Genomic DNA, 44,209 nt, shown 5'->3' with positions numbered 1-44,209 from the left:
CGATGTTGTGCGTGTGCAGCAGAAAACTCCGAAACCGGACTTTCACGGCGCCAGTCATGTATGTCTCACTTGCGGACAAAGCAGACGTTGGCGACTGTGCAGTGTGCTCGGGCTGTTTGATCGGCTGTTCGCCGAACCGACTGCTCTCTTGCGTCAGTTTTGTCTTGAGCAAGATCAAAGCTAACGTCGCAGTTTCTGGCAGAATCTCCTTGCATTCTGATCGTGGAAAAGGAGGAGGTTCAGAAGATGCTTGAGGACAAAAAGTCACCGCAACTGTTCACCGGAACAAACCCGCTGACTGACAGTTTTCGGCGGGAGATGGAAACAATGATGTCGCGTTTCTTTGGAGGCGCTTCACCATTCGCGCCACTTGAGACGGCTGCACAACGGACTGGTTTCCCGTCGCTTGATATGACCGGCGCGGTTTCACCCGCCATAGACATCACCGAGACAGATACGGCTATCGAATTGACAGCCGAGTTGCCTGGACTGTCAGAAGATGACGTCGAACTCGAACTCAAAGATGGAAGACTGACGATCCGCGGTCAGAAAAACGTCACGCACGATGACAAGGGCGATCTGCGCATTAGCGAGCGGAGCTACGGCAGCTTTGCACGAACGATGACGTTGCCTGACACGGTAGACATCGAAAACATCACCGCTGAGTTTGACAAAGGCGTTTTGCACATCACGATGCCCAAAAGCGAGCCAAAAGAACCAAGCCGGAAAATCAAGGTATCTTCGAAATAGCCGCCCAGCCAGTCCCAAGCGGCTTCAAGCGCAAAGCCGGATTTCGTGAACACTCAGAACGAAGCGTGGCTGAGGGCAGCGCCCCTGGTCATGTCGTCTGGTCGTCCATTTTAGCATCTGGCGCGTTTGTCATAACAGACGATATCCCTTTGTCCCGAGCAGCTTCGCTGCTGTAGGTTTCGCTTGTACCGATCACTTGTCCGTTCGACGCTTTCAAATTGAACATTGGTTGCCCGGAAGATGCGGTCTTGCGTTCAAATCTGCCGTCCATCGCAGCATTTTTTCGAACTGACTCGATCCCGTTTTCCGCGCTGGCTTTTTGTTTGTAGCCCTCGCTGGCAAGGATAATCTCACCGTTTCCGGCCTTCAGCCGAAACCGGTACTCCCCGGCTTTGTCTTTGTAGAGTTCGAACTTGCCCGCCATAAGAAATTACCTCCCAACCAGTGTGTTCACATGCGTACAATGAGGTTAATTTTAGCGTTTTGGCAAGAAACTCCGGCAATTGCCGCCAAACAACGCTGCGCGGCACATCGCACCAAAGCGCTTGGGAGTCGGAGACCCTCAGCGTCACGCTGGGAGCGGCCATTAGGTGGCCAGACGTGAACGACTGCTGTGCGGGACAAAGCCGATATTCATCCTTGATTATGGCTTGACCTGTCTATGGCTTCACACCTTAGGACGACTCCAACGGTTGAGATTGGGTGTGAGCGAACAAGGCGGCGGATGTATCAGATTTCTGAATTGGCAGAGAGCGTGGGTCTTTCGCGCTCCACGCTGCTCTACTACGAGAAGCTCGGTCTGCTGAAGGGCAAACGGCAGGCAAACGGCTATCGCGTCTACACGGACGCCGACCGACAGCGGCTGCGCCTGATGCAGCAGCTTCAGGCCGGCGGCCTCAGCTTGCAGGAGTGTCAGGCCTGCCTCGATGGGAAACTCGACCGCGACATGCTGGGACAGCGGCTCGAGACGCTGGAGCGCGAGATCGCGGAAAAGACGCGGTCGCGTGACCTGCTGGCAGCGCTTCTGGGGCGCACCAGCCTGAAGGACTGGCACCAGGAGGTGGAACGGGTAGCGCCCGACCTGCACCGCTCCTGGCTGATGACACAAGGCTTTTCAAGTGAGGAGGCCGCGCGGGTCGCGTGGCTGTCGAAGGACATGAACGCACATGACGACTACATGGCGGGCTTCATGGAGGTCTTCTCCACGCTCGACCGGTGGGGACCGGCGACAGAAGCGGCGACGTTAAAAGCGCTTGCCGTGGTGCCCTTCGCACCGCAGAAAATCCTTGAGATCGGCTGCGGCCCCGGCATGGCGACGATGACTTTAGCTGAGGCCACTATGGCGCAAATCCTTGCCTGCGACACGGCTGAAGGCGCGCTGGACCGGCTGCGCGAACGGGTGGCGGCGAGAGGTATGGGTGACCGGGTCGAGGTCCGCAACGTCGACATGGCGCAGTTGCCTTTGCCTGATCAGCCTTGGGACGTAATCTGGGCCGAGGGCAGCGCCTACATCATCGGCGTCGAGCGCGCGTTGCGGGACTGGCGGCCGCTCCTGCGCCCCGGCGGCGTGCTAGTCTTCTCTGAAATGGTCTGGCGCACCGATACGCCCTCGGAAGACCTGCGCGCTTACTGGGCCTCGGAATACCCGGCCATGACCCGCGTTCCCGTGCGGCTCGAGCAGGCGAAACGCGCTGGCTATCGGCTGCTAGGGCATTTCGACATGGGGCGCGAGGCGATGGACGCTTATTACCGCCCGCTCGGGGCACGCGTCGCGGAGATGGAGGCGCGCCTTGATGGCAGCCGCGTGCTGGACGATTTGCGTGCGGAACTGGCCGCCTACCACGCCTGCGACGGGATCGTGAGTTTCGAGATGTTCGTGCTACAGAAGCCCTGACAGGTAGCGCGACCCCATCTTTCGATTACAGAACGGCAAGCTTATCCGCGCCGATGGAGACAGGAATATGGACTTTTCGACCGAATATGAGACCCACGCCGAGGCCGTCGCCGACCTGTTCACGGCGAGCTTCGCCGCCTCGGAAGGTGCGGAGGAAGGAGCGCTGATCGGCGCTCTCGCGCGCCGCCTGATTGCGGAGACGCCCGCCGAGGACCTGCGCGTTGTTGCCGCCTGGGAGGACCGTGCGCTCGTCGGCAGCATCTTCTTCACGCGGCTCACCTACGAAGGCGATCCCCGCACAGTCTTTATGATGGCGCCCGTGGCAGTTGCCACTGAACATCAAGGCAAGGGCATAGGGCAACGTCTGATCTCATACGGCCTCGATGAACTCCGGCAGGAGGGCGTAGACATCGTGGTCACCTACGGCGATCCGGCCTTCTACGGCCGTGTCGGGTTCAAGCCTGTCTCGGAAACCGACCTGCCTGCGCCGCAACCACTCGGGCAGCCACAGGGCTGGATTGCCCAATCCTTGACCGAGGAGCCCCTCACGCCTGTGCACGGACCGTCCCGCTGTGTCGCTGCCTTTGACGACCCGGCGCTCTGGTAGTTCCATGGTCCGCGACTACTCCGCCTTCTTGCCCGGTGGCGCACCACAACGGCGAGAGCCCACCGCGCTCGAGCGACTGGGCTGGGGCCCGACCTTCGCCCGGCAGATAGATGCCGACGCCTTGACCGAAACACCTCCCGTCCGTGTAATCGCGGTGCATCGCAGCGGCCTGCACGTGCTGGGTGACGGCATTGACGAGATGATCCCGCCGGGGCCCGCGGCCACGGTGGGTGATTGGCTGCTATTCGATCGCGCGCGACCGCGGTCGAGTAGCGTGCTGGAGCGTATGAGCTTGATCAAGCGCCGCGCGCCTGGCACGGGCCGGGAGGTGCAACTGATTGCCGCGAACATCGACACGGTCTTCGTCGTTACCTCCTGCAACGCAGATTTCAACTTGGCGCGGTTGGAGCGCTACGTGGCATTGGCCTTTGAGGCCGGGATCGACCCGGTGATCATTCTGACCAAGGCCGATCTCGCCGAAGACCCCACACCTTATGTGGAAGCCGCACAGAAAGTGTCAGACCGCGTGCCAGTCGTGGCCCTCGATGCTCGCGGTTCGGAACCGGCACGGGCGCTGGCCGACTGGTGCAAGCCCGGCCGGACTGTTGCATTCCTCGGTTCCTCCGGCGTGGGTAAATCCACCCTGACGAACGCGCTGCTTGGCGCGCAGGCCATCGCAACCCAAGGCATCCGCGAGGACGATGCGAAGGGCAGGCACACCACGACCCGGCGTGAACTGCACGCTACCCAGGGCGGCTGTCTTGTTCTCGACACGCCGGGCATGCGCGAATTGCAGCTGACTGACGCCGCGACCGGCATTGCCGATGTTTTCGACGATATCGAGGAACTGGCCGCAAGCTGCCGCTTCACCGACTGCCAGCACGAGACCGAGCCCGGGTGCGCTGTCCGATCCGCAATCGAGGACGGCAAACTCGACCCAGCCCGTCTCATCCGCTGGCGCAAGCTTCAGGCCGAGGACGCTTTCAACTCGGCCACCTTAGCAGAGCGCCGCGAAAAAGACCGCGCCTTTGGCAAGCTGGTGCGCAGCGCGGTGAAGGCGAAATCAGATCGAAAGCGATAAGCCCTTTCAACATCCTGCGCATGGTCCCGCATCACGAAGTAGTGGCTCAACATCTCCGCGATCGCCACCAACCCGTCCGCTTCGGGCTCGCCTCGGTCATCCGGGTCTTTTTATCAGATGACTGCTTTTCTGCGCTAAGCGGCCGTAATTCCACTGGACTTGTGCGCCAAACAGAGCGGTACTGTCTGTGTCGCGACGCACTTGGTGCTGTGTGCCGCCTTCTCCGCCCGGGCCTCCGGGTTTTGCTCAGTGGCAGGATCAATTCCGACCTGTTTGCACAATATGGAGAAGACCTATGACAAAATCGACGAAACCAAAAACCAAGAAAGCACAGCTCATCCAGATGCTGACCCGGAAAGCCGGGGCGGATGTTGCGACGATCAGCGACAAGCTCGGGTGGCAATCGCATACGACGCGGGCGGCACTGACGGGCCTGCGCAAGGCGGGGTTCGAGATCTCCGCGGAGAAATCAGGGGACGGGAAACCGCTGAGCTACCGCATCACCGCCCTACCGGCGGATGCCGCCTGATGGCTGGTCACCAGGATATCGCCGCGCGTTGGGAGGACCTCGGCCAGATGGACCGGGCGGCCCTGCGCGTGGCCTGGGCGGAGGCGTTTGGCGACGCCCCGCCGCACTTCCTGTCCATGATCTTCATGCGCAAGGCGCTGATCTGGGATGAACAGAATCGGGCCTTCGGTGGTCTGACCACCGAGGTGAAACGCGCGCTGAAGGCCGCCGCAGGCGGAAAGCAAGTCAGAGCGCCAGCGCCCGCGATCAAACCTGGCACACAGCTTGTTCGGGAGTGGAACGGCCGGCGATACCAGGTGGAGGTGCGGGACGACGGGTTCGTGATGAATGGTGATCATTATAAATCGCTGTCCGCCATTGCGCTGCAAATTACCGGCACCAGCTGGTCAGGGCCGCGGTTCTTCGGTCTCAACGGCAGGGCAGGGACGGACGCATGAAGAAGATCCGCTGTGCCATATACACCCGCAAGAGCTCTGAGGAGGGACTCGAACAGGAATTCAACTCTCTGGATGCACAATATGAGGCCTGCGCGGCGTACATCGCCAGCCAAAAAGCGGAAGGCTGGGTGCTGCTGCCAGAGCGCTATGACGATGGCGGTCTCTCTGGCGGCAGCATGGAGCGGCCCGCGTTGCAGCGCCTGCTCGCAGACATCGACCGGGGTGTCGTGGATCAGATCCTTGTTTACAAGATCGACCGCTTGACGCGTTCACTGGCGGACTTCGCGAAGATGGTCGAACGGCTGGATGCGGCAGGTACGTCGTTTGTGTCGGTCACCCAGTCCTTTAACACGGCCACCAGCATGGGGCGGCTGACACTGAACATGCTGCTCAGCTTCGCCCAGTTCGAGCGTGAAGTGACTGCCGAGCGCATCCGCGACAAAATTGCGGCCTCAAAGAAGAAGGGCCTTTGGATGGGCGCAACGGTCCCGCTGGGCTATGCCGCTGATGGGCGGTCCCTGAAGATCGCTGAGCCGGATGCCGGGGTGATCCGCACGATCTATAACCTCTACCTTAATCACCGGAACACGCGCATCGTTAAAGAAGCGGTTGATGCCCTCGGTCTCAAGACACCGGTGCGCACACTTATCTCGGGTAGGGTGAAAGGGGGCGCGCAATTTAGCTATGGCCATATACACTATATCCTGACGAACCCGGTCTATGCCGGTCGCATCCGGCACCACGCGAAAGTCTATCCCGGCCAGCACCCACCGCTGATCGACCCTGAGGTCTGGGACAGCATCCAGGATCAACTCAGATCCGATGCGTTGAAGGATCGGACATTCACGAAGCGGAACCGCAAGGGCGCCAAAGCATCGGCATCGCCGCTGGCCGGCAGGATCTACGATCAGACTGGGGATCGCCTGACGCCCAGCCATTCGAAAACGCCAAAGGTCGCAAGTTGCGATATTATGTGTCTCATCGGCTGGTGCGCGGAACAGCGCCACGTGATCCATCGGGGTGGCGGTTGCCAGCACCGGAATTGGAAGACAAAGTCGCTGATCTGATCCGGCGACACCTCGGTCAACCAGAGGTCCGCGCGAATATCTTGTGCGACGCGACCGCCGATAAAACTTTCGGGGTCGGAGCCCGCTTATCCGAACTGTTCGAAAGCGACGCTGCCGCAGTCAAGGATGCAATACGCCACTGCCTTAAACTGGTCGACCGCATCGATATCGCGCCGGGCGACATACGCATCACCTTGTCAGGCGAACATCTCGCACATCATCTTGATGTGGATGCGACGCGCATTCTGGAAGAACTGCTGACCATCACCTCAGCGTTCCAGCATCGGAAGCGGGGCGTGGAAACCAGGCTGATCATCGGTGACGCACAGTCGGAGATCGACACCACCCTTCTGCGCAACATCGCTTGCGCACATCGGTACTTCGATCTTATCCGGTCGGGCAAAACCTTTGCCGAAATCGCCGCAGCCGAAGGCGTCTCAAAACGCCGTGTTCAGCAGCTGATCGAGCTGGCCTTCCTGGCACCGGACGTGATCCGGTCCGTCCGCGAAGGCCGGCAGCCCGTTGGCATGACATCCGACTGGCTCAAGCGGCATGCATTCTCACCCATCTGGACTGAGCAGCGCGACGCATTCACCGCATTATAAGCCACTGCATCAAAATCAATTTTTACGTCCATGGCGCTGATCGTCGCTGGCTTCGTCCTCCGGCAATATGCCACTGGGTTATGACCGCACGAAAGGCGATGCTACCACCATCACATTCGCCCAAACTGCTACCGCGGAAATGGCGATTCCAGACTTTTCGAGGAAACGGGCTGAATATCGGATATCTGTCGGTCTGGGGTAAATTGACACCTCTGAAAGCGCCCGAAATGACGCGTTGAAATATAAAAATCTACATTATATCAATAACTTAGAGGGTGGTGGCTGGGGTGGTAGGATTCGAACCTACGATACACGGTACCAAAAACCGCTGCCTTACCACTTGGCTACACCCCAACAGTGAGGCGCTGTCTACGATTGTTGTTTGGAGGGTTCAAGAGCTTTTAGGCGAAAAAAACAGCTTTGGGCAAAATTATTTTTAGTCACGACCGACAGCCAGGAACAGCAAAACTGGCGCCAGTTGAGCGGCATGGCGCAAACGGTGCCGCCTCAGCATCATCCGGAGTTCGTAAGTCACAGAATGGTGAAGGGTGCTGAGTTAGCAAACCTGCGTTTTGAGGGTCTTTCGTTAGCATCATGGGCATACAAAACATGGGCGCGCACTGTCATTCTGTGAGGGCTTTTCAATTGCTGAACACACACTTTGACACATTGAAAAGAATAAAAATATTTGGAAAGCCAGCACACCTACCTAGCCGGGCATAGCCTGTTCTTTTCGCAGGCAACCAAGAAACCGGAGAGGACAAAGCTATACCCAGTTGTCGCGGCGGCCCGATCGCCGTGTTATTCGCGAATTTCAGAGGGGTCGACGCCCCAGAGATTTGATTTCTCCGCCCAGCCACGATACCCGCCAGCCGAGATGTGGCACCAATCCAGGCTGCATTTGCCAAGGCGTGCCACCACACCGGATTCGAATTTGGCGCTGACTTGGGAATTGGGGTCGGGGTTTGTGTAAACGGACAGCAATTCGGAATCGATCAGGACGGTACGTACACCTGAAAGCAGGGCGTAGTGTACCCATCCCCCAGCTCCGTCACGGTCCTGCACTTTGCGCCAATTGCCGTATTCGGCCGTGATTTGCAGCGGCATACCGCGCCGCTTGAAAACCCAATCGATTCGATGCGTCAGCGACGGGCCGCGGCGCACGTTGCCCTCAGCGGCCTTCATCGAAACATAGCGGGGTATCGGCAGGTTTGTGACTTGGCCCCGTTTGTCTTGTGCGCTGGCGCTGAATGCCCCCAGAAACACAAGAAATGCGCACGAAATCACCAAAAGGCGGTGTTTTACCGTTAGAAAACCACTCACTGACTGCCTGCTCTTGTGCCTGTTGATCTGGTTTCGAAAAAAGGTCGTCTCAATGCGATTGGGGTTCTTGTGCCCCGCCTGATCCTGCGCCACGATGCCATGGCGCGCAAAGATTTGCAAAGCGATGGGAGGGCAAAGGTGCCAAGAGAACGTCTGAGTGTTGTCGTAACGCGACGGTTGCCCGAGGCAGTGGAAACCAGGCTGTGCGAGTTGTTCGATGTTCAACTGCGCGACGATGATGCCCCCATGTCGCGCGAAGAACTGGTCGCCGCGGTTCAAAGTGCGGATGTACTGGTTCCCACAGTTACCGATACAATTGATGGTGGCTTGTTGGGGCAGGCGGGTGAAAATCTGCGCCTGATTGCCAACTATGGGGCGGGTGTCGACAACATCGACGTCGCGACAGCACGACAGCGCGGTATCCTGGTCTCTAACACACCCGGCGTTCTGACCGATGACACGGCCGACATGACGATGGCGCTGATCCTTGCCGTCACACGACGACTGCCCGAAGGCATCAGCTTGATGCAACAGGGGGATTGGTCCGGCTGGGCGCCCACGGCCTTACTTGGTGGTCGGATTGGTGGCCGGCGTCTTGGGATTCTGGGAATGGGCCGGATAGGGCAGGCCGTGGCGCGACGTGCCAGCGTGTTTGGGATGCAAGTGCATTACCACAATCGTCGCCGGTTGCGCCCCGAGATTGAGCAGGAGCTTGACGCGACCTATTGGGAAAGTCTTGATCAGATGGTGGCGCGGATGGATGTTATCTCGGTCCATTGTCCGTCGACTCCATCCACGTTTCACCTGATGAATGCGCGCCGTTTGAAGCTGTTGAAACCCTCCGCTGTGGTTATCAATACCTCTCGGGGTGAGGTGATTGACGAAAACGCACTAACCCGACTGATCCGGTCTGGTGATATCGCGGGTGCGGGTCTCGACGTCTATGAACACGGCACTCAGGTGAACCCGCGTTTGCGGCAATTGCCGAATGTCGTTCTTTTGCCCCACATGGGCTCGGCCACGCTGGAAGGGCGGATCGAGATGGGGGAGAAGGTCATTATCAACATCAAAACCTTTGAGGACGGACACCGCCCGCCGGATCAGGTTGTACCATCTATGCTGTGACGCGCCCGCGCCGCAGAAACAGTTTTCTGGAGGATACGATGAATAGAAATCTGATTTCGGGGTTGTTTTTTGCGGCGTTGACCTTTGGCGGTGCGTCCTTTGCGCAGGAAACGGCAGATACGGTCGCGCCCGAGGGTGCCTCTGAAGGTCAGGTTCAGGCTCTTACCGATGAGGTCATCGCTTCGCTTGAGGCGAAAATGGCGGGGATACCTGTGCACTCTGACAACTGGATGGTTGCTGCGGCGCATCCGTTGGCCGTAGAGGCCGGGGCCAAGGTGTTGCGTGCCGGTGGGTCGGCGGCTGATGCAATGGTCGCCGTTCAAGTCGTTTTGGGTTTGGTCGAGCCGCAATCCTCGGGCTTGGGTGGCGGTGCGTTTCTGGTCTGGTATGACGCCGCGACTGGCACATTGACCACGCTGGACGGGCGCGAGACAGCACCTCTGGAAGCGAACCACCGATTGTTTTTGGACAAGGACGGTGAGCCGTTGCAATTCTTCGATGCCGTTGTTGGCGGTCTTTCGGTCGGCACGCCCGGTACGCCTGCGCTGATGGAAGAAGCCCACCGCCGCTGGGGACGCAGCCCATGGCCGGGCCTGTTTCAGGATGGCATCAGGTTGGCGGAAGAAGGGTTTCTTGTGTCTCCGCGCCTGGCGTCCCTTGTCGAAGCGGATGCTGAACGGCTGTCACGCTTTCCGGCCACAGCCGAGTATTTCCTGCCGGGCGGCGAGCCGTTGCAGCAAGGTCAGCGTCTGATGAATCCGGATTACGGAGAAACTTTGCGCGCATTGGCCAGCGAGGGATCTGCCGGGTTCTATGGTGGCGAAATCGCTGCCGGGATCGTCAGCACCGTGCGCAACGCCCCCGGTAATCCCGGTGTTCTTTCCGGTGTCGATCTGGCGCTGTATCAGGTGATCGAGCGTGAGCCCGTCTGCGCCACCTATCGCAGCTTTGAGGTTTGCGGCATGGGTCCGCCGTCGTCGGGGGCGCTGACGGTTGGGCAGATTTTGGGCATGTTGAACGATTATGATCTGGCCGCGATGGGGCCAGAGGACGTAAATGCCTGGAGGCTGATAGGCGATGCCTCGCGTCTGGCCTTTGCGGATCGCGGTCGTTACATGGCGGATCATGATTTTGTGCCGATGCCTACGCAGGGGCTGGTTGACCCCGACTATCTTTCTGAACGTAGTCAGTTGCTGAACGCTGACGGCGCACTGACGGACGTAGCACCCGGCAACCCGGAATTCGATCATGCATCTAACTGGGCGGATGATGTGTCGCTAGAACTGCCTTCGACCTCGCACATCTCGATCGTCGATCAGTACGGAAACGTGTTGTCGATGACCACCACCATTGAGAACGGATTTGGCTCACGCCTGATGACCAATGGGTTCCTGCTGAATAACGAGTTGACGGATTTCTCGTTCAAGACCCACAGCAACGGTGTGCCAATCGCGAACCGGCTGGAACCCGGCAAACGGCCACGTTCATCCATGAGCCCAACCATCGTTATGCAGGACGATGCCCCGGTGCTGGCGATCGGCTCGCCGGGTGGTAGCCGGATCATCGGGTACGTGGCCAAGTCGATCATTGCCTGGGCAGATTGGGATATGGATGTGCAACAGGCGTTGTTGCTGCCGCATCTTGTCAATCGGTTCGGCACCTACGATGTCGAACAGGGTACGGCAGCCGAGGGGTTCTTGGATTCGCTGATCGAACTGGGCTATGAGGTCAATCCACGCGATCTGACATCTGGGTTGCACGCGATTGAAATTGACGAAGGTCTGATCGGTGGCGCAGACCCGCGCCGCGAGGGCATCGCTCTGGGCGAATAAAGGGAACTACACATGGTGCAGGCTGTAGCTTTGGCGCGAAATGAGGCCGGGATTGAAACGGCTGTGGGCATTCTCAAGCAGAAATTCGGGGATCGTCTGCAGACGGGCCAAGCTATTCGTGAACAGCACGGCCACACGACCACCTGGATCGAAAATCAGGTGCCGGACGCCGTGGTCTTCCCCCAGTCGACCGAGGAGGTTTCGCAGATCGTCAAAACCTGCGCCCAACACAGGGTCCCTGTGATTGCCTTCGGCACCGGCACCTCGCTTGAGGGGCACGTGAACGCTCCGGCGGGGGGAATCTCGGTAGACCTGTCACAGATGAACAAGGTGTTGGCGGTGCATGCAAATGATCTGGACTGCGTTGTGCAGCCCGGGGTGACGCGCGAAGATCTGAACACTCATTTGCGGGATCAGGGCTTGTTCTTTCCTATCGACCCGGGGGCCAATGCCTCGCTTGGTGGTATGGCGGCAACGCGGGCGTCAGGTACAAACGCCGTGCGTTACGGCACGATGAAAGACAATATCCTCAGCCTTGAGGCGGTGATGCCTGACGGTCAGATCATTCGCACCGGGCATAGGGCGCGGAAATCTTCTGCCGGGTATGATCTGACCCGCCTTTTGATCGGGGCCGAGGGCACTTTGGGCATCATCACCGAGCTTACCCTACGCCTGCAAGGCATCCCCGAGGCGATCACCTCGGCCCGGTGTTCCTTTCCATCCGTCGATGCGGCCTGTCAGGCCGTGATGACGACGATCCAGTATGGTGTGCCTGTGGCCCGGATCGAGCTGCTGGACGCGTTGTCGGTCAAGGCTGCCAACGCCTATTCCGGGCTGAGTTTGCCAGAAACGCCGTTACTGCTTTTGGAGTTCCACGGCTCGGATGCGGGCGCGGTCGAACAGGCGGACACCTTTGGACAGATCGCCAGAGAATTCGGCGGTGCCGATTTCGCCGCCACCTCGACCACAGAAGAGCGGAACAAGCTGTGGCAGGCCCGGCACGATATGTATTGGGCCAGCTTGCAACTGCGCCCTGGTGCACGGGGAATCTCAACCGACGTTTGTGTTCCGATATCGCGTCTTGCGGAATGTGTCACGACCACTCGGGACAAGGCCGAAGAGATGGGTCTTATGGCACCAATTGTCGGGCATGTGGGGGATGGAAATTTTCACACTCTGCTGCTGATTGACATGGACAATGCCGAGGAACTGGCCAGTGGAGATGCGTTCGTTGGCTGGCTGAACGATCTGGCGATCTCAATGGAAGGCACGTGCACTGGTGAGCATGGAATCGGACAGGGAAAACGCCCCTATTTACTTAAAGAGCTGGGTGCGGCGGTCACTTACATGGATGCCATAAAAAAGGCGCTGGACCCGGATAACATTATGAATCCAGGTAAAATCCTGTCTTTCCCCGGAAACTGACCTTCGACGAGAATCTGGCCTTGTAGCCATATGGCTGCCCTATTTGCAGACTATCTTTCGCGCTCAAGAGCAGTGATTGATTTTAGGTTCTCAAATGGGCGTTTTACGGATTTTGGGTTTTGCAATGATCGTGTGTTTGGTCATCGCTGGCCTTGACTATTTCCAGCAGAACAAAAAACACGACGGCAGTTTGTCCGTCAGTGGTTATGTTGACACGATCAAGCAGCGTTTCGCGCAGCAACAGGGCGAACGCGAGGCAAAAGCTGTAGAACGTGATCGTCAGAACCGGTGGAATGCTGGGGCCAAACCCTATCTTCCTGCGGCCGCATAGGGTTGGGATCGGCATGAGCTGACAGACCTCGACAGTGCACCGGTCGACACTGTGCTTTCGGAGTATGACCCAACGCCGCTGATAAGCTCGGTTTCTGGCACGTCAGAGTTGATACGCCTTTCCAAAGCGGGAAAAGAGAGCTTCGCCCGCAAGCTAAGCAAGTCGGGGCTGGTCTATGCCAAGGGGGATGAGGTTGCCTGGTTCGACATCAGTCTCAAGCCCAAATCCGCGCGCAACTCATTGGTTGGTATCGCTTTGTCGCGGCAGCAGAATTTTGTAGCCATGACCGAGATCACCAAAGGTTTCGCGGTCATTGATGGTGTCGCGTTCATGGAAACCACATATTCCATGTTGGAGTCTGACGAAGCCCCAGACTATCGCAGGATTACCGGACGTATCGGAATCGATGAGGAAGTCGTGATCCGAATGAACACCAATGCGTCCGACGAGGCCATTCTCGAACTGTTACGAGCTGTCGATTATGCCGCCCTGAATGCGTTGCTAACCTTCCCTTCGCCCGTCGTGGGGGCTGGTGTCCTGATTCCGCAAGACCGGCAAGCGGAAGTCGCAGAGAAAATGGATGACTTATACTCTTAGATGATATTGGTTCAGGAAAAGATGACCGACGAAAAACTCGAGAACCTTAACTATGCTGCGGTGATGGTCAACGCGATGACTGCATGTGGGTATAGTAGCGACGGTATCATGGACATTACCGGTGGCATGGTGTTCGAACACCAGGATGTTCTGCAAATCGGATATGGTCGGGCGCAAAAGCTGCTGTTGGAGTCCGACCAACGCCAAGCCGCGCTTGCTGACGACACGACGCAAGGGTCGGGCTTTTTCAAGAGGTTGAAAGACAAATTGCCGGCCTTTGGGATACCAGGGGTCACGGGTGCGTCTGCGGAATCTGCTGCGCCTAAGAAGTCGTCGCAGCCCGTGCGCGTGCACAAGGGCGGGTTGGGGGCATCCTGCGCACAAGTTGGCAGCGTAAAGCGATGTGCAGCCGCCGGCCAATAGGTCAAATCCATTGAATCGACGGCCCGTATTGAATAGCGGGTCGTTTTCTTTCTCTCACTGGTCGGATGAATGTCGCGCCGGGGTCTTCAATTGCGCCATATGGTGTCAACTGAATTCAAGGGGAGACGCCCGGTTATGAAAACCCAAGTCAAAGCATTGGTCGTTGGCGGCGGCGCCATCGGGACCTCGATTGCCTATCACCTGGCCAAGGCGGGCTGGGACGATGTGATGTTGATTGAACGGGATGAGCTGACGTCAGGCTCAACCTGGCACGCAGCCGGTTTGCTGCCGTTGTTCAACATGTCCTATGCAACAACCCACATCCACAAATACTCGGTCGATTTCTACAAGATGCTTGAGGAAGAGACCGGCTTGAACGCGGGCTTTGCCGTGGTCGGGAACCTGCGCATGGCGCAAACGCAGGATCGTATGGATGAGTACATGCTCTATGCGTCCACGGCCGAAACCTGCGACGTGAAATACGAATGGCTGACTCCGGATCAGATCAAGGAACGCTGGCCGCTGATCGAAACGGGCGATTTGAAAGGCGCGATCTATCACACCGAGGACGGCTACATTAACCCTGCGGACGTGACGCAGGCGATGGCCAAAGGTGCGCGTCAGCGCGGTGTTGAGATTGTACGCAAAATGCAGGCCGACGCCTTTCATTGGAACGGCACCCACTGGGAAGTCACATGCACCAAGATGGTCGAGCAGGGCGGTAACCTTGTCCCATCAGATGAGCAGGTTGTCATAACGGCCGAACATGTTGTGACTGCATCGGGCAACCATGCACAGCGCACGGCCAAGATGCTGGGCATCAAGATGCCCGCAATCCCGGTTGAGCACACCTTCATCGTCATGGACAAAGACCCCGAGTTGGTCAAATGGCGTGAGGCAGGCAACCCCGAGCATCCCGTTGTGCGCGACGCTGACAACGAATCCTATGCGCGTGAGGAACGCGGCGGCTGGATTCTGGGTATCTACGAACACGGTGCACCCGCACGGTTTGAATACGGTGTGCCGGACAGCTTCCGTGCGGATCTGTTCCCGCTGGATCTGGATCGGATTGCTGAGCAATACATGGCGATGGCCGAACGCGTGCCGTCCTGCGCCGACTCGGGCCTGAAGGACGATTTCAACGGCCCGATCTGTTATACGCCTGACGGCAACCCGCTGGTCGGCCCGGCTCCGGGTCTGCGCAACATGTGGTTGGCCGAAGGTTTCTCTTTCGGGATCACCGCTGCAGGTGGCACCGGCTACTACCTGGCGCAGATGATGGTCGATGGAGAAGCCGAGATTGACATGGCCTCGCTGGACCCCAAGCGGTATTCGTCCAACTGGATGACCACCGAGTTTGCAGCCCGCAAGAACGAAGAGTGCTATGAGCATGTCTATATCCTGCACCACCCGGATGAAGAGCGTGAAGCCTGCCGCCCGCTGCGCACCGTTCCGGCCTATGACCGTCAGAAGGCGCGCGGCGCGCAGTTCGGCTGGGTCAACGGTTGGGAACGTCCAAACTATTTCGGCCCGGTTGATGCACCGGACAACTTCGACAAGGAAAGCCGTTCGTTCCGCCGTGGTGGCTGGTGGCAATATGCCGTCGAAGAAGCCAAAGCGATCCGCAACGGCGTTGGCCTGATCGACGCGTCGGCCTTTACCAAGCATGTCGTCAAAGGCCCCGGCGCGACCCAGTTCCTGGATTGGTTCACCTGCAACAAGCTGCCCAAGGTCGGACGCATCAACCTGACCTACGCGCTGACCTCGCACGGCACCACCCGCACCGAATACACCATCGTCCGCAATGGCGAGAACAGCTATTATATCGTCTCTGCCGGTGCCTGGACCGAGTACGACGCGGACTATCTGCGCAAGGCGGCTGAGGACAAGATGGAGGAGTTCGGTTACATCGAAATCCAGGACGTGACCACTCAGTGGGGTGTCTTCGCCATCGCCGGACCAAAGTCGCGCGATGTTCTGAAAGAGGTCATCAAAGACGCCGATCCGGAAACCGCGCTGTCCAACAAGCGCTTCCCGTGGCTATCCGCGCGCCAGATCGAGCTGGGCATGTGCCCGGTCAACGCGATTCGTGTGGCTTATACCGGTGAGCTGGGTTGGGAACTGCACCACCCGATCGAAATGCAGAACTATCTGTTCGATCTGTTGGAAAAAGCTGGTGAGAAGCACGGTATGAAGCTGGTCGGCGCCCGCGCTCAGAACTGGCTGCGTCAGGAGAAATCCTACCGCGCCTTCGGCACCGAGCTGGGCCGCGACGCGACCCCGCTTGAGGCCGACCTGCCGCGCTTTGTCGATCTGTCGAAAGACTTCTACGGCAAGGCCAAGCTCGAAGAGACCGGTGTGCGCGTGAAATGCTGCACTCTGCTGATCGACGGGCCGGACGATGCCGACCCGTGGGGACGCGAGGTGTTGTATACTCCGGAAGGTGAGCGCGTGGGGCGTCTGACCTCGGGCGGGTATTCGGTGGCGTTCGAGAAATCCATCGGCATGGGCTATGTGAAGCCCGAATTGGCGGTCGAAGGCACCAAACTGAAGGTCAAGATGCAAGACAAACTGTGGGACGCAGTCGTGACCTGCGACAGCCCCTATGACCCGAAAAACGAAACCATCCGCAAGGATGGGTGATTAGTCAAAGACCCCGGAGAACTCCGGGGTCTTTTTAATCGGACAGTTCGTCGAAACATTCCAACGCTTTGGCGGCGTACATCATCGACGGGCCTCCGCCCATCTGGATGGCCATCGCCAACACGTCTGAAAACTCAGCGCGCGAAGCCCCGGCTTTGATCAGGGCTTCGGTGTGGAGCGTGATGCAGGGCTCACACCGGATCGCGATCGAGATGCCCAAAGCGATGAACTCTTTGGTTTTGTAGTCCAGCTCACCCCCTTGCTTGACCGCTGCCCCAAGCGCACCGAATGCGCGGGTGGTATCCGGTAGCGCACCGTTAAGGGCGCGCAGACCTTGTCGCGTGTCCTTGATCTTTTCGTGCCAGCTCATGTCACCATTCCATTTCAAATAATGTGATATGGATATGCTGCAGCGTGCTGAGCCCGACTTTGATCTTGATCAGCTATCACGTTTTTCTGCAACAAACGTCAGGTTGTTTGCCGGCATCTCGACCAAATCAATGACGTTCAGACCCTGGGTGGCCATCCAACTGGCGATGTCACCGTCATCCTTGTATCCGATTTCCGGATTTTGCTGGACAAGCGCATCATGGAACCTCTGGTCGCCATCGCTCGTCAGTTGGCCCGACCTTTTGAACGGACCATAGAGGATAAATCGGCCTTTTGGGGCAAGCGCCTGTGCGGCTTCGGCAATCAATACCTGTGTTTGTGGCCAACTGATCAGATGCACCAGATTGATCAAGACGATAAGGTTCTGATCCGAAAATTTTGCATGCCAACCGGCGGACGTTGCATCCAGTGCGACCGCTTCTGCAACATTGGGCAAGCCCGAGGTATAGGAATTGATGCTTGCGCGTCGTTCCGGCTCAACTTCGGTCGGTTGCCATTTCAGGGCGGGCAAGCACCGCGCAAAGGCGCTGACATGCTGGCCAGTGCCGCTGGCAATTTCCAAGGCCTGACCTTCGGTCGGTGCCCACTTCACCAGCAGATCGCATAGTGCATCCGCGTTGCGGGTCGCAGCGGGGGCAACAAGCCGCCCGTCCTGACCTTTGGTTGCAACGCTGGCGCTTGGGGGAAGGGTTCGTTTGATCATCGGTGCAGTCTTTCCGGGCTGAGGGCGGCTGTGGTTTGTGTATCAAGATTGGGGGTCATACCTGTCGCAAGATCAGCAACCAGTTGCGACGCGGCAGGAGAGGTCTGGAAGCCATATCCGCCCTGACCCGCAGACCAGATAAAGGACGGATCGGCCGGATCTGGGCCAAGTACCAAAGTCCCATCAGGTGCAAAGCTGCGCAGCCCGGCCCAGTTCGCCTCAACCCGTGTGACGGGTTCGGTGACCATCTCTTCGTAGCGGGCCAAGCCTTCGGCCAGCACCAAATCGTCGGCATAAGCGTCCTGAGGCGGCACAGGCTCGGCCTCGGACGGTGAGACCAGCAGTTTGCCCGCATCGGGTTTGGCGTACCATGCCTCACCCACACCGAACAGCATCGGCCAGTCCTTGATATCATGTCCGCCGGGGGCAGGCAGGCGCGCCATTGACCGGCGCTTTGGCGTAATACCAATGGGTTTGATCCCCGCCAGGGCGGCGACCTCATCAACCCAAGGACCTGCTGCATTCACCAATTTGCGCGCGTCGTAAACATCCCCAGCCTCCACGATCCAATGCGTGTCTTTCCGAATTGAGGTGACACGCGCCTTGGTCAGCACCGCGCCACCATTGGCGCGGATTGTTCGGACGAAATCCTGCATCAACCTGTCGGTGTCGATATCGAATGCAGATTGGCTGACAGCCGCATAGGCAAGTTTGTCTGTGTCCAGAATGGGCACGCGATCTATTGCATCAGCCGCAGAAATGGCACGCATGTTCAACGCGGCAGCGTCAGCTTCAAACGCGGCTTTCTGATCTTTGCGACCGACCAACAAAATACCGCGTGGAGTCAGGTATCCGCCATTCTCATCGTGCAGATACGCCGCGCTGGCCTTGTTCAACGCAACAACCGAGGGCGGACCATACCTTTGTTCGAACAATGCGGCCGAGCGACCGGATGCGTGATAGCCAATCGCGTCTTCAGCCTCAAGAACGGTTACCCGCCCGTGGGCCGACAGGCGCGCCCCGGCACTCAGGCCAGCGATGCCGCCGCCTATGACAAGGAAATCAATCATTTGTCCTCTGCGGTACGCTTCGATTGAACGGTGCAGGCCAGCCGGACGCCGCCACCTGAGCCTGCCTGGACGCTTAAAGCAGTCTTGCTGGAACGCATCAAGCCGCTTGACCAAAAGCGGCGTTGATCGCCCTGCATCAAAGGGAGCGAAGGTGTTCCAAAACTACTGTGTAATGCAGAAAAAAAGGGCTGACCAAGCGGCCAGCCCTTCGGTGTTTTTGCGGTGTCGCTTATTGCGGAATGTCACCTTCCAGACCTTCGACATAAAAGTTCATACCCGCCAGCGTGCCGTCATCGGCCACTTCGCCTTCTGCCAACCAGTCGCTGCCGTCCTGCTTTTTCAGCGGGCCGGTGAAGGGGTGGTATTCACCTGCGGCCATTGCGGCTTTAAGCGCCAGCGCCTCTTCCTTTACATTGGCTGGAACGGCGTCTGAGATCTCTCCGATTGCAACCATGCCTTCGCGGATGCCATCCCAAGTGTTTGCACTTTCCCATGTCCCATCCATAACGGCCTGGGTCCGGGCGATGTAATAGGGGGCCCAATCGTCGATGATCGACGACACACGCGGGAACGGAGCGTATTCGCTCATGTCCGAGGCCTGACCAAAGGTGACAACGTTGCCTGCCTCTTGTGCGGCCGCCTGTGGTGCGGTCGAATCGGTGTGTTGCAGGATTACATCCGCGCCCTGTTCGATCAGAACGGTGGCGGCATCAGCCTCTTTCGCAGGATCGAACCAAGTGTAGGCCCAGACGATCTTGAACTCGACATCCGGGTTCACCTTTTTGGCATGAATGTAGGCCGAGTTGATGCCACGGATCACTTCGGGGATCGGGTAGGACCCGATATAGCCAATGATGTTCGACTCGGTCATATTACCGGCGATATGGCCTTGAACGGCGCGTCCTTCGTAGAAACGAGCCGAATAAACCGAAACGTTTGGCGCGGTCTTGTAACCCGTTGCGTGCTCGAACTTCACATCCGGGAATTTCTTGGCAACGTTAATGGTCGGATCCATATAGCCAAATGACGTGGTGAAGATCAGATCTGCACCGTCCAGCGCCATCTGTGTCATCACGCGTTCAGCATCCGGACCTTCTGGAACGGATTCAACGAACACGGTTTCAACCTTGTCGCCAAAATGTTCTTCGACGGCCAGACGACCCTTGTTGTGCTCGTAGGTCCAGCCGCCGTCGCCGATGGGGCCGACATAGACAAAACCGACCTTGGTTTTGTCTTGGGCCACAGCGCCTGTGGCCAGGCCAAGCGCGATGGCGGCGCTTGTCAGAAGTGAAGTGAATTTCATGTGTTACTCCCCAAGTTGGTTCAGTTGGCCCCTAGTGTGAGGCATGGAAGATCCGGCCCAGTGAGGCAGGTGCGCTGCTCTTGTCGGCCGAAAGGATCACAAGCACAAGGATCGTGATGATGTAGGGCGACATTGCCAGATACTCGACAGGGATGGCAACGCCCGCTGCCTGCAAATTAAGCTGCAATACTGTGATGCCGCCGAACAAATAGGCACCCAGCAACGCGCGCCACGGCTTCCAGCTGGCGAACACGACCAAGGCCAGAGCGATCCAGCCCACGCCTGCGGTCATCCCTTCGGTCCACTGTGGGACGCGGATCAGGCTGATATAGGCTCCGCCCAGGCCTGCGCAGGCTCCGCCGAAAAGGATCGCCAGTATGCGGATCTTGATCACCTTGTAGCCAAGCGCATGCGCTGCATCGTGGTTTTCGCCCACGGCGCGCAGGATCAGGCCGACCCGCGTGTATTTCAGTGTCGCCCACACGGCGGCAGTCAGACCGATACCGACATAAAGGATCGGGTCATGCTGAAAAAGGATCGGGCCGAACACTGGGATATCGCTGATCACCGGAATATGGATTTCACCCATGCTGGGCGGTTTGACCCCAACGTAGCTCTGCCCCATCAAGGCGCTAAATCCCAATCCAAAAAGCGTTAGCGCCAACCCGCTGGCGACCTGATTGGCCAGTGCCACCTGCGTCAGCAGCACGAACAACAGCGACAGCACCGCGCCACCAACAGCGGCTGCAATAAAACCCAGATAGGGCGAGCCCGTCTCGACCGAGATCGAAAAGCCGCTGATTGCACCGACGATCATCATGCCTTCGACGCCAAGGTTAAGAACGCCTGCTTTTTCCACGACCAGCTCTCCGATTGCGGCAAGCAGAAGGGGGGTCGCGGCCACCATCAGCGAGGCGATCAGAAGGACGGGGTTAATTTCACCAAGGTCCATGTTACGCTACCTCGCTACGGGCCGCACGGATGCGGTAATTTGTCAGAAGATCGAAAGCCAGCAGGAAGAACAACAGCATCCCCTGGAAAACTTGGATGGCAGCGGCTGGCAGGCCCAGTTGAGACTGTGCGATTTCACCGCCGATATAGGTCAGCGCCATCAGGCCACCGGCCAGCAGAATGCCCACCGGATGCAACCGGCCCAGAAAGGCCACGATGATCGCGGTAAAGCCGTAGCCCACGTTAAAGTCGATGCTGACCACGCCCGAGGGGCCTGAGACCTCAAACATCCCAGCCAGACCTGCCAGAGCGCCGGACAAACCCAGACAGAACAGGATCAGCCGGGCAGGGTTCACGCCGGCGAATTTCGCTGCCCGAGGGGCCTCACCCGTCAGGCGAATGTGGAACCCGAGCATATGCCGGTTCAGCAGGATATAGGCAAAGATCACGGCGATTAGTGCCGTTACGACGCCCCAGTGCATCCCTGATCCGGCGATCAGTTCGGCATTATGCGCGCTGTCATAGGATTGCAGGTTGCGCGATCCCGGAAAGCCAAAGCCTTCGGGGTTCTTCAGCAGACCAAGTGAGACCGAGGCCAGCATCTGCTCGGCCACATAGACCAACATCAGCGACACAAGGATTTCGTTGGTGCCAAAGCGAACCTTCAGAAAGGCCGGGATCATGGCCCAAAGCCAGCCGCCGAACGCCCCGGCGATCACCATGATCGGAAAGATATACCACGCCTCCAGCGGATAAAAAGCCAGCCCCGCCCCGGCCCCAAAGATGGCGCCCATGATGTACTGGCCTTCGGCGCCGATATTCCAGATGCCTGCGCGAAAACCCAGCGACAGGCCAATCGCGATCAGCACCAGCGGCGCGCCTTTCACCAGTAATTGCGGACGGTAGTAGAAGGCAAACTCACCAAACAGCGGTTCCCAGAAAATGGTACCGATGGCTTCGATCGGGTTCTTTCCCAGGATGGCGAACAAAACGCCGCCAAAAATCATTGTTGCCACCACCGCGACCAAAGGGGTGGCATAAGACCACGCCTTGGACGGCTGAGGCCGTTTCTCCAACACAATCATCCGCTCATCCCCCTGTTATTGTTCTCTTTTGTTGTGTTTCAGACATGGGCCACCTCCATGCCATGCGCGCCACCCATCATCAGGCCGATCTCATCCACGGTCAGGCCGGAGGTCGGACGCGGTGCGCTTAGCCGGCCTTCGTTCAGGGCGGCGAAACTGTCGGAGATTTCCATCAGTTCATCCAAATCCTGCGAGATGCAGACAACCGCCGTACCCTTGGCGGCCAGATCCAGAATCGCCTGTCGGATTGCCGCCGCCGCAGCGGCGTCAACGCCCCAGGTTGGCTGGTTCACCACCAAAACGTCCGGGTCTTGCATAACTTCGCGGCCAATGACGAATTTTTGCAGATTGCCACCCGACAATGATCGGGCCGCGTTCTCGGGTCCGGGGGTTCGGACATCGAAAGCTTTTATGATTTTCTCGGCAAAGTTCTTCGTTTCGGCCCATTTGAGAAAACCGTTGTTCTCAAGGCTCTCGCGGACCGACCCGGTCAGCAGCGCGTTTTCGGTCAGGCTCATATCCGGGGCTGCCGCGTGTCCAAGCCGTTCCTCGGGGGCGGTCAGAACGCCCAGCTTGCGGCGCGCTGTTGGGCCGAGTTTTCCGATGGGCTGTCCGTTGAACTTGATCGCGTCTGCGGTGGTCAGGATTTCACCGGACAGCACGCCCAGCAGTTCATCCTGACCGTTGCCGGCAACCCCACCGATACCAAGAACTTCACCCTTTCGAACGGTCATGTGAACATTTTTCAACGCGGTTCCGAATTCCGAAGGCGAAGGCACCGACAACCCGCTGACATCCAACGCGACCTCACCGAAATCACGCCCGGCACGTTCGGGCGTTTGCAGTGTTGAACCCACCATCAGCTCGGCCATATCACGGGCTGAGGTCTGTGAGGGGACACATTCGCCCACGTTCTTGCCCAGCCGCAGGATTGTCGCGTGGTCACACAACGTCCGAATTTCTTCGAGTTTGTGGGAGATATACAGGATGGATGTCCCTTCGGACCGCAACTTGTTCAGTGTTTCGAACAAGATGTTGACCTCTTGTGGGGTCAGAACCGAGGTTGGTTCATCCATGATCAACAGCTTGGGGTCTTGAAGAAGGCACCGGATGATCTCGACCCGCTGACGCTCACCGGCGGATAGGTCACCAACTGTACGGTAAGGGTCCAAAGGCAGGCCATAGGTCTCGGACACTTCGCGAATGCGCGAGGCGAGATCACCCATTGGAGGCGGGTTCTCCATTCCCAGGGCAATGTTTTCGGCCACGTTAAGCGCGTCGAACAGCGAGAAATGCTGAAACACCATCGCGATCCCATCCGCGCGCGCAGCCCTGGGTTCAGCCGGCGCAAAGGGTTGGCCGCGTAGCGCCATAGTGCCGCTGTCGGGCTTAACCAAACCATAAATCATCTTCACTAGCGTGGATTTGCCCGCGCCGTTTTCGCCAAGCAGGGCATGGACTTCGCCCTCGCCAATGTCAAAGGACACCTGATCATTGGCCACGACACCGGGATAGGCCTTGGTCAGCCCCTGCAAACTTAGGAGTGGAATGGTCACGCGCTCAGGTCCTTCTTCAACTCATTCTGCCGGGCCGGGCGCAACACTTGCGCGGCGACGCCAACGGCTATCATTTGCGGGTGTTTGCCCAGTGACGGATCACCGATTGGGCAGGTGATCCGGCTTATCCGTTCGGGTGAATGCCCAAGGGCCGCCAACCGAGACCGGAATCGCGCCCATTTCGTAGCCGAGCCGATCAGGCCAGAAAAGCGGAAATCGTGCGAAAGCAGCCTGTTGCACAGTTCCAGGTCCAGATTATGAGAATAAGTGAGCACAAGATGCTCGGCACTACGTGGTGCATGATGGACCAGCGCCGCCGGTTTGACAGCCGGAATCGCGGTCACACCGGGTGGAATGCTGTCCGGGAACCGATCTTGCGTGGTATCGACCCAGGTAATCGCCAGATCGGGCAGTGGGGACAGGACATCCACCAGCGCGCGGCCCACATGGCCTGCGCCCCAGATCCACAGATTGCGCGTGGGTTGGTGCACCGGTTCAACCATCCAGCCTTCAATCAGTTGCGGCTCAGGTGCGATGCCTTGACTGCGGGCGGATGCCAGCAGGCGTTTGACGGATAAAGGCATGTCACCATCCTTCGCTGACCGTGCGATAACGGCTTTGTCCAGCGCGTCTACGGCCTCACGGTCATAGACCTCACTTAACAACGATACCGCGCCACCGCAGCATTGACCCATCTCGGGCCCAAGCGCGTGGTGGGTCAGCAGAGCTTTCACTTTTTGCGACCGCGCGGCTTCGGTCGCCTGAAACTCAAGGGTGCCACCCCCGATTGTGCCGCTTTGCCCGTCCTCCCAAACCAGCATTGCGGCACCCACCTCACGCGGGGACGATCCCTTGATCGCAGCGATGACCACCCGGGTAACTGTCCCGTGGGTTTTGACTGCCTCCCTCAAAGCCTCAAGGTCAAATCCCATCAGATGCCTCCTTTTACCCTTTGGATGCCTTGCCAGATTTCTTCGGCCGTCGCGGGCGCGTTCAACGCCGGATAGCTGTCGCCACAGGCCGCTACCGCATCTGATAGCGCCAACCAAGCCGAAATGCCCAGCATGAAGGGCGGCTCACCCACCGCTTTCGAGCGATAGATCGTGTTCTCGCGATTCTCACCCTCCCACAGCGCGACGTTGAAGACATCCGGCCGGTCCGAGCAGGCGGGGATTTTGTAAGTCGACGGCGCATGCGTGCGCAGGTTGCCGGTATCGTCCCAGACCAGTTCCTCGGTCGTCAGCCAGCCAGCACCTTGCACATAGCCGCCTTCGACCTGCCCGATGTCCAGCGCGGGGTTCAGCGAGGCCCCCGCGTCATGCAGGATATCCGTACGCAGGATGCGGTTTTCCCCTGTCAGGGTGTCAACGGCGACCTCGGTCACAGCCGCGCCATAGGCAAAGTAAAAGAACGGGCGGCCGTGCCCCTTGATCCGGTCCCACTCGATCTTCGGGGTTTTGTAAAACCCGGTCGCCGACAGGCTGATCCGACCCTGATAGGCAAGGGATGCGGCTTCGGCAAAGGTATAGCGTTCTTCGCCAACCGAAACGGTGCCATCCGAGAAGGTAACCGTCGATGGATCGGCCTGATGGCGTTCGGCCAAGTAGTCGGCCATCCGGTCGCGGATCGTATCGCACGCGGCTTTCACGGCCATTCCGTTCAGGTCACTACCGGATGATGCCGCCGTGGCTGATGTGTTGGGCACCTTCGCGGTGTCAGTGGCGGTGATCTTCACCATCTCCAACGGAATGCCAAAGCGCGACGCAGCGACCTGCGCGACTTTTTGGAACAGCCCTTGACCCATCTCGGTGCCGCCGTGGTTCAGGTGGACCGAGCCGTCCTGATAGACATGCACCAACGCGCCTGCCTGATTCAGATGGGTCAACGTGAAGGAAATACCGAACTTGACCGGGGAAAAGGCGATACCCTTCTTGATCACGCGGTTCGCGGCATTCCATTTCTGGATAGCGACCTTGCGCGCGGCATAGTCGCTGGATTTCAGTAGCGATTCGGTCATGCCGTGCAGTTCAAAGTCGCTGACCTGCATGCCGTAGGGTGTTGTATTGCCACCGGCAGGCAGAGGACGCACCGGAGCGTTCCCGGTTTCAACAGCGCCACGGCTGGTCAGGTCTTCATGCGGATCGGGATGACCCAGCGGTTTCTTAGCGGGTGCATGTTCGGTTACTGCGTGTGCGGGCTCATAGTAGTTGCGACGACGCAATTCGACCGGATCCAGCCCCAATTCATAGGCCGCGTGGTCCATGACCCGCTCGATCCCAACCATTCCCTGAGGGCCGCCGAACCCGCGATAGGCGGTGGCGGATTGGGTATTGGTCTTTAGTCGGTGGCTTTCGATCCGGGCATTCGGCAGCAAGTAGGCATTGTCCGAGTGCAGCATCGCGCGGTCGGCAACGGGCAGGGACAGGTCCTGTGCCCAACCGCAAATGGCATAGTGGTGGAACAAGACACCCTGAATGTGTCCGTGTTCATCGAAACCAGCCTTGTATGATATGCGGAAGGCGTGGCGTTTACCGGTGATGATCATGTCATCATCGCGGTCATATCGCATTTTGCAGGTCTTGCCGGTGGCCCGCGCTGCAACGGCGCAAGCTACGGCCAAAGCGTTGCCTTGGCTTTCCTTGCCGCCAAAACCGCCGCCCATACGGCGGGTCTCGACCCGGACGGCGTTCATCGGAACGCCTAGGGCATCAGCCACCTTGTGCTGAATCTCGGTTGGGTGCTGGGTCGAGGAATGCACCAGCATATCCGCGCCTTCATTCGGAACCGCCAAGGCGGCCTGTCCTTCCAAATAGAAATGCTCTTGCCCGCCAAGGTCAAAGGACCCTTCGATCACGTGCTCCGCGCCGGCAATGGCGGCCTCTGCATCGCCCTTGGCATAGATGCGCGGACCGTCTTCGAACCGGCTGTCGGCGGCAAGCGCGTCTTCGATCGTCAGGATCGGCGTCTCTTTGTCATAGTCGATCTTACCTAGACGCGCTGCTTTGCGCGCGGCCAAATGACTAGTCGCAACGACCAGAAATACGGGCTGGCCGATGTAGTGAACCGTGCCGTCTGATAGCAGCGGTTCATCGTGGATCGACGGAGAGACATCGTTGGCAAAACGCAGGTCGCTGGCGGTCATGACCATGACCACGCCGTCCGCGGCCTCTACGGCCGACAAATCCATCGCGCTAATTCTGCCTTTGGCTATCGGACTGAGGCCAAACGCCAGGTGCAGCGTTCCTTTTGGCGTGGGGATGTCATCCACGTATCGCGCCACACCAGAGACATGCAGGGGGGCCGCGTCATGAGGCAGAGCCTTGGTCACGCTCATGCTGACACCTCCAGCACGTTTGTTACCTCACCCTGATCTTCAAGGAAGTATCTTTCCAGCATCGCTTTGGCCGTCTCTAGCCGATAGGTGGCCGAGGCGCGCATGTCCGTAAGCGGGGCATAGTCCGTTCCAAAAGCAGGCAATGCCGCCTGAATGGTCTGGGGCGTCCACGGTTGGCCGATCAAAGCGGCCTCAACGTTTGAGGCGCGTTTTGGAATACCGGCCATACCGCCAAACGCGATGCGCGCATCAGTGACGGTGCCATCTGCAATGGTGATGTTGAAACACCCGCATACGGCCGAGATATCCTGATCGAACCTTTTGCTGAGTTTGTAACACTTCAGGCGATCCGGCTGGTGCGGGAAGCTGACGGCTTCGACGAATTCGCCGGGGCTGCGATCTTGCTTGCCGTAGTCGATAAAGAAATCCTCCAGCGGGATCGACCGGCGTTCATCCCCATGGCGTAGATGAAGAGTTGCGCCAAGCGCGATCAATGCGGGTGGATTGTCCCCGATGGGTGAGCCATTGGCGATATTCCCACCGACAGTGGCGGCGTGCCGGACCTGAACGCTGGCATACCGGCGGATCATCTCGGCATAAGAGGGGTGCATATCGGCCAGCGCCTCGCCCATTCGGTTCATGTCCACCATGGCGCCAAAGCGGATTTCGGCTTCGGTGATCGTGACCTTTTTTAGATCCTCGCAGCGGTTCAGAAAGATCACCGGGGCCAGATCGCGCAGTTGCTTCGTGACCCACAGGCCTACATCGGTCGCGCCTGCGACCAGGGTGGCATCCGGGTGGTTTGCATATAAGGCGGCCAATTCGTCAGACGAACCGGGCAACATGGTCGGCGCGGCTGACGTTGCAACGGGCTTGTCCTTGACCCAGACCGGGACGGCTTGCGCCTCAGCCGCTTTCGCTGCGCGGATGATCGGCGCATAGCCGGTGCAGCGGCACAGGTTCCCGGCAAGCTGCGTATCGTGATCGGTCGCGCCATTTGCGTGGCCTGCAACCATCGACATCACGAAACCGGGCGTGCAAAACCCGCATTGCGAACCGTGAAGGTCCACCATCGCTTGTTGTACCGGGTGGGGTTCTTTGTTCGGGCCGCTAGCCCCCTCGACGGTGCGGACCGCTTTGCCATGCAACTGTGGCAGAAACAGGATGCAGGAATTTAGTGCTTTGACCCCATCTGTGTCGGTCACCATCACGGTGCAGGCGCCGCAGTCGCCCTCGTTGCAGCCTTCCTTGGTGCCGGTAAGACCGCGATCCTCGCGCAGCCAGTCCAGCAGTGTGGCCGTTGGATCGACATCCACCAGCTCAACTGTCTCTCCGTTCAGAAGAAACGTGATATTCATTCGAGAAACCCGTCGCCTTACCCGGTTGCGCCCTGCGGTGCCCTCCTTCGATGCGACGTAGAAAGAGTGGCGGGCGTATAGCTTGCCGTTCGATGTTAGAAACAGGGCAGGTTATCTGGCAAGAAAAACTGATTATGTTATGCATGATTACGACCAATCGATAGGGTAATGCCTGTTTTCCGAACCATTCAGCCATTTGAAATCAATGCGTTTTCCGTTCTGACCTAGCAGCCCCTGCCGAAGCACCTTCTGAAAAAGCCGAACAATCGGTGCTGATTTTTTAAACATCCAAAAGCGTCGGTTCCCGCTTTTGCAGCGCTGCGGGCTGGGGTAGCGTAGGCGCTATGAGCACTACACCTCGATTCATCCACCTTCGCGTTCATACTGAATACTCCTTGCTGGAAGGGGCCGTGCGGCTGAAAAAGCTGCCTGCCCTGTGCGAGAAGATGGAGATGCCCGCCGTTGCTGTCACGGACACCAACAGCATGTTCTCGGCATTGGAATTCTCAGTCACCGCAAGCGGGGCAGGGGTGCAGCCGATCATGGGTTGTCAGGTGGACTTGTGTTTTGTGCAGGCCCAACCCGGTGAAAAGCCCAAGGCCCCGGCACCACTGGTGCTGCTGGCGCAATCCGAGACAGGGTATGAGAACCTGATGAAGCTCAGCTCGTGTCTTTATGTGGACAAGGGCGGGCAGTTGCCGCAGGTCACGCTTGAGGAGCTAGCCGAACGCTCGGATGGTTTGATCTGCCTGACCGGCGGACCAGACGGGCCGGTAGGCCGTTTGCTGCAACAAGGTCAACGCCCCGCCGCCGAGGCGCTGGTGGACCGGCTGGCAGCAATGTTCCCGGATCGTCTATACGTGGAATTGCAGCGCCATCCGGGTGAGGATGGCCAGCCCGAGGCCGAACGTTTGACTGAGCGCGGCCATGTCGAGATGGCCTACGCCAAGAACCTGCCCTTGGTCGCCACTAATGACGTCTATTTTCCGGCCTCGGATATGTACGAAGCCCATGATGCGCTGATCTGTATCGCCGAAGGGGCCTATGTCGATCAGCAAGCCGGTCGCCGCCGCCTGACGGCGCAGCATTATTTCAAGTCGCAGCAGGAAATGGTGACCCTGTTTGCAGATTTGCCCGAAGCGATCGAGAACACGGTCGAGATCGCCAAGCGCTGCGCCTTCATGGCCTATCGCCGCGATCCGATCCTGCCGAAGTTCGCTGACGACGAGGTGGCCGAACTGCGCCGCATCGCTAATGAAGGTCTGCAGAAACGCTTGGCTGTCATCCCTCATGCGGTTACACCGGAAGAATACCAGGAACGGCTGGATTTCGAGCTGGGTATCATCGAGGGGATGGGTTTCCCCGGCTATTTCCTGATCGTTGCCGACTTTATCCAATGGGCCAAGGACCATGACATTCCGGTTGGGCCGGGGCGGGGCTCGGGTGCGGGGTCGCTGGTGGCCTACGCGCTGACGATCACCGACCTTGACCCGTTGCGTTACAGCCTGCTGTTCGAGCGGTTCCTGAATCCCGAACGGGTCTCGATGCCCGATTTCGATATCGACTTCTGCATGGATCGCCGTGAGGAAGTGATCCGTTACGTTCAAAAGAAATACGGACGTGACAAGGTGGGGCAGATCATCACTTTTGGTGCGCTGCTGTCGAAAGCCGCCGTGCGCGATATTGGGCGTGTTTTGCAAATGCCATACGGGCAGGTGGATCGCCTGTCCAAGATGATCCCGGTCGAGGGGGTGAAACCGGTTTCGATCGAAAAGGCGCTTAAAGACGAGCCGCGCCTGCGCGAAGAAGCGCGAAATGAAGAGGTTGTTGATCGTCTGCTCAACTACGGCCAACAGGTCGAAGGGCTGCTGCGTAACGCCTCAACCCACGCGGCGGGTGTGGTGATCGGAGACCGTCCGCTGGATGCGTTGGTGCCGCTTTATCAGGATCCGCGGTCAGACATGCCCGCGACCCAGTTCAATATGAAATGGGTCGAACAGGCGGGGTTGGTGAAGTTCGACTTTCTGGGCTTGAAAACCCTGACCGTGATCCAGAATGCGATGGATCTGATCTTTAAATCCGGGCGGCCCTTGCACATCGCGGCAGATGGTACTGAGCTTTACGAACCGGCTGAGGGGGCCGAAAACCAGATCAACGCCATCCCGCTGGACGATGAGGCAACATATAAGCTTTATTCGGCTGCCAAGACTGTAGCGGTTTTCCAGGTTGAAAGCTCGGGCATGATGGATGCGCTCAAGCGCATGAAGCCAACCTGTATTGAAGACATCGTCGCCCTTGTGGCGCTGTACCGCCCCGGCCCGATGGAGAACATCCCGACCTATTGCGAGGTCAAGAACGGCCAGCGCAAGATTACATCGGTCCACCCCCTGATCGACCATATCCTTGAGGAAACCCAAGGCATCATCGTCTACCAGGAGCAGGTGATGCAGATCGCTCAGGTCATGGCGGGGTATAGCCTTGGCGGCGCTGACCTTCTGCGCCGCGCAATGGGCAAAAAGATCAAAGAGGCGATGGATGCCGAGCGCCCCAAATTCGAAAAGGGCGCGGCAGAAAATGGCGTGGATGCCAAGAAGGCGTCCGAGGTGTTCGACCTGCTTGAGAAATTCGCCAATTATGGCTTCAACAAATCCCACGCGGCGGCTTATGCGGTGGTCAGCTATCAGACTGGCTGGTTAAAGGCGAACCATCCGGTCGAGTTCATGGCGGGTGTCATGAACTGCGATATCCACCTGACCGAAAAGCTGGCGGTATATTTCGAAGAGGTGCGCAAGGGGCTTGAGCTGCCCTATGTACCACCCTGTGTAAACCGGTCAATTGCAACGTTTGATGTGATAGACGGGCAACTTGTCTATGCGCTGGGCGCTTTGAAAAACGTGGGCGTCGAGGCAATGAATCTTGTCGTCGAGGGGCGTGGGGACAAACCCTTTGTCAACTTGTTCGACTTTGCCCGCCGGGTTGACCTTAAGAAGGTCGGCAAACGTCCGCTGGAAATGCTGGCGCGGGCTGGGGCGTTCGATCAGCTAGACAAGAACCGCCGCCGCGTTTTCGAAAGCCTCGATCCGCTGGTGCAGTATTCGGCGGCGATCCATGACCAGAAGAATTCGAACCAGGTGTCGCTGTTTGGTGAGGCGGGTGATGATCTGCCAGAACCTCGCCTGTCACAAACACCAGACTGGTTGCCGGCAGAGCGACTCAGCGAAGAATTCAAGGCCATTGGGTTTTACCTGTCCGGTCACCCGCTGGATGATTACATGCCCGCGCTGAAGCGCAAGCAGGTCATGACGCTTGACGACGTAACGGAAAAAGCGCGCTCGGGTCCGTTCATTGCCAAAATGGCGGGTGTTGTCGCTGGGCGGCAAGAACGGAAATCGGCCAAGGGCAACCGCTTTGCCTTTGCGCAATTGTCCGATCCAACTGGGGCGTATGAAGTCACGCTGTTCTCGGAAACGCTTGAGAAGTCGCGCGAGTTCCTTGAAACAGGGGCACAGGTGGTTCTGTCTGCCGAGGCAACGATGGAGTCCGATCAGCTGAAATTGCTGGCGCGTTCGGTGGGACCGGCAGATTCGGTCGTGGCCGAGGCAGGTGCCACGGGGTTACGCATATTCGTGGACGTGCCCGAGGTGCTGCCGACCGTTGCCAAGGTGCTTGAGGATGCTGCCGGTGCTGCCAAACGGGCGGCCAAAGGTCCGATTCACATCTGCCTGCTGGACCCCGGTTTGCCGGGCGATGTCGAGATAGATCTGGGTCAGGATTTCCCCATCAACCCGCAGATCAAGGGGGCGATAAAGTCGCTGGATGGCGTCAGCGTGGTGGAGGAAATCTGAAGCGCTGGTTTGGTGCCGGGATTGGTTGGTCCGGCCCAAGAGGTTGCTGCCCGCATCGACAACGCGGTGAAAACCACGCTGGGGCTGGAAGACGTTCAGTAATGCGGCGGGCGTTCGTCTCCGAACACGACCCCGCCCGAACCTTCCTGCGCACGATCAGCGTCGCGCTGCAGCAGCATTTCGACCCGGCGGGCCAGACGGTCGATATCGCCTTGTTGGCGGGTGACGACTGCGTTCAGCTCGTCGACTGTGCGGGTCAGGTGGGCGATCTGTTCTTCCAGATGCTGCATTGGAATCTCCTGTCTTGAGCCGGTCATAGCGACCGCGGAAGTCCAAGGCCAGCGAAAGCGTGCCTTGCCCCGATGCGGGGCATGGGATAGACCGCGCGCGGAACAAGGAAACTCCCAAGGACGCCCCACATGGCCAAGCCAAAGAAACAGCCCCGCCCCAAGGCCGTAACGCCAAAAGGGTTCCGTGACTATTTCGGCCAGGAAGTCACGCAGCGTACTGAAATGCTGCGGGCTATTGCGGACGTCTATCATCGCTATGGTTTTGATGCTCTTGAGAGCAGCGCGGTCGAAACGGTTGAGGCGCTGGGCAAGTTCCTGCCCGACGTGGACCGCCCGAACGAAGGCGTTTTTGCATGGCAGGAAGTCGACGAGCACGGCAAGGGCGATTGGATGGCCCTGCGCTATGACCTGACCGCGCCCTTGGCCCGTGTCTATGCGCAACATCGCAATGATCTGCCCACGCCCTATCGCCGCTATGCGATGGGTCCGGTCTGGCGGAACGAAAAGCCCGGACCGGGGCGGTATCGCCAGTTCTATCAGTGTGATGCGGATACAGTCGGTACGGCCTCGATGGCGGCGGACGCCGAGATTTGCGCGATGCTGGCTGATACGCTCGAGACGGTGGGGATTCCACGCGGTGACTATCTGGTACGCGTCAACAACCGCAAGGTTCTGAACGGCGTGCTTGAGGCGATGGGCTTGTCAGACGAAGGGCAGCGTGATGCTGTTCTGCGCACGATTGATAAGTTCGACAAGGTCGGTGAGGCCGGTGTGCGGGAATTGCTGACCAAGGGTCGGCTCGACGCCTCGGGCGCGTTTATTGATGGCGTCGGACTCAGCGATGACCAAGCCGAACCGGTGATTGCGTTCCTGACGTCCAAGGCTGCCGACATCACAGGAACGTTGGTCAACCTTCGCGCTGCTGTGGGCGACAGCAAGATCGGCGCAGATGGTATCGCCGAGCTGGAGCGGATCGGCGCGCTGCTTGATGCGGGCGGATATGGTGCGGACCGCATCGTTATCGACCCTTCGGTCGTGCGTGGCCTTGGCTATTACACCGGGCCTGTCTATGAGGCCGAACTGACCTTCGAGATATTCGACGAAAAAGGCCGCAAGCGGCAGTTCGGGTCCGTCGCAGGTGGTGGGCGTTATGACGATCTGGTCAAACGCTTCACCGGGCAAGAAGTACCTGCGACTGGAATCTCCATCGGGGTTGATCGACTTTTGGCGGCTCTGCGCGAAAAAGGACGGATCAGCGCACAGGCCAAGGGGCCTGTCGTTGTTACTGTCATGGATCGCGACCGCATGGCGGACTATCAGGCGATGGTGGCCGAGCTGCGCAATGCAGGCATTCGGGCCGAAGTTTATCTGGGCAACCCCAAGAACTTTGGCAATCAGCTTAAATATGCGGATAAGCGAAACTCTCCGATTGCCGTGATCGAAGGCGGCGACGAAAAGGCCAATGGCATCGTGCAGATCAAGGACCTGTTCCTTGGCGCGAAGATCGCCGAAAGCGCCACGCTGGAAGAATGGAAAGAACGCCCCAGCCAGTTCGAAGTGCCGCGTGGTGATCTGGTCGCCAAGGTTCGCGAAATTCTGGACAGTCAGGACTAGGTCATGGCAAATCGTTCCCAGATTCAGGCCCGCGCGGCCATGATGCGCGTCCGGTTCGAGGCTGCGGGCGCGCAGGTCGTCGATCCGCCTCTGCTGCAACCTGCAGAGACGCTGCTTGACCTATACGGAGAAGACATCCGGGCCCGCGCTTATGTAACGTCGGACGCGCTGCGGGGTGAGCAGATGCTGCGTCCCGATTTCACTCTGCCGGTGGTGCAGATGCACATGGCAGACGGGGCTGAGCCTGCGCGCTATACCTATTCCGGAGAGGTGTTCCGCCGGCAAGAGCTCAACCCGGATCGGTCCAACGAATACATTCAGGTCGGGTACGAGGTCTTTGACCGTGACGATCCTTCGGGCGCGGATGCCGAGGTGTTCTCGCTATTTGCGCTCCAGTTGCGCGGCCTACCGCTGCGCGCTGCAACCGGGGATATTGGCATTCTGACGGCGGCGGTTCAGGGGCTGCGTACCACGGACCGACGTAAGTCGGCGTTGATGCGGCACCTGTGGCGCCCGCGTCGCTTTCGAACGCTGCTGGATCGGTTTGCCGGGCGCAAACCCGCACCCGAGGGGCGGGACGCTCTGCTGGATGCTGACGATCCGCTGGCAACAGACGCCCAGCATATCGGTAAACGCCGCGTCGCCGAGATAGAGGCACGGATCGAAGCCCTGCGGGAGGACCGCGATACGCCGCCGATCTCTGACAGTGAATTGGCAGGGTTGGAGACCCTGCTGAACGTACGCGAAACCATGCCCTTTGCGTTAGAGCAACTGCGTGACGTGGCGGTAGACCTGCCGCAGATTACGCAGGCGCTTGATCGGCTTGAGGCGCGGGTAGCCGCGCTGCAAGCACGCGGTGTGGATGTTGCGCGCCTGGATTTTGAGGCCGCCTACGGACGTACTTCGATGGAGTACTATGACGGGTTTGTCTTCGGTTTTTACGCCGAAGGTCGCCCCGATCTGCCGCCGATTGCCACCGGCGGGCGCTATGATGCACTGACCCGGCAATTGGGCAACGGTGCCGAAATCCCCGCCGTGGGCGGGGTGCTGCGCCCGGACCTGATGCTGGAAATCGAGGAGGCCGTGCAATGAGTTTGAAACTGGGCGTGCCTTCCAAGGGCCGGTTAATGGAAAAGACCTTTTCGTGGTTCGAAAAGCGCGGGATTGTTCTGTCGCGCAGCGGATCGGACCGGGAATATGCTGGCAAGGTTGAAGGCATTGATGGCGTTTCTCTGATCTTGCTGTCCGCTGGGGAAATGCCGCGCGAACTGGCCGCAGGACGCGTGCATCTGGGTGTCACCGGCATTGACCTGGTGCAAGAGAAACTGCCGCGTTGGGAACAGCAGGTCGAAGAAATCTCGCAACTTGGGTTCGGCAAGGCCGACCTTATCATCGCAACACCGGCCTGCTGGGTAGACGTCGATACGCTGGACGATCTTGATGCCGTTGCCGCGGCATTCCGCAAAGCACACGGCCATCGGTTGCGGATTGCCACGAAGTACCACCGACTGGTGCGTGAGTTCCTGACAGATGCGGGCGTGGCCGATTACACTCTAGTCGACAGTCAGGGTGCGACCGAGGGCACAGTGATGAATGAAACGGCTGAGGCGGTTGCGGATATCACATCGACGGGTGAAACCTTGCGTGCCAATCACCTGAAGATTTTGTCAGATGGGTTGATCCTGCGGTCTCAGGCAACGTTGTGGCGCAGCCGGGTCGCCAGCTATGATGCCGAGGATAAGGCTGTGTTATCCGAGCTTTTGGATCGTCTTGCCTGATTACAACACACCGATTTCCGCTAACGCTTGATTCAGATCATCGGGCAGGGCGTCGTCTTGCGCGCGACTTTTTGGCAGATCGGCTGGTGTATCTTCGGGTTGCAGATAGCGCCACCCCTGGAATGGGCGCTTTAGGGCGTTTTGGGTGCGGACAACATCTGGGTCCAAAACGATGGCGCAGCGGCGGATTCCGTCCTCGCCCCGCACCTCATCCAGACGAAGGATGCGCTGCCGGCATTGGACAACGCCCTTAATCACCCAGTAGATCGATCCGCCATTCAGTATCTCAGCCTCGCGTTTCGGCCACATGCGGGTAACGTGGCGGGGCAGACCGTCATCAAACCGCTGGCGATAGCTGTGCTGCCACGCAATCAGGCTGTCAACGCTTTCTGAGCCAACCGAAAGTTTTATGAGATTTACGTATTTATCCACAGCTTTCCCACAGAGTCGTCCCGAAGACCATCTTTATATTGTAGACTGCTGGGCGCTGCCATCAAGGTGTTGTGGCGAGGATGTGATTTGGGGTAAGCTGCTTATCTCTTTCTACTCAGGGAATCGCCAATGAGCCGCTTTGCTGCCCCCATCGCCGAACAGATTTGGGATATGAAATACCGCTTCAAACAAGCGGATGGGACACCCATTGACATTACGGTTGAGGATAGCTGGCGACGCATTGCCCGCGATCTGGCGCGGGTAGAACAGGACCCGGCCCATTGGGAGGATAAGTTCTACGCGGCACTGGAGGACTTCAAATACCTGCCTGCGGGACGCATCACAGCCGGGGCAGGTACTGCGCGGCAGGTGACGCTGTTCAACTGTTTTGTCATGGGAACAATTCCAGACAGCATGGGCGGCATTTTCGACATGTTGAAAGAGGCCGCGCTGACCATGCAGCAGGGTGGCGGGATCGGGTATGATTTCTCGACCATCCGGCCAAGGGGTGCTGATGTGCATGGGGTAGCCGCCGATGCATCGGGGCCGCTTTCTTTCATGGATGTGTGGGACGCGATGTGCCGCACCATCATGTCCGCAGGATCCCGTCGTGGGGCGATGATGGCGACGATGCGCTGCGATCACCCGGACATCGAACATTTTATCACAGCCAAATCCGACCCGGCCCGACTACGCATGTTTAATATGTCGGTTTTGGTGACCGACGCCTTTATGGAAGCGGTCAAGGCGGACGGGCCGTGGGAGTTGGTCTTTGACGGTAAGATCTACCACACAGTGCAGGCGCGTGACCTGTGGAACAAGATCATGCAGGCGACGTATGACTACGCCGAACCCGGCGTGATCTTTATCGACCGGATCAATGCAGCAAACAACCTGAGCTATGTTGAAACCATTGCGGCGACCAATCCATGTGGCGAGCAGCCTCTGCCGCCCTATGGCGCGTGCCTGCTGGGGTCGATCAACCTTGCACGGCTAGTAGCCGAGCCGTTCGAAGATGCTGCGCATCTGGATGAAGATGCCCTGCAAGAACTTGTCGCCACAGCGGTCCGAATGATGGACAACGTGGTTGATGTGTCGAAATTTCCGCTGGCCGAGCAAGAAGCCGAAGCGCAGGACAAACGCCGCATCGGTTTGGGCGTTACGGGTCTGGCCGATGCCCTGTTGATGCTTGGGCTGCGATATGGTTCCGACGAGGCGGCGCGTCAGACCGAGCGCTGGTTGCACGCGATCGCCCGCGCCGCGTATCTGGCGTCGGTCGATTTGGCTAAGGAAAAGGGGGCGTTTCCCCTTTTCGATAGCGAAAAATACCTGGCCAGCGGTACGATGCAGCAGATGGACGAAGACGTGCGCGACGCAATTCGGGAACACGGCATTCGTAACGCGCTGCTGACCTCGATCGCGCCGACGGGAACGATTTCGCTTTACGCGGGCAATGTTTCGTCCGGGATCGAGCCGGTGTTTGCCTATGCCTATACGCGTAAAGTGCTGCAGAAAGACGGATCACGCACCGAGGAAGAGGTCGTGGACTATGCCGTGCAGATGTGGCGTAACAAGTTCGACGACGTGGAACTGCCTGACTACTTCGTCAATGCGCAGACACTGACGCCCGCGGATCACGTCAAGATGCAGGCCGCGGCGCAGAAATGGATCGACAGCTCGATTTCGAAGACGATCAACTGCCCGGAAGATATCAGTTTTGATGACTTCAAGGATGTCTACATGCAGGCCTGGGATCAGGGCTGCAAAGGTTGCACCACCTATCGCCCGAATGATGTGACCGGAAGCGTGTTGAGCGTTTCGGAAAACTCGGACAAAGCGCCCGGTGAAAGCGCGGATGCCCCGCAAGAAGTCGAAGGCGGTGACGTCATTTATATGTCAGAACCGTTGGACCGGCCGCAGTCACTTGAAGGTTCGACTTACAAACTGAAATGGCCCGACAGTGAGCACGCCATCTATCTGACGATTAACGATATAATCATCGGTGGACGTCGCCGCCCGTTCGAGGTTTTCATCAATTCGAAAAATATGGAGCACTTCGCCTGGACCGTTGCGCTGACCCGCATGATCTCGGCCGTGTTCCGGCGCGGGGGTGACGTCTCGTTTGTCGTCGAAGAATTGAAGGCCGTTTTTGACCCGCGTGGAGGTGCGTGGGTGCAGGGCAAGTACATCCCGTCAATCCTTGCAGCAATCGGTGGCGTGATCGAACAGCATATGGTTGCGATCGGTTTCCTTGAGGGCGAGGGCATGGGCCTCAAGTCCGACCCTCAAGCGCAGGTTGTGAACATGGATGCGCCACGTGGAAAGGCCTGCCCGGCGTGCGGTCAGTACGACATGGTGATGATTGAAGGCTGCATGACCTGCCGAAGCTGCGGTCATTCCAAGTGTGGGTAATTCCGAAGGTCGGATGTTTGTTGTCGGACCCATGAATTAACTGCCATTGATGGGGGTTTCCTGCCATTCCGACACGAGGTTAATTACCATCGGCCGATCTTCGGCCGGTGGTTTTTTTAAAACAAAGACTTAGCAAAAGACACTTTTCGGCGGCTGATCAGGCTTTGTTCACCGGCTCTGATCAGCGCCTCCTGTTGACTGAAACGGTCTTATTGAGCAGGACTTAAGCTCAAACCTGGCCAGGTTCCTTCCTCCATTTTTCCGAACGCACGGCGTGCAATCGGGAGCCAGACGGCGCGACGCGCCGGGAAAGGGCCAGTTATGTCCAAGATCAAGTTCATCGACGCGCAGTTTTACAATGCTGATAAAGACCGGCGAGTAATACGGAAGCGCCTGGAGCGGTTCCTGAAAGTGCGCCGCGCGCTTGAGCGCGGTATCATGCCTCCGGATCCGGAGGATCGTGATGACTGCCTTCGGTGGGAAAACGAACTGATGCAGGTTGATCTCTGGCGCGAAGGTCAGGACCGAGTAGACCGCCGGGTAGCAGACTGCTGGAACGGCGGGCTGCGGCCGCAGGTCTTTCCCACCTCAAACTTGATGATCGAAGAGCCTTGGAAGTCCTGCGCAACGGTGTGGGCCCGATCCGGATCCGGTCAGAGCATCAGGCGGATGAAATCGCCGCCGGGATTCATGCCGGTATGCCCTGGATGGCGCCCGCGACAGATCTCCTTTGGAAGTCGATGCGGCGCTCGGCCCGAAACAGGCGCGCAGGCTTCCGCCTGCCTCCGATGCTGCTTGACGGTCCTCCGGGGATCGGCAAGAGCATGTGGGCCCGTCAGTTGAGCACTGCACTTGGCGTACCGCGCTGTGGCGTGGAAGCGACGATGGAACAGGCGTCTTTCGGCATTGTGGGTTCTCAGCGCGGCTGGGCCAAAGCACAACCGGGCCGCCCATTGAGGACGATCCTGAAGCACCTGGTTGCGAACCCGGTGGTTGTCGTTGATGAAGTGGAAAAGGCAGGGGTGGCAACTTCGACAAAAGGCAACATCTTCGGACTTGCCGAGGGGCTGCTGTCCCTTTTGGAGCCATCTTCGGCAGCCGCTTGGCAATGCCCCTACCACCAGGTGGGCTTTCACTTGTCGTGGATCAACTGGGTGCTGACCTCCAACAGTTTGGTCCCTTTGCCAGCCCCTCTGCTGAGCCGCCTGGAGGTTAGTCACCTCCCTTCAATTCCTGTCACGGAGTTGGCCGAATTTGCCCGCCGTGAGGGGCGACGCCGTGGATTGACGCAGGCGTTGGTTGAGGCCGTGGCTGAGGCGTTGGAAATTTCCTGACGCGGTGCGGAGATGTACCTTCGGCACGCCATCCGGATGCTAACAAGGGGTGAAGGGATGGAGGCAGCAGGAGTCCGTCATTGAGCACGCAGTTTCTCCGTCCGCTCAATCCACAGAGAAGGAGCCGCATATGCAGAGTCAAGACCACTGCAACACCGATGAGGCGTTGCGTTTTATCAAGCGGTTCCCCGAGGTGGATAGCAGCCCTGAAGTAAGTGGTGGCGGAACGGGCTGAAGCTGCATGCTTCACCAGTGGCAGCGAATGCGGGACTAAGCGGATTATTTACCCACGAGTCGCATGGTCCATTTTCGGTCGCAAGACGAAGAATTTGCTTATCGAGCATCCGGAGCTAGAGGCACACTCCGCCGTATTTGGACGTCAGATTACCCATTCGGCCATCCACCGTTTCCCAATGAACCCTCCAAACCAACGTGCAAGGAAATCTAACTTTCTCGAAGGCTGCATAATGATTGTCAGAATGAATTGTGAAGCCCTGTTTGCTCAGCCGTGCCATTAACTCTGTCTCTGCCATGGGCAACGTGAACTCTGCCGATACTCGTCGTTCAAACTCGTCGTCGGCCTCCGCGAAGTTACCAGGTAATCCCCTGCCGATCTCTGGTGGAATCGGAAGTGGAGGGAGCAAGAGCAGGTAACCACCGATGGATATTAAAGCTAAGATCGCAATCCCCCAGCGAGTTATCCATCGCGGCATTCCTCAGAGACCTTCACCAATTGCACACTCGTAGCAAGATTGCCTGCATGGTTTCGCTGCTGCAAGCCCAAGCCAGAATTCTGTCAAAACCATCCGTGCAGAATGTCGTGGTAAAAGAAACCGAAGTTTTGACTCCATCCTGAAAAACTGGACACTCGTGCAAAACGCAGCATCAGTCACTTTGGGCTCGTTCCAGACCTCAGAGGCAGCGCAGAATATTGTGATTAAGTGCTCCGGTCAACGTCGGGTTGTCGTTCTGGGAGGGCCTGGCGGGTTGGAGGATCAGTCATGAAAACACCAAATCTACCCGTCATTCGCGCTCTCCGCCCCGCTTGGAACAAGGATCGGATCGTCGGGCAGAGGCGACCATTGAAACCAAAGCACGTCTGGGCAATCCGAGTGCGACTTGAATTGGCCCAGAACCATCGCGACCTCGCGCTGTTCAACATGGCAATCGACAGTAAGCAGCGCGGCTGCGACCTGGTGAAAATAAAGGTTGTTGATGTCATGGCATCCGGTGAAAACAAGGAATGGGCTTCGGTCCTTCAAAGTAAAACGCAAAAACCAGTGCGCTTTGAAATATCCGAAGGCACACGAGCCTCTGTTGAGAAGTTGATAGAAGACGAACTGATGGCTGGTTCCGAGCACCTGTGGCCTGGCAGATTTTAGGACGCCTGCACATCTCTACACGCCACTACGCACGGATTGTCCGCGCGTGGGTCACGTCAATCGGTCTAGAAGCGAGCGCCTGCGGCACAGATTCAATGACGCGAACCAAGGTAACTCAGATCTACAAGAAGACCGGAAACCTTCGAGCCGTTCAGCTTCTTCTTGGGCACACCAAGATGGACAGCGCCACCCGATATCAAGGTGTGGAACTGGAGGATGTCTTGGCCATCACCGAAGCCATTGAAATCTAGGTTGAAGGGCCGTCCGAGAGGGCGACCCAATGCCGACTTCGCCGGTGCTACCTAACGCTGCGTTGCAGCTGAGCTAGACCGGACCTTCGTAGCAACATGAACTGTTACCGACCGAATTCACAATGTTTAAACGCAGCGGCCATTGGTTGGGCGGATGCGAAAGTCAGTTTCCCGTGATTGACGCATTTCTCTTTCGGGCGCACGTTACGGGCTATACATCTGACCCAAATACTACTATCGCCAGATCTTTCCCGGCATTTGGTGACCCATGCAAGATTTCTCTGCCCTCCCGAAAACCCTATCCTTAGCGCTTTCCCAAAAAGGCTATAGCGGCTTGACCCCTGTACAAGAGGCTGTGTCAGATGAAGCGCTGGCAGGAAAAGATCTACTTGTCTCTGCGCAAACCGGTTCTGGCAAAACCGTGGGCTTCGGGCTGGCAATGATGGAAGAACTTCTTGATAAGCACGGTCGGTTTGATCGACCAGCTGCGCCATTGGCCGTGATTATCGCACCCACACGCGAACTGGCCTTGCAAGTTCGACGAGAGTTCGATTGGCTGTTCGCTGAGGCCGAGATAGTCACAGCGTCGGCAGTTGGTGGTATGGATGCGCGCGCAGAACGCAGGACGCTCGAGCGCGGTGTACATGTCGTGGTCGGAACGCCTGGGCGGCTGCGCGATCATATCGCGCGTGGTGTGATCGACCTGAGTGATTTGCGGACTGTTGTTCTGGACGAAGCCGACGAAATGTTGGACATGGGGTTCGCCGAAGACCTTGAATACATCCTTGATCAAACGCCCACGAGCCGGCGCACCTTGATGTTCTCTGCCACTGTTCCGCGAGGCATTGCCAAGCTGGCCCAGACTTACCAGAAAGAAGATGCGCAGCGGATCAAGGTCGGAAGTGCAGAAGCACAGCATTCGGACATTACCTATAGTGCCCTGAACGTGGCACCGTCAGATATCGAAAAAGCGATTATCAATTTGCTGTGCTATCACAACGCAGAGACCGCAATTGTGTTCGCCAATACCCGATCCATGGTTGCGCGTCTGACCGCGAAATTCTCCAATCGGGGATTTGCTGTTGTCTCACTGTCGGGGGAGCTCAGCCAGACAGAGCGCACCAATGCGATGCAAGCCCTGCGTGACAAGCGCGCGCAGGTCTGTGTTGCGACGGACGTGGCCGCCCGTGGTATTGATCTTCCAGGGCTGGAGTTGGTGATCCATGCAGATATTCCTTCAAATGCGGAAAATCTGCTGCATCGCTCTGGGCGGACAGGTCGCGCCGGGCGCAAGGGAATGTCCATCTTGATCGTGCCAGGTCGACAACGCTCAAAGGCGCAACGATTGCTCAAATCAGCCAAGTTGGAGGCCGAATGGGGCGCCCCGCCCTCTGCGGACGAGGTGCTCGCACAGGAAGAGGAACGCATCCTTTCCAATCCCGCCCTGGATGAGCCGCCAAGTGCCGAGGAAACGGCTTTTGCAGAACGGCTGCTCAGCGGAAGAACCCCAGAGCAGGTCGCTGCAGCCTATATGCGCCTTTACCGAGAGAGCAGCTCGGCACCGGAGATTCTGGGAACGGCGCCAGAGTCCGGAAAACGCAACACTGATAGGCGCGCGGCGTTTGGGCCAAGCACTTGGTTCTCACTTTCTTTGGGGCGCAAACAGCGTGCGGAGCCGCGTTGGTTGCTGCCAATGCTGTGCCGCAATGCGGGTTTATCCAAAGACGCCATCGGCGCAATCCGTGTTCAATACCAAGAGACCTTTGTCGAGATTGCCAATGATGCTGTGCCCGCAATGAAACAAGAATTGGGGGCCGAGCTCACCTTAGAACAAGGTGCGACGCTCACTGAGCTGGCAGGCGCACCAGATTTCGATGCCTCTCCGAAGGGACCGCCTGCGGCACCAAATTCATCAGACCAAGTAGCTAAAAACCGAGGGCCTCGTGCAGGCAAGCCGTCGAAGTCTGCGCGCGGCTCCGAACTTTCCAGCCAAAATACCCAGATTGCATCCGAGCGCCCAAAGGGCAGAGGAAAATCCGGTGCAAGCACATCGAGTAGACAAGCAAGCGAGGATACGCCAAAGCAGGACAAAGCTCTGCATACGCAGCCGACAAGCGAGCACGGAAAGGCAAAACTACAGCCCGTCGCGAGGGATAAGAAGCGACAAAAACGAGAAAAGAACGCTGCTGACACATCCAAATCTCTGAGAGCGCCAAAGGCGCGCCAAAAGGCCACCTACAAAGACTCAAACGTGCCGCGTTCAAAAAGCAGAAACGGCAAGGGTGGAGAAGCAAGACCTTTCCGCAAGCCTTCGAAGAGAAGTTGAGCACTCAGTTACCCACAGATAGACCATTGAGAAAAAATGAGAATTGTCTAGGCCCCGGACTTCGGTATCGGGGCGGTCTTGGTCGAGCTGTTTTGCGCAGCATGATTTGTCCGCGATGGCGGTGTC

At 58.3% G+C, this 44,209-nt stretch carries 36 protein-coding genes, 1 tRNA gene and 1 pseudogene; 23 read left to right on the top strand and 15 right to left on the bottom strand.

Going from position 1 to position 44,209, the window contains the following annotated elements; genetic code table 11:
• Positions 1-246 precede the first annotated feature (246 nt).
• Positions 247-750, top strand: a complete 504-nt coding sequence (locus AC2FIT_RS20750) for an Hsp20/alpha crystallin family protein (RefSeq protein WP_496832085.1) — start codon at positions 247-249, stop codon at positions 748-750.
• A gap of 88 nt (positions 751-838) precedes the next feature.
• Here the strand turns inward: AC2FIT_RS20750 and AC2FIT_RS20745 are convergent, their stop codons facing one another.
• Positions 839-1,174 (bottom strand): YegP family protein, encoded by a 336-nt coding sequence (locus tag AC2FIT_RS20745; RefSeq protein ID WP_171237003.1) that lies wholly within the window; start codon positions 1,172-1,174, stop codon positions 839-841.
• Between the two features lie 300 nt (positions 1,175-1,474).
• Here AC2FIT_RS20745 and AC2FIT_RS20740 point away from each other — a divergent pair, with 300 nt between their 5' ends.
• The 7 genes from AC2FIT_RS20740 to AC2FIT_RS20710 all read left to right on the top strand — a co-directional run bounded on the left by AC2FIT_RS20740 (position 1,475) and on the right by AC2FIT_RS20710 (position 6,970).
• Positions 1,475-2,644 (top strand): MerR family transcriptional regulator, encoded by a 1,170-nt coding sequence (locus AC2FIT_RS20740; protein WP_496832083.1) that lies wholly within the window; start codon positions 1,475-1,477, stop codon positions 2,642-2,644.
• A 67-nt stretch (positions 2,645-2,711) separates the two neighbouring features.
• On the top strand, positions 2,712-3,251 hold the full coding sequence (locus AC2FIT_RS20735) for a GNAT family N-acetyltransferase (RefSeq protein ID WP_496832081.1): 540 nt from the start codon (positions 2,712-2,714) through the stop codon (positions 3,249-3,251).
• A gap of 4 nt (positions 3,252-3,255) precedes the next feature.
• Positions 3,256-4,332, top strand: coding sequence for a ribosome small subunit-dependent GTPase A (rsgA, locus tag AC2FIT_RS20730; protein ID WP_496832079.1), 1,077 nt, complete (start codon positions 3,256-3,258; stop codon positions 4,330-4,332).
• A gap of 295 nt (positions 4,333-4,627) precedes the next feature.
• Positions 4,628-4,861, top strand: a complete 234-nt coding sequence (locus tag AC2FIT_RS20725; RefSeq protein WP_496832077.1) for a DUF3489 domain-containing protein — start codon at positions 4,628-4,630, stop codon at positions 4,859-4,861.
• Positions 4,861-5,298, top strand: a complete 438-nt coding sequence (locus AC2FIT_RS20720) for a DUF2924 domain-containing protein (RefSeq protein ID WP_496832076.1) — start codon at positions 4,861-4,863, stop codon at positions 5,296-5,298. The genes AC2FIT_RS20725 and AC2FIT_RS20720 overlap by 1 nt, the downstream gene beginning before the upstream one ends.
• The gene (locus AC2FIT_RS20715; protein WP_496832074.1) at positions 5,295-6,365 is read left to right on the top strand and encodes a recombinase family protein; all 1,071 of its coding nucleotides are present in this window, start codon (positions 5,295-5,297) and stop codon (positions 6,363-6,365) included. Before AC2FIT_RS20720 ends, AC2FIT_RS20715 begins: the two co-directional genes overlap by 4 nt.
• Positions 6,341-6,970: a hypothetical protein gene (locus AC2FIT_RS20710; protein WP_496832072.1), complete on the top strand. Its 630-nt coding sequence runs from the start codon at positions 6,341-6,343 to the stop codon at positions 6,968-6,970. The genes AC2FIT_RS20715 and AC2FIT_RS20710 overlap by 25 nt, the downstream gene beginning before the upstream one ends.
• A gap of 279 nt (positions 6,971-7,249) precedes the next feature.
• Here AC2FIT_RS20710 and AC2FIT_RS20705 read toward each other — a convergent pair.
• Both AC2FIT_RS20705 and AC2FIT_RS20700 read right to left on the bottom strand, forming a co-directional pair.
• Positions 7,250-7,324, bottom strand: a tRNA-Gln gene (locus tag AC2FIT_RS20705).
• Between the two features lie 447 nt (positions 7,325-7,771).
• Entirely contained in the window at positions 7,772-8,260 is a 489-nt protein-coding gene (locus AC2FIT_RS20700; RefSeq protein WP_496832088.1) for an SH3 domain-containing protein, read from the bottom strand.
• Between the two features lie 171 nt (positions 8,261-8,431).
• On the opposite strand from AC2FIT_RS20700, the gene AC2FIT_RS20695 reads away from it, so the two are divergent.
• The 7 genes from AC2FIT_RS20695 to AC2FIT_RS20665 all read left to right on the top strand — a co-directional run bounded on the left by AC2FIT_RS20695 (position 8,432) and on the right by AC2FIT_RS20665 (position 16,669).
• Positions 8,432-9,418, top strand: a complete 987-nt coding sequence (locus AC2FIT_RS20695; protein ID WP_068341001.1) for a 2-hydroxyacid dehydrogenase — start codon at positions 8,432-8,434, stop codon at positions 9,416-9,418.
• A gap of 38 nt (positions 9,419-9,456) precedes the next feature.
• Positions 9,457-11,250: a gamma-glutamyltransferase gene (gene ggt / locus AC2FIT_RS20690; RefSeq protein ID WP_496832070.1), complete on the top strand. Its 1,794-nt coding sequence runs from the start codon at positions 9,457-9,459 to the stop codon at positions 11,248-11,250.
• Positions 11,251-11,262: 12 nt separating this feature from the next.
• Positions 11,263-12,675, top strand: a complete 1,413-nt coding sequence (locus AC2FIT_RS20685; protein WP_496832068.1) for an FAD-binding oxidoreductase — start codon at positions 11,263-11,265, stop codon at positions 12,673-12,675.
• 136 nt (positions 12,676-12,811) lie between these two features.
• Complete coding sequence (locus tag AC2FIT_RS20680; protein WP_496832066.1) at positions 12,812-13,006, top strand: hypothetical protein; 195 nt, start codon at positions 12,812-12,814, stop codon at positions 13,004-13,006.
• 51 nt (positions 13,007-13,057) lie between these two features.
• Positions 13,058-13,603: a hypothetical protein gene (locus AC2FIT_RS20675; protein WP_496832065.1), complete on the top strand. Its 546-nt coding sequence runs from the start codon at positions 13,058-13,060 to the stop codon at positions 13,601-13,603.
• A gap of 21 nt (positions 13,604-13,624) precedes the next feature.
• Positions 13,625-14,026 carry a hypothetical protein gene (locus AC2FIT_RS20670; RefSeq protein WP_496832064.1) on the top strand — a complete coding sequence of 134 codons (402 nt, stop codon included), beginning with the start codon at positions 13,625-13,627 and terminating at the stop codon, positions 14,024-14,026.
• Positions 14,027-14,161: 135 nt separating this feature from the next.
• Positions 14,162-16,669: a GcvT family protein gene (locus AC2FIT_RS20665; protein WP_496832062.1), complete on the top strand. Its 2,508-nt coding sequence runs from the start codon at positions 14,162-14,164 to the stop codon at positions 16,667-16,669.
• A 34-nt stretch (positions 16,670-16,703) separates the two neighbouring features.
• Here the strand turns inward: AC2FIT_RS20665 and AC2FIT_RS20660 are convergent, their stop codons facing one another.
• The 10 genes from AC2FIT_RS20660 to xdhA all read right to left on the bottom strand — a co-directional run bounded on the left by AC2FIT_RS20660 (position 16,704) and on the right by xdhA (position 28,419).
• Positions 16,704-17,039 carry a carboxymuconolactone decarboxylase family protein gene (locus AC2FIT_RS20660; RefSeq protein WP_496832060.1) on the bottom strand — a complete coding sequence of 112 codons (336 nt, stop codon included), beginning with the start codon at positions 17,037-17,039 and terminating at the stop codon, positions 16,704-16,706.
• A 69-nt stretch (positions 17,040-17,108) separates the two neighbouring features.
• Positions 17,109-17,762, bottom strand: a complete 654-nt coding sequence (locus AC2FIT_RS20655; RefSeq protein ID WP_496832059.1) for a DUF938 domain-containing protein — start codon at positions 17,760-17,762, stop codon at positions 17,109-17,111.
• Positions 17,759-18,832, bottom strand: coding sequence for an NAD(P)/FAD-dependent oxidoreductase (locus AC2FIT_RS20650; protein ID WP_496832057.1), 1,074 nt, complete (start codon positions 18,830-18,832; stop codon positions 17,759-17,761). Before AC2FIT_RS20650 ends, AC2FIT_RS20655 begins: the two co-directional genes overlap by 4 nt.
• Before the next feature lie 229 nt (positions 18,833-19,061).
• A complete protein-coding gene (locus AC2FIT_RS20645) occupies positions 19,062-20,135 on the bottom strand; it encodes a BMP family ABC transporter substrate-binding protein (RefSeq protein ID WP_496832055.1) in 1,074 nt (357 codons plus the stop codon).
• 31 nt (positions 20,136-20,166) lie between these two features.
• Positions 20,167-21,087, bottom strand: a complete 921-nt coding sequence (locus tag AC2FIT_RS20640; RefSeq protein ID WP_496832053.1) for an ABC transporter permease — start codon at positions 21,085-21,087, stop codon at positions 20,167-20,169.
• 1 nt (position 21,088) lies between these two features.
• Positions 21,089-22,171, bottom strand: a complete 1,083-nt coding sequence (locus AC2FIT_RS20635; RefSeq protein ID WP_068340950.1) for an ABC transporter permease — start codon at positions 22,169-22,171, stop codon at positions 21,089-21,091.
• Between the two features lie 38 nt (positions 22,172-22,209).
• Positions 22,210-23,727, bottom strand: coding sequence for an ABC transporter ATP-binding protein (locus AC2FIT_RS20630; RefSeq protein WP_496832051.1), 1,518 nt, complete (start codon positions 23,725-23,727; stop codon positions 22,210-22,212).
• Positions 23,724-24,659: a xanthine dehydrogenase accessory protein XdhC gene (gene xdhC, locus AC2FIT_RS20625; RefSeq protein ID WP_496832049.1), complete on the bottom strand. Its 936-nt coding sequence runs from the start codon at positions 24,657-24,659 to the stop codon at positions 23,724-23,726. Before xdhC ends, AC2FIT_RS20630 begins: the two co-directional genes overlap by 4 nt.
• The gene (xdhB, locus tag AC2FIT_RS20620) at positions 24,659-27,061 is read right to left on the bottom strand and encodes a xanthine dehydrogenase molybdopterin binding subunit (protein ID WP_496832047.1); all 2,403 of its coding nucleotides are present in this window, start codon (positions 27,059-27,061) and stop codon (positions 24,659-24,661) included. Before xdhB ends, xdhC begins: the two co-directional genes overlap by 1 nt.
• Positions 27,058-28,419: a xanthine dehydrogenase small subunit gene (gene xdhA / locus AC2FIT_RS20615; protein WP_496832045.1), complete on the bottom strand. Its 1,362-nt coding sequence runs from the start codon at positions 28,417-28,419 to the stop codon at positions 27,058-27,060. Before xdhA ends, xdhB begins: the two co-directional genes overlap by 4 nt.
• 344 nt (positions 28,420-28,763) lie before the next feature.
• Here xdhA and dnaE point away from each other — a divergent pair, with 344 nt between their 5' ends.
• Complete coding sequence (gene dnaE / locus AC2FIT_RS20610; RefSeq protein WP_496832043.1) at positions 28,764-32,264, top strand: DNA polymerase III subunit alpha; 3,501 nt, start codon at positions 28,764-28,766, stop codon at positions 32,262-32,264.
• A gap of 95 nt (positions 32,265-32,359) precedes the next feature.
• Here dnaE and AC2FIT_RS20605 read toward each other — a convergent pair whose 3' ends face one another.
• On the bottom strand, positions 32,360-32,554 hold the full coding sequence (locus AC2FIT_RS20605) for a SlyX family protein (RefSeq protein WP_496832041.1): 195 nt from the start codon (positions 32,552-32,554) through the stop codon (positions 32,360-32,362).
• A gap of 129 nt (positions 32,555-32,683) precedes the next feature.
• Here AC2FIT_RS20605 and hisS point away from each other — a divergent pair, with 129 nt between their 5' ends.
• From hisS to hisG, 3 genes are read left to right on the top strand one after another with little or no spacing between them, the layout of a single operon-like run.
• Positions 32,684-34,168, top strand: a complete 1,485-nt coding sequence (hisS, locus tag AC2FIT_RS20600; RefSeq protein WP_496832039.1) for a histidine--tRNA ligase — start codon at positions 32,684-32,686, stop codon at positions 34,166-34,168.
• Positions 34,169-34,171: 3 nt separating this feature from the next.
• Positions 34,172-35,260: an ATP phosphoribosyltransferase regulatory subunit gene (locus AC2FIT_RS20595; protein WP_496832037.1), complete on the top strand. Its 1,089-nt coding sequence runs from the start codon at positions 34,172-34,174 to the stop codon at positions 35,258-35,260.
• Positions 35,257-35,946 (top strand): ATP phosphoribosyltransferase, encoded by a 690-nt coding sequence (gene hisG / locus AC2FIT_RS20590; RefSeq protein ID WP_496832035.1) that lies wholly within the window; start codon positions 35,257-35,259, stop codon positions 35,944-35,946. Before AC2FIT_RS20595 ends, hisG begins: the two co-directional genes overlap by 4 nt.
• Here the strand turns inward: hisG and AC2FIT_RS20585 are convergent, their stop codons facing one another.
• On the bottom strand, positions 35,947-36,378 hold the full coding sequence (locus tag AC2FIT_RS20585; RefSeq protein WP_496832033.1) for a DUF1489 family protein: 432 nt from the start codon (positions 36,376-36,378) through the stop codon (positions 35,947-35,949).
• A gap of 129 nt (positions 36,379-36,507) precedes the next feature.
• On the opposite strand from AC2FIT_RS20585, the gene AC2FIT_RS20580 reads away from it, so the two are divergent.
• The 4 genes and pseudogenes from AC2FIT_RS20580 to AC2FIT_RS20565 all read left to right on the top strand — a co-directional run bounded on the left by AC2FIT_RS20580 (position 36,508) and on the right by AC2FIT_RS20565 (position 44,083).
• Complete coding sequence (locus AC2FIT_RS20580; RefSeq protein WP_496832032.1) at positions 36,508-38,790, top strand: adenosylcobalamin-dependent ribonucleoside-diphosphate reductase; 2,283 nt, start codon at positions 36,508-36,510, stop codon at positions 38,788-38,790.
• Between the two features lie 611 nt (positions 38,791-39,401).
• Positions 39,402-40,124 carry an AAA family ATPase gene (locus AC2FIT_RS20575; protein ID WP_496832030.1) on the top strand — a complete coding sequence of 241 codons (723 nt, stop codon included), beginning with the start codon at positions 39,402-39,404 and terminating at the stop codon, positions 40,122-40,124.
• A 1,001-nt stretch (positions 40,125-41,125) separates the two neighbouring features.
• A pseudogene (locus AC2FIT_RS20570) lies at positions 41,126-41,757 on the top strand (tyrosine-type recombinase/integrase).
• Positions 41,758-42,091: 334 nt separating this feature from the next.
• The gene (locus AC2FIT_RS20565; protein WP_496832029.1) at positions 42,092-44,083 is read left to right on the top strand and encodes a DEAD/DEAH box helicase; all 1,992 of its coding nucleotides are present in this window, start codon (positions 42,092-42,094) and stop codon (positions 44,081-44,083) included.
• The last annotated feature ends 126 nt before the right edge of the window (positions 44,084-44,209 follow it).

Source organism: Ruegeria sp. YTSA135 (assembly GCF_059610165.1).
Note: the sequence above shows the minus strand (reverse complement) of the source record. Positions and strands in the feature narration are given on the sequence as shown.

Bases quoted from the DNA above. Each gene is read 5' to 3' on its own strand.
- AC2FIT_RS20750 (WP_496832085.1), top strand. From the start codon at position 247: ATGCTTGAGGACAAAAAGTCACCGCAACTGTTCACCGGAACAAACCCG.
- AC2FIT_RS20640 (WP_496832053.1), bottom strand. From the start codon at position 21,087: ATGGACCTTGGTGAAATTAACCCCGTCCTTCTGATCGCCTCGCTGATG.
- AC2FIT_RS20595 (WP_496832037.1), top strand. From the start codon at position 34,172: ATGGCAAATCGTTCCCAGATTCAGGCCCGCGCGGCCATGATGCGCGTC.
- xdhC (WP_496832049.1), bottom strand. From the start codon at position 24,659: ATGGGATTTGACCTTGAGGCTTTGAGGGAGGCAGTCAAAACCCACGGG.
- AC2FIT_RS20665 (WP_496832062.1), top strand. From the start codon at position 14,162: ATGAAAACCCAAGTCAAAGCATTGGTCGTTGGCGGCGGCGCCATCGGG.
- xdhB (WP_496832047.1), bottom strand. From the start codon at position 27,061: ATGAGCGTGACCAAGGCTCTGCCTCATGACGCGGCCCCCCTGCATGTC.
- dnaE (WP_496832043.1), top strand. From the start codon at position 28,764: ATGAGCACTACACCTCGATTCATCCACCTTCGCGTTCATACTGAATAC.
- AC2FIT_RS20735 (WP_496832081.1), top strand. From the start codon at position 2,712: ATGGACTTTTCGACCGAATATGAGACCCACGCCGAGGCCGTCGCCGAC.
- AC2FIT_RS20655 (WP_496832059.1), bottom strand. From the start codon at position 17,762: ATGATCAAACGAACCCTTCCCCCAAGCGCCAGCGTTGCAACCAAAGGT.
- AC2FIT_RS20650 (WP_496832057.1), bottom strand. From the start codon at position 18,832: ATGATTGATTTCCTTGTCATAGGCGGCGGCATCGCTGGCCTGAGTGCC.
- AC2FIT_RS20670 (WP_496832064.1), top strand. From the start codon at position 13,625: ATGACCGACGAAAAACTCGAGAACCTTAACTATGCTGCGGTGATGGTC.
- rsgA (WP_496832079.1), top strand. From the start codon at position 3,256: ATGGTCCGCGACTACTCCGCCTTCTTGCCCGGTGGCGCACCACAACGG.
- AC2FIT_RS20685 (WP_496832068.1), top strand. From the start codon at position 11,263: ATGGTGCAGGCTGTAGCTTTGGCGCGAAATGAGGCCGGGATTGAAACG.
- AC2FIT_RS20645 (WP_496832055.1), bottom strand. From the start codon at position 20,135: ATGAAATTCACTTCACTTCTGACAAGCGCCGCCATCGCGCTTGGCCTG.
- hisS (WP_496832039.1), top strand. From the start codon at position 32,684: ATGGCCAAGCCAAAGAAACAGCCCCGCCCCAAGGCCGTAACGCCAAAA.
- AC2FIT_RS20660 (WP_496832060.1), bottom strand. From the start codon at position 17,039: ATGAGCTGGCACGAAAAGATCAAGGACACGCGACAAGGTCTGCGCGCC.
- AC2FIT_RS20745 (WP_171237003.1), bottom strand. From the start codon at position 1,174: ATGGCGGGCAAGTTCGAACTCTACAAAGACAAAGCCGGGGAGTACCGG.
- AC2FIT_RS20605 (WP_496832041.1), bottom strand. From the start codon at position 32,554: ATGCAGCATCTGGAAGAACAGATCGCCCACCTGACCCGCACAGTCGAC.
- ggt (WP_496832070.1), top strand. From the start codon at position 9,457: ATGAATAGAAATCTGATTTCGGGGTTGTTTTTTGCGGCGTTGACCTTT.
- AC2FIT_RS20635 (WP_068340950.1), bottom strand. From the start codon at position 22,171: ATGATTGTGTTGGAGAAACGGCCTCAGCCGTCCAAGGCGTGGTCTTAT.
- AC2FIT_RS20725 (WP_496832077.1), top strand. From the start codon at position 4,628: ATGACAAAATCGACGAAACCAAAAACCAAGAAAGCACAGCTCATCCAG.
- AC2FIT_RS20720 (WP_496832076.1), top strand. From the start codon at position 4,861: ATGGCTGGTCACCAGGATATCGCCGCGCGTTGGGAGGACCTCGGCCAG.
- hisG (WP_496832035.1), top strand. From the start codon at position 35,257: ATGAGTTTGAAACTGGGCGTGCCTTCCAAGGGCCGGTTAATGGAAAAG.
- AC2FIT_RS20580 (WP_496832032.1), top strand. From the start codon at position 36,508: ATGAGCCGCTTTGCTGCCCCCATCGCCGAACAGATTTGGGATATGAAA.
- xdhA (WP_496832045.1), bottom strand. From the start codon at position 28,419: ATGAATATCACGTTTCTTCTGAACGGAGAGACAGTTGAGCTGGTGGAT.
- AC2FIT_RS20740 (WP_496832083.1), top strand. From the start codon at position 1,475: ATGTATCAGATTTCTGAATTGGCAGAGAGCGTGGGTCTTTCGCGCTCC.
- AC2FIT_RS20715 (WP_496832074.1), top strand. From the start codon at position 5,295: ATGAAGAAGATCCGCTGTGCCATATACACCCGCAAGAGCTCTGAGGAG.